At 57.9% G+C, this 42,753-nt stretch carries 56 protein-coding genes; 29 read left to right on the plus strand and 27 right to left on the minus strand.

Going from position 1 to position 42,753, the window contains the following annotated elements; translation table 11 throughout:
* The first annotated feature begins 790 nt into the window (after positions 1 to 790).
* The 4 genes from IPM06_17260 (at position 791) to IPM06_17275 (ending at position 3,238) form a co-directional block, all read left to right on the plus strand.
* On the plus strand, positions 791 to 1,483 hold the full coding sequence (locus IPM06_17260; protein MBK8772152.1) for a DNA adenine methylase: 693 nt from the start codon (positions 791 to 793) through the stop codon (positions 1,481 to 1,483).
* A gap of 393 nt (positions 1,484 to 1,876) precedes the next feature.
* Positions 1,877 to 2,041 carry a RusA family crossover junction endodeoxyribonuclease gene (locus IPM06_17265; GenBank protein ID MBK8772153.1) on the plus strand — a complete coding sequence of 55 codons (165 nt, stop codon included), beginning with the start codon at positions 1,877 to 1,879 and terminating at the stop codon, positions 2,039 to 2,041.
* Complete coding sequence (locus tag IPM06_17270; protein ID MBK8772154.1) at positions 2,038 to 2,781, plus strand: DNA cytosine methyltransferase; 744 nt, start codon at positions 2,038 to 2,040, stop codon at positions 2,779 to 2,781. The genes IPM06_17265 and IPM06_17270 overlap by 4 nt, the downstream gene beginning before the upstream one ends.
* A 37-nt stretch (positions 2,782 to 2,818) precedes the next feature.
* Positions 2,819 to 3,238, plus strand: a complete 420-nt coding sequence (locus IPM06_17275; protein ID MBK8772155.1) for a hypothetical protein — start codon at positions 2,819 to 2,821, stop codon at positions 3,236 to 3,238.
* Here IPM06_17275 and IPM06_17280 read toward each other — a convergent pair.
* Positions 3,235 to 3,504, minus strand: a complete 270-nt coding sequence (locus IPM06_17280) for a helix-turn-helix transcriptional regulator (GenBank protein MBK8772156.1) — start codon at positions 3,502 to 3,504, stop codon at positions 3,235 to 3,237. The two genes, IPM06_17275 and IPM06_17280, sit on opposite strands and share 4 nt — an antisense overlap.
* 85 nt (positions 3,505 to 3,589) lie before the next feature.
* On the opposite strand from IPM06_17280, the gene IPM06_17285 reads away from it, so the two are divergent.
* From IPM06_17285 to IPM06_17365, 17 genes are all read left to right on the plus strand, one after another.
* Complete coding sequence (locus IPM06_17285) at positions 3,590 to 3,835, plus strand: hypothetical protein (protein MBK8772157.1); 246 nt, start codon at positions 3,590 to 3,592, stop codon at positions 3,833 to 3,835.
* Complete coding sequence (locus IPM06_17290; GenBank protein ID MBK8772158.1) at positions 3,832 to 4,686, plus strand: MYG1 family protein; 855 nt, start codon at positions 3,832 to 3,834, stop codon at positions 4,684 to 4,686. Before IPM06_17285 ends, IPM06_17290 begins: the two co-directional genes overlap by 4 nt.
* A 132-nt stretch (positions 4,687 to 4,818) precedes the next feature.
* On the plus strand, positions 4,819 to 5,565 hold the full coding sequence (locus tag IPM06_17295; GenBank protein MBK8772159.1) for a ribonuclease H-like domain-containing protein: 747 nt from the start codon (positions 4,819 to 4,821) through the stop codon (positions 5,563 to 5,565).
* 130 nt (positions 5,566 to 5,695) lie between these two features.
* Entirely contained in the window at positions 5,696 to 6,493 is a 798-nt protein-coding gene (locus tag IPM06_17300) for a hypothetical protein (GenBank protein MBK8772160.1), read from the plus strand.
* On the plus strand, positions 6,490 to 7,194 hold the full coding sequence (locus IPM06_17305) for a hypothetical protein (GenBank protein ID MBK8772161.1): 705 nt from the start codon (positions 6,490 to 6,492) through the stop codon (positions 7,192 to 7,194). The genes IPM06_17300 and IPM06_17305 overlap by 4 nt, the downstream gene beginning before the upstream one ends.
* Positions 7,195 to 7,336: 142 nt before the next feature.
* On the plus strand, positions 7,337 to 7,807 hold the full coding sequence (locus IPM06_17310) for a hypothetical protein (protein ID MBK8772162.1): 471 nt from the start codon (positions 7,337 to 7,339) through the stop codon (positions 7,805 to 7,807).
* 11 nt (positions 7,808 to 7,818) lie between these two features.
* On the plus strand, positions 7,819 to 8,361 hold the full coding sequence (locus tag IPM06_17315; protein MBK8772163.1) for a hypothetical protein: 543 nt from the start codon (positions 7,819 to 7,821) through the stop codon (positions 8,359 to 8,361).
* A gap of 160 nt (positions 8,362 to 8,521) precedes the next feature.
* Positions 8,522 to 8,794 carry a hypothetical protein gene (locus tag IPM06_17320; GenBank protein MBK8772164.1) on the plus strand — a complete coding sequence of 91 codons (273 nt, stop codon included), beginning with the start codon at positions 8,522 to 8,524 and terminating at the stop codon, positions 8,792 to 8,794.
* A 19-nt stretch (positions 8,795 to 8,813) separates the two neighbouring features.
* Complete coding sequence (locus IPM06_17325) at positions 8,814 to 9,134, plus strand: hypothetical protein (GenBank protein ID MBK8772165.1); 321 nt, start codon at positions 8,814 to 8,816, stop codon at positions 9,132 to 9,134.
* A 2-nt stretch (positions 9,135 to 9,136) separates the two neighbouring features.
* Complete coding sequence (locus tag IPM06_17330) at positions 9,137 to 9,769, plus strand: hypothetical protein (GenBank protein MBK8772166.1); 633 nt, start codon at positions 9,137 to 9,139, stop codon at positions 9,767 to 9,769.
* A 114-nt stretch (positions 9,770 to 9,883) separates the two neighbouring features.
* On the plus strand, positions 9,884 to 10,099 hold the full coding sequence (locus IPM06_17335) for a hypothetical protein (GenBank protein ID MBK8772167.1): 216 nt from the start codon (positions 9,884 to 9,886) through the stop codon (positions 10,097 to 10,099).
* A 153-nt stretch (positions 10,100 to 10,252) separates the two neighbouring features.
* Positions 10,253 to 11,074 carry an AAA family ATPase gene (locus IPM06_17340; protein MBK8772168.1) on the plus strand — a complete coding sequence of 274 codons (822 nt, stop codon included), beginning with the start codon at positions 10,253 to 10,255 and terminating at the stop codon, positions 11,072 to 11,074.
* A gap of 338 nt (positions 11,075 to 11,412) precedes the next feature.
* A complete protein-coding gene (locus IPM06_17345; protein ID MBK8772169.1) occupies positions 11,413 to 12,603 on the plus strand; it encodes a hypothetical protein in 1,191 nt (396 codons plus the stop codon).
* A 9-nt stretch (positions 12,604 to 12,612) separates the two neighbouring features.
* The gene (locus tag IPM06_17350; GenBank protein ID MBK8772170.1) at positions 12,613 to 12,951 is read left to right on the plus strand and encodes a hypothetical protein; all 339 of its coding nucleotides are present in this window, start codon (positions 12,613 to 12,615) and stop codon (positions 12,949 to 12,951) included.
* Positions 12,941 to 13,330: a hypothetical protein gene (locus tag IPM06_17355; GenBank protein MBK8772171.1), complete on the plus strand. Its 390-nt coding sequence runs from the start codon at positions 12,941 to 12,943 to the stop codon at positions 13,328 to 13,330. The genes IPM06_17350 and IPM06_17355 overlap by 11 nt, the downstream gene beginning before the upstream one ends.
* 55 nt (positions 13,331 to 13,385) lie before the next feature.
* Positions 13,386 to 13,679, plus strand: a complete 294-nt coding sequence (locus IPM06_17360) for a hypothetical protein (protein MBK8772172.1) — start codon at positions 13,386 to 13,388, stop codon at positions 13,677 to 13,679.
* Positions 13,680 to 13,855: 176 nt separating this feature from the next.
* The gene (locus IPM06_17365; GenBank protein ID MBK8772173.1) at positions 13,856 to 14,074 is read left to right on the plus strand and encodes a hypothetical protein; all 219 of its coding nucleotides are present in this window, start codon (positions 13,856 to 13,858) and stop codon (positions 14,072 to 14,074) included.
* Positions 14,075 to 14,190: 116 nt separating this feature from the next.
* On the opposite strand, the gene IPM06_17370 is transcribed toward IPM06_17365, so the two are convergent.
* Complete coding sequence (locus tag IPM06_17370; GenBank protein ID MBK8772174.1) at positions 14,191 to 14,391, minus strand: hypothetical protein; 201 nt, start codon at positions 14,389 to 14,391, stop codon at positions 14,191 to 14,193.
* Here IPM06_17370 and IPM06_17375 point away from each other — a divergent pair.
* Positions 14,390 to 14,815: a hypothetical protein gene (locus tag IPM06_17375; GenBank protein MBK8772175.1), complete on the plus strand. Its 426-nt coding sequence runs from the start codon at positions 14,390 to 14,392 to the stop codon at positions 14,813 to 14,815. The two genes, IPM06_17370 and IPM06_17375, sit on opposite strands and share 2 nt — an antisense overlap.
* 265 nt (positions 14,816 to 15,080) lie before the next feature.
* On the opposite strand, the gene IPM06_17380 is transcribed toward IPM06_17375, so the two are convergent.
* The 17 genes from IPM06_17380 to IPM06_17460 all read right to left on the minus strand — a co-directional run bounded on the left by IPM06_17380 (position 15,081) and on the right by IPM06_17460 (position 30,591).
* Positions 15,081 to 15,434 carry a hypothetical protein gene (locus tag IPM06_17380; protein MBK8772176.1) on the minus strand — a complete coding sequence of 118 codons (354 nt, stop codon included), beginning with the start codon at positions 15,432 to 15,434 and terminating at the stop codon, positions 15,081 to 15,083.
* Positions 15,431 to 15,640, minus strand: a complete 210-nt coding sequence (locus tag IPM06_17385) for a hypothetical protein (GenBank protein MBK8772177.1) — start codon at positions 15,638 to 15,640, stop codon at positions 15,431 to 15,433. The genes IPM06_17380 and IPM06_17385 overlap by 4 nt, the downstream gene beginning before the upstream one ends.
* 24 nt (positions 15,641 to 15,664) lie before the next feature.
* A complete protein-coding gene (locus IPM06_17390) occupies positions 15,665 to 19,555 on the minus strand; it encodes a tail fiber domain-containing protein (GenBank protein MBK8772178.1) in 3,891 nt (1,296 codons plus the stop codon).
* Entirely contained in the window at positions 19,546 to 20,949 is a 1,404-nt protein-coding gene (locus IPM06_17395; protein MBK8772179.1) for a hypothetical protein, read from the minus strand. Before IPM06_17395 ends, IPM06_17390 begins: the two co-directional genes overlap by 10 nt.
* 11 nt (positions 20,950 to 20,960) lie before the next feature.
* Positions 20,961 to 22,460: a hypothetical protein gene (locus tag IPM06_17400; protein ID MBK8772180.1), complete on the minus strand. Its 1,500-nt coding sequence runs from the start codon at positions 22,458 to 22,460 to the stop codon at positions 20,961 to 20,963.
* Positions 22,457 to 22,810, minus strand: coding sequence for a hypothetical protein (locus tag IPM06_17405; protein ID MBK8772181.1), 354 nt, complete (start codon positions 22,808 to 22,810; stop codon positions 22,457 to 22,459). Before IPM06_17405 ends, IPM06_17400 begins: the two co-directional genes overlap by 4 nt.
* Positions 22,807 to 25,503: a hypothetical protein gene (locus tag IPM06_17410; protein MBK8772182.1), complete on the minus strand. Its 2,697-nt coding sequence runs from the start codon at positions 25,501 to 25,503 to the stop codon at positions 22,807 to 22,809. Before IPM06_17410 ends, IPM06_17405 begins: the two co-directional genes overlap by 4 nt.
* Before the next feature lie 324 nt (positions 25,504 to 25,827).
* Positions 25,828 to 26,292, minus strand: a complete 465-nt coding sequence (locus IPM06_17415) for a hypothetical protein (GenBank protein ID MBK8772183.1) — start codon at positions 26,290 to 26,292, stop codon at positions 25,828 to 25,830.
* A gap of 2 nt (positions 26,293 to 26,294) precedes the next feature.
* Entirely contained in the window at positions 26,295 to 26,744 is a 450-nt protein-coding gene (locus IPM06_17420; GenBank protein MBK8772184.1) for a hypothetical protein, read from the minus strand.
* A gap of 15 nt (positions 26,745 to 26,759) precedes the next feature.
* Positions 26,760 to 27,158 (minus strand): DUF3168 domain-containing protein, encoded by a 399-nt coding sequence (locus tag IPM06_17425; protein ID MBK8772185.1) that lies wholly within the window; start codon positions 27,156 to 27,158, stop codon positions 26,760 to 26,762.
* The gene (locus IPM06_17430; protein MBK8772186.1) at positions 27,155 to 27,490 is read right to left on the minus strand and encodes an HK97 gp10 family phage protein; all 336 of its coding nucleotides are present in this window, start codon (positions 27,488 to 27,490) and stop codon (positions 27,155 to 27,157) included. The genes IPM06_17425 and IPM06_17430 overlap by 4 nt, the downstream gene beginning before the upstream one ends.
* Positions 27,487 to 27,843 carry a hypothetical protein gene (locus IPM06_17435; protein MBK8772187.1) on the minus strand — a complete coding sequence of 119 codons (357 nt, stop codon included), beginning with the start codon at positions 27,841 to 27,843 and terminating at the stop codon, positions 27,487 to 27,489. The genes IPM06_17430 and IPM06_17435 overlap by 4 nt, the downstream gene beginning before the upstream one ends.
* On the minus strand, positions 27,840 to 28,052 hold the full coding sequence (locus IPM06_17440; GenBank protein MBK8772188.1) for a hypothetical protein: 213 nt from the start codon (positions 28,050 to 28,052) through the stop codon (positions 27,840 to 27,842). The genes IPM06_17435 and IPM06_17440 overlap by 4 nt, the downstream gene beginning before the upstream one ends.
* Positions 28,053 to 28,064: 12 nt before the next feature.
* Positions 28,065 to 28,406, minus strand: coding sequence for a hypothetical protein (locus tag IPM06_17445; protein ID MBK8772189.1), 342 nt, complete (start codon positions 28,404 to 28,406; stop codon positions 28,065 to 28,067).
* Between the two features lie 5 nt (positions 28,407 to 28,411).
* On the minus strand, positions 28,412 to 29,515 hold the full coding sequence (locus tag IPM06_17450) for a major capsid protein (GenBank protein ID MBK8772190.1): 1,104 nt from the start codon (positions 29,513 to 29,515) through the stop codon (positions 28,412 to 28,414).
* A complete protein-coding gene (locus IPM06_17455; protein MBK8772191.1) occupies positions 29,515 to 29,931 on the minus strand; it encodes a hypothetical protein in 417 nt (138 codons plus the stop codon). The genes IPM06_17450 and IPM06_17455 overlap by 1 nt, the downstream gene beginning before the upstream one ends.
* 12 nt (positions 29,932 to 29,943) lie before the next feature.
* The gene (locus IPM06_17460) at positions 29,944 to 30,591 is read right to left on the minus strand and encodes a hypothetical protein (GenBank protein ID MBK8772192.1); all 648 of its coding nucleotides are present in this window, start codon (positions 30,589 to 30,591) and stop codon (positions 29,944 to 29,946) included.
* A gap of 86 nt (positions 30,592 to 30,677) precedes the next feature.
* On the opposite strand from IPM06_17460, the gene IPM06_17465 reads away from it, so the two are divergent.
* Positions 30,678 to 30,878: a hypothetical protein gene (locus tag IPM06_17465; protein ID MBK8772193.1), complete on the plus strand. Its 201-nt coding sequence runs from the start codon at positions 30,678 to 30,680 to the stop codon at positions 30,876 to 30,878.
* Between the two features lie 19 nt (positions 30,879 to 30,897).
* On the opposite strand, the gene IPM06_17470 is transcribed toward IPM06_17465, so the two are convergent.
* The 8 genes from IPM06_17470 to IPM06_17505 all read right to left on the minus strand — a co-directional run bounded on the left by IPM06_17470 (position 30,898) and on the right by IPM06_17505 (position 37,599).
* Positions 30,898 to 31,215 (minus strand): hypothetical protein, encoded by a 318-nt coding sequence (locus IPM06_17470; protein MBK8772194.1) that lies wholly within the window; start codon positions 31,213 to 31,215, stop codon positions 30,898 to 30,900.
* Between the two features lie 56 nt (positions 31,216 to 31,271).
* Positions 31,272 to 32,696 carry a hypothetical protein gene (locus tag IPM06_17475; protein ID MBK8772195.1) on the minus strand — a complete coding sequence of 475 codons (1,425 nt, stop codon included), beginning with the start codon at positions 32,694 to 32,696 and terminating at the stop codon, positions 31,272 to 31,274.
* A gap of 16 nt (positions 32,697 to 32,712) precedes the next feature.
* Entirely contained in the window at positions 32,713 to 34,149 is a 1,437-nt protein-coding gene (locus tag IPM06_17480; GenBank protein ID MBK8772196.1) for a hypothetical protein, read from the minus strand.
* Positions 34,109 to 34,624, minus strand: coding sequence for a hypothetical protein (locus tag IPM06_17485; GenBank protein MBK8772197.1), 516 nt, complete (start codon positions 34,622 to 34,624; stop codon positions 34,109 to 34,111). The genes IPM06_17480 and IPM06_17485 overlap by 41 nt, the downstream gene beginning before the upstream one ends.
* A gap of 364 nt (positions 34,625 to 34,988) precedes the next feature.
* Positions 34,989 to 35,399 carry a hypothetical protein gene (locus IPM06_17490; GenBank protein ID MBK8772198.1) on the minus strand — a complete coding sequence of 137 codons (411 nt, stop codon included), beginning with the start codon at positions 35,397 to 35,399 and terminating at the stop codon, positions 34,989 to 34,991.
* A complete protein-coding gene (locus tag IPM06_17495) occupies positions 35,396 to 35,701 on the minus strand; it encodes a hypothetical protein (protein MBK8772199.1) in 306 nt (101 codons plus the stop codon). The genes IPM06_17490 and IPM06_17495 overlap by 4 nt, the downstream gene beginning before the upstream one ends.
* A 3-nt stretch (positions 35,702 to 35,704) precedes the next feature.
* On the minus strand, positions 35,705 to 36,157 hold the full coding sequence (locus tag IPM06_17500; GenBank protein ID MBK8772200.1) for a hypothetical protein: 453 nt from the start codon (positions 36,155 to 36,157) through the stop codon (positions 35,705 to 35,707).
* Positions 36,158 to 36,405: 248 nt separating this feature from the next.
* Complete coding sequence (locus tag IPM06_17505; protein ID MBK8772201.1) at positions 36,406 to 37,599, minus strand: N-acetylmuramoyl-L-alanine amidase; 1,194 nt, start codon at positions 37,597 to 37,599, stop codon at positions 36,406 to 36,408.
* Between the two features lie 692 nt (positions 37,600 to 38,291).
* Between IPM06_17505 and IPM06_17510 the strand changes: the two genes are divergently transcribed.
* The 6 genes from IPM06_17510 to IPM06_17535 all read left to right on the plus strand — a co-directional run.
* Positions 38,292 to 38,483 carry a hypothetical protein gene (locus tag IPM06_17510; protein ID MBK8772202.1) on the plus strand — a complete coding sequence of 64 codons (192 nt, stop codon included), beginning with the start codon at positions 38,292 to 38,294 and terminating at the stop codon, positions 38,481 to 38,483.
* Positions 38,484 to 38,744: 261 nt separating this feature from the next.
* The gene (locus IPM06_17515) at positions 38,745 to 39,386 is read left to right on the plus strand and encodes a hypothetical protein (protein ID MBK8772203.1); all 642 of its coding nucleotides are present in this window, start codon (positions 38,745 to 38,747) and stop codon (positions 39,384 to 39,386) included.
* Entirely contained in the window at positions 39,383 to 39,583 is a 201-nt protein-coding gene (locus tag IPM06_17520) for a hypothetical protein (protein MBK8772204.1), read from the plus strand. Before IPM06_17515 ends, IPM06_17520 begins: the two co-directional genes overlap by 4 nt.
* Complete coding sequence (locus tag IPM06_17525; protein MBK8772205.1) at positions 39,580 to 39,861, plus strand: hypothetical protein; 282 nt, start codon at positions 39,580 to 39,582, stop codon at positions 39,859 to 39,861. Before IPM06_17520 ends, IPM06_17525 begins: the two co-directional genes overlap by 4 nt.
* 186 nt (positions 39,862 to 40,047) lie before the next feature.
* Positions 40,048 to 40,869, plus strand: coding sequence for a hypothetical protein (locus tag IPM06_17530; protein ID MBK8772206.1), 822 nt, complete (start codon positions 40,048 to 40,050; stop codon positions 40,867 to 40,869).
* 72 nt (positions 40,870 to 40,941) lie between these two features.
* The coding region (locus tag IPM06_17535) for an AAA family ATPase (protein MBK8772207.1) at positions 40,942 to 42,753 on the plus strand (1,812 nt) is incomplete at its 3' end.

The following is a 42,753-nucleotide window of genomic DNA, read 5'->3' on the forward strand; positions in this document are numbered from 1 at the left end:
GGCGTATCTGTGCCATCGGTACAGAAGCAACTTACCAAACTATTGAACGAACGCCTGATCGACAAAGTCGGCTACGGAAAGTATGCCCGCATCGCACAAAGCCGGTAAGAGTGGTAAGAGTGGTAAGAGTGGTAAGAGTGGTAAGAGTGGTAAGACTTCCCCCAACTCTTACCACTTTTCCCCCAACTCTTACCACTTGAAGGGGGGGGGGTAAGAGTGCCAAAATAACACGAAGGCAGTAGAAAGCGATCCAGTGATCAACTCTTACCACTCTTACCACTCTTACCACCATACATAGGGAGCCAAGGAAAAATGGCAACATATGACTTTATGAGCGGGGCATACATCGCCCCACCAACAAACCTCCTGCCACCAAAGCGGCGCTACTGTCTCGTTTGTCAGCGGTATACGCTGCCGTCAGCTCATCCATTGCTGTGCCTTGAGTGCGACACCGATCACGCGGCTACTGTCGCCTTCATTGCCGACATTGCCCACGCGGTTGAGATCCGCGTGGAACGCACTATGGAGACGTATGACACAGCACAAAACAGTGCCGCCTCGCCACTTCAGGCGCGCTTAGCGGCATACCACGTAGCACGACAAGCGGGATCGCCCAAAGCGGCTCAGGCCGAGCAACAGGCCCGCACGGGACGGGACGAGCCACTCTTGCATCTCATTCGGCTTTGGCTCGACTATCAAGACGCGGGAGAATCGTATGCGATGACGATGACGTGGGTACGTCAGTGCGAGGAAACATTATGACTATGCTATTTGATGAGGAGACGACCCTATGACGACGATGCCCGCCCCCATCCTGCGCTATCCCGGTGCGAAGTGGCGCTTGACGCCGTGGCTGCACCAGTTCACGCCCCATGTGGATCAGGTCGTCGATGTCTATGGCGGTAGCGGCGCGTTTTGCCTAACACTGCCATATACGCCGCCGCATGTGGTCTATAACGACCTCAACGGTGATCTGCTCAACTTGTTTACGGTGCTGCGCAACCCGATCACACGAACCCAATTGTGTGAGGCAATATGCTTCACCCTTTGGAGCCGGGCGGAGTATTTGTCTTGTGTCGCTCCTGATGGCTCCGTTCTTCTGAGTGGTGAGGCGGTCGAGGATGCGCGGCGCTTTCTTGTTCGCTCATGGCAAGGACAAAAAGGTGTCCAGTCCAGCCGCGCGGGGTGGCGCAATAAGGGATCGCGGGGCGTACGGGCGGGGACGTATGAAGTATGGCAACAATTACCGGATCGGTTGGCGGCGATAGCGACACGACTACAGGCGGCTGAAATCGAATGTGTGCCTGCGCTCACCATCATTGGGCGCTATGCCACGCCGCAAACCCTCCTCTATTGCGACCCGCCCTATGTACGGGCGACGGCGCATGGTACACGACAACGGATCTACCGTTATGAAATGGACATCGACGATCATGACGCCTTGCTGACGGCGCTGGAGGCCCACCCCATCCAGTTATGCTGAGTGGATACGACAACGATCTCTATGCGGCACGCTTAGCACACTGGCGCTGCGAACGGACAGCAGCGCGCGGCGAATCAAACACACGCCGCACCGAATGCTTGTGGCTCAATGCAGCCTGCGTCGAGCGACTGCGTGCCACGCAACTAACGTTCAAGGAGGTCATGACATGATTGATTCTCCTCTTGTGATCTGGCTGCCGCTCCTGCCACCCAGCATCAATCATCTGTATCGACCTGGCCCGCGCCGGGGGCAGCGCGTCCTGAGCGACGAGGCCCGCGCCTTTCGAGCGTACGTCGTCAGTGAGGTGGCCCTGCAAGCTCGCCATGAGGGCTGGTCGGTACCGGACGGTGATCTGTGGATTACGATCCGCCTGACCTTTGGCAGCCGGCACGAATGGATATTGACAATCGCGTCAAAGCGGCCCTGGACGCGGTGGCGCTGGCGCTCGCGTTTGACGATTGCCGAGTGGCGCGGCTGGTCGTGGAGCGGGTCGGGATCGACCCAAAACGTCCCGCTTGTGAGATCACCATCCAGGCGCGACACCTGGAGGAATCATGACTCTGACGGTTGGAAGTCTGTTTAGCGGTATTGGCGGCCTGGAGCTTGGCCTGGAGCGGGCTGGGATGCAGACCGTTTGGCAGGTGGAGATTGATGCGTATGCCCAACAAATTTTGCACCGACATTGGCCCGACGTGCCAAAGTACCGGGATATCCGCGCATGCGGAGCCCACAACCTCGCCCCCGTCGATCTTATCTGCGGCGGCTTCCCTTGTCAGCCCCACAGTCTCGCCGGACGACGCGGCGGATCACACGATGAGCGCGATCTCTGGCCCGAATACCGTCGCATCCTTCGCGAGCTTCGGCCCCGATGGGTCGTGGCAGAAAACGTGCCAGGGCTACTCTCAACGGATGCTGGACAATTCTTCGGAGCCATACTCGCAGACCTGGCCACGCTCGGGTACGATGCGGAATGGTCAGTGCTATCGGCGTGTGTCCTGGGTGCCCCACACACACGCGAGCGCCTGTTCCTGGTGGCCCACGCCCGCCGCCTCGGATCATTCCGGTGGCGGATCGGCGAAGGTGGGGCGGGGCGAAACCAGGCATCAGATTGCTGTGACCGACACCTTCAAAGCGCGTTTTGGACATGCGATCCCGATCCGCTTTGTCGAGTGGCTGATGGGCTTTCCAGAGGGCTGGACAAAGGCAAGCGATTAAAGGTGCTGGGAAACGCCGTGGTGCCGCAGGTGGCAGAGGTGATTGGGCGGTGGATTATGGCATCTGAAGGGAAAGAACAATGAATCCATTTGGGCACATGCAAGCTCTAACGGTTCGTCTATGACAACAGCTGAAACACGCGGCGGCATCCTCATCGGACAGCGCAAACGCTGCCTGCGCTGTCACGAGCGCGGTGTTGCCAATGCCAACAAGCTGTGTGAGGACTGCAAAGCTGCCGGGTGGCGCTGGTGCAGTGTGGGGCATCATATCGTCGGCGTCGCTGCCATGCTGAGCGTCAAGCACGGCTGCCGTGCATGCGACAGCGCACGGCAGCGCACGCAGCGCTATGGTGCCGCGCTGACGCCGCCTGACGGCGCGCTGACCGTCGCCGCTGCTGCTCAGCGCCTGCACTATTCGGCGAATAGTATCCGCCGTCAGGCGCGCACGGGGCAGCTCCAGAGCTGGCGGCGCAGTCCGACGGGCCAGATCTGGATTGTGCTTGATAAAGGGGAGTTATGCGATGACCATTCGACGCTTTAGTTATGGCGGCGGTGGACTGCACACCCATGATCGTCGGCGAGTGCGAGCAAATCCCCAACATCACACTCGAAATAGCGACAGAGCTTGACGAGTGCATCAGCGGGGTACTCGCGCATGGCATTGTTTGCCATGCTGTAGGCCACCCGCTTTGATACGCCCGACTCGCGCCAGGCGAGGCGGACACTGATACGGCGGCTTTCCCTCAAGCTTTTTGCCGCGAGCAGTTCAAGAAAAAAACTCTTTACATACATGCGCTTATTATACACGAATATCCCCGTTTTCATTTTCGCCACTTCGTTGACAAAACGGGTAGATATGCTACAATGCCATAGACCCAGAAAGGAGATTCACATGTCCCAGGCATTACGTGCACTTATGAATCGGGCGACGACAGAGCGCGAGATCGTCACTGCTGTCAAGGCTTGGTACCGTGCAGGTGCGCCGACCAATCCGCGCGCGATGCGAGCAGCCGCGCTGGCGCTCAGCGCGCGCTATGTCCAGACAGCGTGGTTCAAAAAATTAGAACGAGGGTTCGCCTGCGGAGCGTTTGTGGGCGAGCCAACCTATGAGGAGGTTGCTCAATGGAAAGAAGAATGAAAGTCGCCGTCACTCACGACGGTATCTTTCATGCCGACGATGTTTTCGCCGCTGTTGTCGTGCGGCGAATGTTTCCCCGTGTGCGCATCATACGCACACGTCATCCCGATCACCTCGCCGCTGCCGACCTACGCCTTGACGTAGGTGGGAAGTCGGACGGTGCGACCGACTTCGATCACCACCAGCCAGGGGGCGCGGGCGTGCGCCCTAACGGCGTGCCCTATGCCGCCGCTGGTCTCGTTTGGCTCGCCTTTGGGGAGCGTCTCACGCACTCCGCGTCGGTTGCCTTGGAGGTGGATCGGACGTTGTTCCAATCCATCGACGCGCACGACAATGGGTACGCGCCGTGCGCAGATGGTATGACCGTGACCGTGAGTCACGTCATAAGCAGGATGAACCCGGATTGGCAAGAGGCGGCGAATTACGACGCATGCTTTGCCCAGGCGTCAGCCCTGGCGGCAACGATCCTTGATCGCACGATAGTGCGTGCGGTCGGGATCGTCCAGGCCGAGCGCGAGGTGATGGTGGCGATCCAAAACGCCGACGACCCACGCATTCTCGTCCTCGACCGTTTTATTCCCTGGCAAACGGCGGTTTGCACGCTAGCAGAAGAGGTGCAATTCGTCGTGTTTCCGTCAATGGGAACATGGCGGGTGCAGGTCGTTCCCCAGCAGCTCGGCGTGCCAGGGAATCGGCGCTCTCTTCCAGCGGCATGGGCGGGGCTGGAAGGGAGCGCTCTGCAGGCGATTACAGGCGTCAGTGAGGCCACGTTTGCTCATCGCGGCCTCTTTATCGCTGGCGCTGCAAGCAAAGCCGGGGCCTACGCTCTGGCACAAAAGGCGCTCCAATGAAAGGAAAAAGTACGAAGAAAAATGCTAAACGCTTGACAACTATCTCTGTGCATCTCAGCAGAGAGAAAGTTGTGGTTGGTGTCGTCGATGCTGCCGCGTCTGGGACAACATACTACGGACTTGTCTATTCGCATGAGCGCCGATCTTCTATGTATGCGGCGTACCAACCACGAGGATATCATGCTCTACCTCGATATTGAAACGTTGGATTTCTTTCAGGATCCGCCTATTGCGCGGCTGCCGCGCCCGGTGCAGCTGCGGGCCATGCGCTTCGGCCTGGCCACGCTCTACAATGATCAGGCTATCCCCAGCGCGGCCTGGTCGCAATGGTGGCCAGCGGATCGCCACTATCCCCTGGGGCGTGTGGTGTGGAGCGACGGCCCAGAAGAGCCCGGCGATCTTGCCGATCTCTGGCGGTTCTTGATGAATCAAACCATTGTAGGTTGGAATATCTTTGACTTCGATCTGCCGTTTCTCATGCTGCACGTCAATGCCGAAGCGGACTATCCTGGCGATCCCTGGCTTGACCCCATGCAGATCATTGACCTGATGGGCATCCTCAAGCATGCGTCCAAAGGGTTTGGACGGGAGCGCTGGTACAAGCTCCAGGACATCAGCACCGTCAATCTGGGTCGGGGTAAGGCTGGGAATGGACAGGAGGCAGCGGAATGGCTGCGCAGCGGCGATCCTGACCTGGTGCGACGTGCCGCCGCCTATTGCCGGGAGGATGTGCAGCTGGTGATCGAGCTCTTTCAGCATGCGCAGACCGCAGGTCTCCTGTGCCCGGCCCGGCCTGAGCGGAACGAAGTCGGCGATATCCGCGTGTGGCTGGAGGATCAAGGGACGATTACGAACGTGCAGCGCGAGGGGACGATGTAGCCAGGGTTTCAATCCGCCGGGTGCTGCGACGAGGTTCGTCGTCGCAGCACCGCGCAGCCCCTTCTAAATCATGGCTTTAGCGGGGCAGATGGCATTATCGCACATCTGCCCAAGAGAAAGGATGTGCGATATGGAATCGCCAATAGCCGTCACTGATCTCACCAATGAGGAATTAGCGGCCATTTATAGCCACCGCGCCGCGCTCGATCAGCGCGAGCAGGGGCGGCCCGCCGCTGATCCGCCACCGATCTATCGGCGTCGTGCGCCACCGCAGGAGCCAGGGACGAGCGTGGCCCAGCGTTTGTTCGCCATCGGCATGTGGGTGCTGCTCGTGGTGATGATCGCCACGTTCGCCGTCATGCTCCTCGCGGCGCTGGGCATCCCCCTGCCAAACCTGCCCAACCTGCCGCAGCGCAGCGCGGACACGCCAGCGCCAGACGGTGCCCAAGCGCCCATGCACGTCGCCCCGCCTGCCGCCCCTGCCGTGGTACCGGTCGGGGTGGTTGCGGTGCCGGAGGAGCCACGGCTTTATGACCTCGTGGTGCCGGAACACATGCGTGGCGCATGGACGCGCCACGGCGCTGCTGAGCTGGACGTCAGCGGACTGCGCTATGCGCTGCTTCTGACAGACGGCGACGCCCAGCTCGTCGAATTAGACAATCCCGACCACAATCAGGTCTGGCTGCTTGCTGCCCCAGCTGCTCCCGTGGCGGCGGAGATTGCGCCGGTCTCGCCGCTCGTGGACAAGCAGGACATGGGCGTGCCCTCTGCCCAGGGGAGCGGGGGCACACTATGGGGCACGCCGCTCCCCACCCCTCCCGACGCCACGCCCCTCCCGACGCCCCGCCCCACTGCGGCGCTGACTTTTGATCCAGCGCACGCTGGGCCTGGTGGGAGTAGCGGTGGCAGCACATGGGGGCAGCCATGATGCATGACCGCCTCTCTCGGCTTGAAAAAAGCACCCTGCTCGCCCTGGGTGCCGGAAATGCGTTCAACATCCTGCTCTTCGCCATGGGGCTCACGCTCAGTGACGCGACGGGCGGCCCCTGGCTTTGGGTGCGCGGCGCCTTTGCCGTCATCCAATTTGTCGCTTTTGACCTCACGGTTGTGGCGACCGTGCAGGCCATGCGCGACGGGCGGCGCAGTCGCTGGGCAGGTCTGACCGTCGCGGTCGCCGCCCTCGCGGCGATTCTGATTGCACTCGATGTGAGCACCTGGCGCATGCCGTTTGTGCATGCGGCCTACGCCGTCGTGCTCCCGCTTTTTATGCTCCATCTGGCGGCGGTGCGTCAAGGTGTGACGCACGAGCTTCAAGGCGTGGCGCGGCGAGCGTCAGCGGCGGAGCAGGAAGTGGCGGAGCTGCGTCAGGCGCTGACGCAGCGCCAGCAGGAAGTGGCGCAGGCGCGTCAGGCGCTGCTGCTGCTGCGTCAGGAGTATGATCAACAGATCATAACGTTGCGTCAGCAGCAGGCGCACGCGGCGCAGCAGGCGCTCACGGATGACGCAGCGACGATCACGGTTGCCGGGCGGCGCTATACGACGCGCCAGCTTGCCATTGTTTTTGATGTGAGTGAATCGAGTGTCCGGCGCAAGCTGGCGCAGATTGAGGAGGTACCCAATGATGCATAAACCCCGTCCCATGGAGGGCCCGCCCATGGATGCGCCCCATGGAGGGCCTGACGATCCCTTTCTTGCTGAGGCGCTGAGCAGTGCACCGCCCGCTCGACGTCCCATCCCCCGACGCGTGGTGCGCCTGGGGTTGGCGCGGCATATGAGCCTCATGGTCGGGGTGGTGCTGCTCGCCTTTGGTTTGCTCCAATGGCTCCCCGCCGCCAGTTTGACGGTGCTGGGCTGGACAGCCTGGCTGACCCAGTGGCGCGGCTGGTTCGGCCTGGAGCCGCTAGCGCTGACGCCCGGCACGCCGTTCGTGCTGGTATCCTGCACGGTCGGGTTGCTTTACTCATTGATTGAGATTGAGGCGATCCCCGTGCGCTGGGAAGCGCGGCGGCTCATGATTGTAAGCGGCGCAACCCTCCTTGCTTGGCTGTTCCTAGCAGGGACAGACATTGTCAGCACCTATGACGGCCTGCTGCGCCTACCCGCCACGATGCCGCCGTGGGCCAAAATGCTCGTTGCTGATCCGGTCATGCGCGGCCTTGCGGCGGTGTATTTGACCTTTGCTCCAGATCGTGCTATCGTTTTGGGGTACCGCCTTATACGGCGCAGCTTTATGGCACGCTAAGGAGATTTCTCATGCAGACCGAACTGACGCTCAACGACTTCCGCGCGATTGCACTGAGTATGCTCCTGCTGCTGGGAAGCATCGTGGTGTTCGGCGGCCTGTGGGAATTCCGAGCCGAGGTCGGGCTGCTGCTGCGGCAGCGCTGGCAACGCTATGTTGCGTTCAAATGGTATGGCGTCGCTCGTGATTATGTCACGTCAGAGGATGACGCTGAAGAGAGTTCCCAGAACCCGGTTCCGCCGCATGGGAACGCCATGGAACCCGATTGGGAACCACCGGCTGGGAACGGGTTCCCAACCGAGCAGGCGGTCATTGCTTTTTTGGGAACCTGCTCAGATGCAGCGCTACTTGACATATTAGCGCAGGTCAAGCAGGGCGAACAGTGGGCCTTTGCCGAATCGCGCATCGGCAAATTTATCCCAGGTCGTGTTGAGGATAACATCGCATCGGTGCGCCAGGCTCGCGGCGCAGCTGCGCCAGACGCGCCAGACGCGCCACCTGCACGGATCATCCGCGTCAATGGCGGCGAACATGAGCTTGTTGTTGATTGGTAGGGATTGGTCTTGTAGCCTGGACGAATACCCCTGGATCGAGCTCGATCCAGGGGTATTGTTTTGCACGCAAAACTCATGCCACATTGCCTCTTGACATCAGATAAATATCTGCTATACTCTATATATCAGATAGATATCTGATACAGAAAGGAAGAGCACCATGATTACACAAACCGGCACCAGCGCCAGCGGCACTAGAGAGACCATATCCCTATCCCTCTGGGAGGGATATGGCAAGACGCGCGTCTATATCCAGCGAGAGCTGCCCTTTAAGGGGCGCTCGGCGGAGCAGGTGGGATTTTTCGATGTCGATGCAGATTTCAGCATCGTTGCTGGCAAGCGCCAGCATGTCGGCAGCGTCGAAGCGCTGCTGTCCATTTCCTTTGGCAGCGTCGAGGCTGCCAAAGCGGCTGCTCGTTCATTGATGGCATAGGAAAAAGGAGACAATCCCGATGATCACTATTGAAGGTATCAAGCAGGAAATCGCCGAGCGCGTTGTCGAAGAGGCAACGCCGGGCTACAACCCTGCCCTGCATGGGCAGTGGTTCGTCGTGGACGGAGAAGCCGTCGTCCATCGGGCATCCGATGCCCGATGGAACCCCTGGCCTGATGGGAGTGAGGCCATCGGGGTCAGCGACCTCGTATGGTTCTTCGGGGGGGCGGAGCTGGAGGGGGCGGATTTCACCCCCTCCAATGACGACGAATGGGAGATAGCGGTGGAGTTTGCATTGGGCTATGTGCCCGATGCTTATGATCCAGATGAGGATGCGTAGCTATGATCATTGTCAAAAAAGGACGCTCCGAACAGCTCGATGCTAACAAGGGAGGGAAGCAGCGCCTAGATGTTTATCTGGGCGCTGCCATCCGCGCGCAGCTCGATGCTGACGCGGTAGCGGCAGGGAAGCTTCCCAGCGAGATACTCCGGGAGAGCTATGAACTCTGGCGCGTGGGGCAGGCGTTCCACGCAACCCAGGTGCAAACCGCCGTCATAGCGATGGCGGCGGTACTCGCAGAAGGAGAGGCGGATCAGATCGATCAGTCTCTCCACGACCTCGCCCGCGTGATCGGGAGCGCGTATGCAGCGCTCGGCATCGTGGATGCACTGCGGGTGCTCCGCAAAGGAGATGGCGATACATCAGCTGTCGATCATGCATACGATATTTTGCGCCGTGTGCATATTATGGAGGTGCGTCGCGCGGCGGCGCAGCGCGGCATTGTTGTCGATATCGGGTTCAGTGGCGAGCTCATCACGGAGACGCCACCCACAGCGACTGGGCGTTGCCCAGTGTGCGACGGAAGGTTACGCCCCGGGTCGTGGCTTGATAGCGGCGACGGAGGGATGGAGCATGGGCGCATGTGCCCATCCTGCTCCCTCATCTGGGTCGAGGGGTGGACAGCCCTCGATTAGGAGATATTATGGACGATTTGCGGAGAATGTTGGCTCCGCTCTAACAATTTTGTCAGAAAGGCATTTTTTTGCTTGACATCAGATATTTATCTGATATGAAACAAGGAGGACACCATGACTTTCGAGGAAGCAATTCGTTATTTGTCGTTGCACGGGTGCAACGACGAAGAGGCGACAGAGGCAGCAGACATTGTCATCTCGGCTGTCCTGAGTAAATTGTCTCAGGCGCCAAAATCCATGGAAGCCTTCTGCGACTGGATCGAAGAAGGCCAGTACCAAGGACATGAAACCGCCGCAAGCATTGCGGCGGAATGGGAAGAAGAGTATTAGATCAATAGGCAATCCTTTTGATCTAATACTCTTTCAAGACAAAGAGAACCCCTGATCTTGATCAGGGGTTCTCTTTGTCTTGAAATGAATAAATTGTCACTTGTATAGTACCATTTTTGTGCTATACTTAGTGATATAGAAAAGGAAAGAAAAATGCGAACAGATTTAGAAAAACACGGGTTTACAACGCGCCCCGCAGATATTCTGCTTGCGGCGCAGCTCTCCCAGGCAACGGGGGGAGTAAACGCCGCGATTGTACGCGGCGCTCCAGGCACGGGCAAGACTTTTTTCGCTGAGACACTTGCCAAGTGTCTCGGCGCCCAATATATGTACTTGCTGAGCCACAATTGGCTCAGTGAGGAGGAACTTTTCTTCGGCGTCAACATCGGCGCGGTCGCCGCCGGTGTGAAAGAGGCGTCCGAGGCGTATCAGCCCGGCTTTCTGGCGCTCGCCGCCGAAGCAAGCCAGGTGGGCCGAGTGGTACTGTGTCTGGACGAACTAGACAAGGCCCCGCAGAAAGTTGAGAATTTACTGCTCGACTTTCTGCAAACGGGCCGCGTCTACGGCCCGTTTGCAAAACGTTGGCAAGCAAGTCTTACTAACCTCGTGGTAATTATCACGAGCAACGAGGTTCGCCCATTAGGCGAGCCTCTCCAACGGCGATGTTATCGCCATGAGATGGCTTTTTTGCCAGCAGGCGTCGAGCGAGACCTGCTGCGCAAGTGGACAGGATCCCAACCGGGATTGATTCGCCTGGTGGTCGATATGGCGACCGCCATACGAACGAGGGGCGAATCAGCCCCCTCTCTCCAGGAAATGCGATCACTCTGTCAGGCGCTCCGCCTGGCAAACAGTGCGGACGATGCAGCCATCCTCGTTCGAGGGTGGCTGTGCAAAACCGAAGGGGACTGGGGCGTGCTGACCCAAACCTTGCGTCATGTCGGCGCAACGGTTTGGGGAGAAGTCAAGAGATAAGAGGTGAGGAAATGAAGAAGAGCAGGGCTCCCCCTCCTAGGGGAGCAAAAGCCTGCAGGAAGAGGGAAGGCTTCTACGAGACGCCTCGAGAGAGAACGTCGTAGCGTGTTAACCCTTGATGCAGGTCAGTGAGAGCTACGTCGGAGCACGGCAGACGGATGCTGTGGAACTCCCCACGCTAACGACGATCCTCCCACTGAAAGCGTGCCGCCGAACCATGCGGAGTGAGCATGGGGAACAGGTTCCCGAGTGTCCGTGTGAGATGCGCACTCATACACTCGGCGTCATCCGACGCGGTAGATCGGAATAATATCAAAGCAAAGGCAAAGGTAGAAACAATGTATGTGACTATGTACACGAACCCCGAAACTTTCTGGACATTACGGAATGTCCAGAAAAAATCCAACTCATTGTTTCTGTGGCGCTATCAAGATGCAGAGAGCGCCACTCTCCTGTTGGGACAGGAGACCGAAAAATGCATTGCATTGTGTGTTCCTGTCAGAAGTGGCGCCGCTTCGCCGCTTCTGACGCGGTTATGGAACACCGCATCAGAATCATATGAGCGGGTCGAGCCGTCCGAGGTGTCGTTCCTCGGACGAAGATACGGCTTTCGGACACCAATACAGGAGGTGTTCGATCTACTTGTCCATGATCTTCTGGCAGAAATGCCAGAGGCGGTGTCTCGTCCAAAACAGACGGACGAGGTTAACGGCTCAACGCAGACGGGCACGGAAACCCATGGAGGCGATTCCGCCTCAGGAGAGGTGCCTGACGGCGAGTCTGACGCCGGCGAGTCCGCTGACGCAAGAAAGATGAAAAACGCGCTGCGCCGCCGCCAGCGTTTGGGCGTTAGGGCAGGCACGACGGCGCACGCCACCCTGCTTCGGAACGTCGATCCGCTTGTGCGCCGCCGTATCGCACAAGCTTTTTCCCTCCTAGTCTCTGATGGCGATGAGGCCCCATCAGTGCGGTATGACTGGGGAAAAGTGCTGACGCGTATGTTCACGCATCAAGCTTTTTCCCGTGCCAGGGAGGAAGGTCTTGGGCGACCGATTATTCTCGTTTTGGCGGATGTGAGCGGTTCATGCTCATCATTCGCTCAACCGGCGGCAGCAGTCGCCATGGCTGCCGGTGCTGTTGGCGTCGGCGGAGCCGATATCCTTGTTGTCAGTTTTGACAACGCGGCAATAGACGGCAGCGGCATCCGGCCTCGTCAAACCTCCCTCAATGGAGGTGAGCCCGCCGCTGCCAAGGGGCGAACGTTAGCTGATGCGCTTGGCGCACGGCACAATGATGTTCGCGTCATTGTCGCGCTCGGCGACAATCAGGCACTTGATGGATATGTGGCATTGGGCAACCTGCCCCAGATCGAGCGCCTGATATGGCTCGATAATTATTTGTCTTCATGCGCGACGCCGGAGATACGGAGAAATCTGCACGTTCTCCCTCCGACGATTACCCACGTCGTAGGATGTGGGACAGCAGAAGATATGGTGGAGGGATTGTTTCGTGCGATGAGGGGAAGATGAGGAGATAAAATGGCAAAATTACAAGTAACGGCTGCTTCGTCGCGGATCGCGCTGCCGCGTGAGACGAAACAGCAGATCGCCGTGTTGATCAATCAACACGGCGGCACAATGCGGCAATGGGTGATTGAGTCCGTGGATTTAATGTCCACGGTCACCCTGCACGCCCATATGCAGGAACTTGCAGTGGCGCTCGATCTGAGCACGGCGCATATCGTGCGCCGTGCTGTTGCCGAGTTATGGCAACGGGAAGTTGGGCTTGCGAAGGAGGAGGATCACACGTGGTCGTCGCGGCTAGCCGCGATTGAATCGCGGCTAGCCGCGATGGAAAGGAAAGACCATGGAAAATGAGGCAATGCGGATATTAGAGATTGTGGAGCGTTGGCTTCACGATCCCCAAACTGCATTAACCATTGTGGCACGCGTGGAACGCATGCCATATACATGCGAGCACATCGTGCTCAAGGATGCATGTCGAGCCGCGTTACATGCGGCTCAGTCCGAATTAGGAATAGACATCGAGGTCAGGCCGTTCGCGCCTGACCTCTGGTACACCAATGCGACCCATGGGTGGCATCACCCATGGCCTGAATGGATGCGAGATTTCGCGTTTGCCCTTCGCGAGGAGGGCGATTCAGAAACACGGGCATCCAGCCCGTTATCACTGTCCGTATCCGAGGTACGGGCAGTGTGGAAGCGTCTGTATCCCTCGGGTGTCATTCAGAAATGACTTGACTTCTGGCTTGAATTGTGTTATAATTCAAGTATTGAATGAAGGAAAAAAGATGTTTCGACTACTAGAAGACACGATTACCGTTGCGATGCAGGAGTTACCATCGAGGTTTCCGATGGTAAACGTTAAAATGAGTTTCCCGGCGAGCGCCGGGAGTTTATTTGGTGATGATAGGAGTGTTTTTGTCGCCATCGAGGTGGCGGGGCCAAAAACACCAGAGAACATTGCCCGGGCTGCACACGCAGCCGTGGCAAAATGGAATGGCCTATTGGAAACCATTCCAAGCTCGAAAGAGCGGGAATGGTTTCTCTCCGACTTGCAGGAGAGTTACGGGGAGGTGTTTTAATGAGGGGGCACGGCGGTCGGCGAATAGGTGCTGGACGCCCTATTCGTCGAATTTTACTTAGCCCAGATACTGCAAGGAGAATCAAGTTTCTCCTTGAATCATCCGGGCAAGCCTATACGCAGGAGACAAGCGCTGCGTATGTAGCGTTGCTTGTATCGAAGATCGAAGGAGGAAACATGTTAAACGATGAGGCTTTCAAAATAGTCCGGAGAGCGGTGCTGGTCGAGCTGGCTCGCCAGCGAGAACAGATCGCTGGCTATGGCTACAGCGAGGCGATACTCGCTGAGGCGTGGTCATACGCCAGTAGCGACGCTCGTCTGAAGGAGTGGCCAAGCGCCGAGCGCTCCTTCAAGACCATGTTTGAGATTCAGGCGCGCGAATTGGCGAACGGCTAATGGAAGACCCAGAGCTGTTACGCCTGGAGCATCAGCTCATGCACGCCCGCGCCCGCGCCGAATCGTTGGCTCGGCGCGCAAATACAACTTTCACGCTGCCTGATATGCAGGCAGCGTTAGCTGCTGCGCAGGAGGTCGATCACCTCTGGCAGCAGTATGGTCGGCGCTGGCGAGCGCTCCAGGCGACCAATCGCCCCCCCAATGCATAAAATCTGCCCCGCGATCAGTTGACGCTGATCGCGGGGCACAGAAAGATCTGATACGAAACAAAAAGGACTGACTGAGGTCAGAGAAAGCAGAAACATGAACATGAACATGATCGAGAACATCCAGGCGGAAATTGGTATTCCGCCTGCGCCAAACGAGTGGTTTGACGCATGGCCCGATATGGATGATTTGGAGCGCCAAACCGGTATACCAGCCGCCGCGCTGAAATGGACGTATGCACTTTTTCAAAACTGCTACGAGGGGGCAGCAGAAAAAACCCTTTATGACTGGTTTCAGCAGCAGAAGCCAGAAACCGGAAAACCAGGGCGTGGGCATAAAGCCCATCGCCGCATCACAAGCCATTTGATGGACTGCGCCCCCACCTGGGACAGCGGTATCGACGAAGTACGTCGATACGCACATGACCACGGGAGGGAGGCCCTGGTAGAGGCCCAGGCCTATTGGTACAACAAATACGCGGCCCAGGCCGCGTTCGTCAAACACTACTACAGAAACTCCCCTGCTATGTTTTAGGACGCCTTATTGTGGCACGCCTGAAGTGGTCACATATCTTCGGTTCACACGAGAACACTGAAACGACTGCCAGGCACACCGGCACGCTGCCTGATATGCAGGCAGCGTTAGCTGCTGCGCAGGAGGTCGATCACCTCTGGCAGCAGTATGGTCGGCGCTGGCGAGCGCTCCAGACGACCAATCGCCCCCCCAATGCATAAAACCTGCCCCGCGAGAGGAATACCCAACATCTCCTGGTTCTGACACAAGAGCCAGGGGCTTTTTCTTATGCTGACCGACCAATCACGGGCAACCAGCGCTGAAACCGTGGCGGCGCACGCAGCGAAGTTAGCACGCGTGGCTGTCCATCGTTGGCGATGAGGTGCAGCGTTGTGTCCAGCCGGACAGCATAGGCCGCGTCCACGCCGCCTGCGGAGAGCGTCCAGGCAACGACGGCGGGGTCACACGTCTCTGGGAGAAGCGCCGGTTGTGCATTTTCAACTGCCAAGCACACTGGAATGGCGCTTGTCCACGCAACGTGGAGGCCGTCAGCGTGCCACACGGCGCTCAGCTGCGGCGGCGGCGCAGGCACCACGAGCAGCGCCAGGACGAGCGCACCGCACAGGCGCAGTCCGATCATGACGAAACAAGCTCCGCCCATACCGCATGCAGCTCGTCGAGCATCATCTCGTAGCGCTCCAGCGCAGTGGTGAGCACCTCCACTTGCTCAGTGCTGCCCACTTTCTTCTGCACCCGAAGACTAATTTCCGCCCGATACTGCTCCTCTTGTACTTGTTCCATAAGACCCCGAAGAACGTGTTGCCGAGCTGTTACAGACAATTCCATGATGGTTTCCTTTCTAAAAACTGTTTACGGTTTCGGCTCTTGCCGACAAAGCAATGCTAATGCTGCCACTTCCTGACGCAGCGCGTGGATCATTGCGAGGATCGCGCCATTATAGTCAACGGCGAGCGTCCCATCTGGCGCTGCTGAGACGACGGCGGGGAGAACAGCCTCGACTTCCTGGGCGATCAGGCCATACTCAAGGCGCTCGGAGCCGTGTCGCTTGTATTGGCGAATCGTGAGCGCGTGGCCTGTCTCAGCGCGGATTGGCTCGATTGCCGTCTTAAAGACGCGGTCTGATCCAATTGCCCAAGCACTGCTCACCCAGTTGTAGAGGTCATCGCGACAATACAAAAGTGGACTATTGGCATTGTTGACGAGCGATAGCGCATATGTCGCACTGGAATTCCCAACGCCTTTAATTGCAAGCGCGACGCCTGCATTGATCGGAAGGCGGATCGAACCATTACCAGAAGGAACAGAAAAATGTTTTCCGCCGTATATCTCTACTGTTGCACTGGACTGCATCCAGAGGCCACCGCCGTAATCCATGTTTAGCCAGCCCGTTGCTCCCTTGCTGCGAAACCATGCATCGCAAAGTACTGCGCCATTTGCAGCAATGCTTGCATTCGTTCGAATGGCAGCACCGCCGCCCCAGCTAAATGGGTTCGAATCGAAGGTTATGCCGTAGGCCGTTTGATTCCCTGGATGAACATAGCCTCCTGCGACGACCGTGCCTTGGACGCTCAAGTTGTTGGTATTGACCGGATCATAGGTTGGTGAACCAATGGAAAGCCCTGTTGAAATCCTCGTTACACTCGGATACAAAATAAGCGATTCTTGGACGGCTCCCACCGTCACATACAGCGACACACGTGCTGAACTAAAATATCCTCTTGCGCTAATAAGTCCCCAGTTTGCTCCGTTTTTGTTGGTACCAAGCAACAAAACCTCACCCTCGTTATCGTTGACACTCCCTGCTGCGGTCGCTCGTAGCTCAAGGCTTCGCGCATTGCCATTATCAAGCGCCGTGATGGTGCCATATGACACATTCGCCGCGTCTTTGAATTTGATCATTCCCTGATCAAGAGGAGACGCTCCGGTCGCTTTGATCGTAATGCCTTCTGTGTCCAGCACCACGTCACCGCCGCCTGCGGTGATCGCGCCCGTCGTGTTGATCCATGCCTGCGTGGTTGTCCCTCCGCGAAAACGTAGATAGCCATCGCTGGCTGTCCATTTCAGGTTGGCGCGATTGGCAGAATTATCGCCCAACAGCAGATCGCCTGCTGCCATGCTTTCGCCGTTGTAGGTTTGCGCCACGCTAAACATGCTCAAAAACGTGGTGGCGGGCGCGCTTGTATTCGTGCCGATCAGCAAATCGCCATCGGTCTGGGCATCCACCTTGACTACCGTATTTGTACGAAGGCGAAGGCCACCGCTATCAAGCAGGAGATTACCCATACCGGCAGCAACGGAGCCAACCGTGATCGTGCCGCTGGTGTCCCACTGTCCCAATTTGGTCGATCCCCGCATGATGCGGAGGCCGTGTGTTGCGTCAACGCTCAGCCATGGTGTCGTCCCTCCAGCGCCGGTGTACCGCCCAAGCGCTGCGCCATACGTTGTGGCGCTATAATCATACAGCCCATTCAGGTTGCCCAGTGCCCAGTGTTCGGCCCACGCGTTGTATGTCGTGCCGGTACGCACATTGCCAACAATAGTAGGGCCTGCTTGCGTTGCACTCTTGATCCCGCGCAGACTATAAAGATCAATAAAACCATTGCCGGTCTGTCCAGTATTAAACAGCGCAGCTCCAGCGTCCCATGCGTTGGCTCCCGTGCCATCAAGGTCACGCACGACAGTATACGTGTACGGGCCGCTCCCTGTTGCTGCTGAGGCGATCTGCATAAACTCAACACGACCCTCACCCTCAGCATACACAATATCGTTCTGCTGGAGCTGATTGTGCTTGACCGTGATGGTACTACTCCCGCCCCCTGTGACCGGCGCAGGCGCAAGGACGAGGCTTGCCGCCATCGTGCGTTTTGCTGAGCCATCAGTGACCGCGCCTGTGCGCGTGCCGGTTGCGCCGGTCGCGCTCAGCGCTTCCGTGGCACCAAACGCTAGCGCCACGGTGGTACCACCGCTCCCGTCCCAGGTTTCCGTCATACTCGCAGGTGGCGTAATGAGTTTCCCGGTTGATCCGGTTGCAAGCATGATCAGGGTGGTCGGTGTTATTGTTGGGCTTAGACTCGGCGCGGTAACGGTATTGGCGATTGCATTGACCTGGCTGGCAACAGCGTGAATCGGGGTCGTCGGATCAGCACCGCTCCAGGCACTCAGCGTGAGCAGCCATGTCCCAGACACGCTCCCGGTAAATGTGTAGCTTGTGCTCGGCTCGTTTGCGCCTGCGTTTTTCCAATAGACCGCGTGAAACGTATTGGGTGCTGCTGCCGTATCCTCAGTCACGGCAAGCGCCACGCTCCAGCCAGCAGGCGGCGTTATATTTTGACTATCAGCACGACCCGTTAGATAGGCAAGCAGCAGATGCCCGCTCAGCGTCCCCGCCGGTGGCGTTTGGCTAATTTGCGTCGCGCTCGATGCAATCGCAACACTGCTTGCGGCAACGAAAAGCGGCGCGGTTGGGGTTCCACCTCCACCGCCGCCCGTTGCAAGCAGATCAGTCGTCAGCACGGTTGTGGGGCCAACAAGGATTCGTCCACCGATGGTTGCAATCGTGTCTTGTGCAACGAGGGTTTCAACATGTAATTCTGCCGCGTGAATGCTGAGCCATTTTTTATTGATTAATCCCAGATTTTGATCGTATGTCGTCTGGGGCCGAACATCCTTGCCGCCAGCATCGACAATCACATCGCCGGTTGGCGCAATCGTCCAGCTGCCGCCATTATCGATCACGAAATCCATGTAATGGCTACTGTCATAGCTCAATCGAAGTTGTGGCCCACCAGCAGAAACGCTGGTGATCATTGCCGCGCCAGGAGTGAGTGACCCAGCTGTCATTTTTCGACTAACGCTCACGTCAACGGCTCCGCCCAGCGCATTATTGTCTATGATGAGATGTTGTGCGCCACCACGACGCATCATGACATCAGGAGTCGCACTCCCTGATCCCAGCAGCAGCCCGGTGGGGAGCAGCGTGAGGCGTGCGTGAGGATCGCCACTCGCGCCTGCCTGGATCACTGGACGATCAGCCGGGAGGGTTGCCGCGATCAGGCTCCCGCTTGTCAGGCTCGGCGCGCTCAGCACGATGGCATGCGCCGTGGTTGCCGAGGTCGTGACGCGCAGCGCGGCCTCCTGTGCTGATCCCGTAATATCAAGGCGGGCCGCGCTGGCTGTCATGCCGATCCCCACGCGCCCAGCTGCAGCGTCCACCACCAGGGTGCTACTCCCCAATGTCAGTCCGCCACTCGCGCTCGTCGTGAGCAAACTCATCGTGGCCCCCGGCGCGCTGCTCCCTTGTACCGCATGACTATGCCCTGCACCTGCCATGTTGAGGCTCGTTGCACTGATCGTGAGCGGCGTGTCAAGCTGAAGCGTGACGGCTGATCCGCTCGCGCTGCTGCTCAGTCCGTTCCCGCCGACAAGGGTGATCTGATCGTTTTCATCCGGTGTCGTCGTGCCGCTGTCTGCTGCCAGGCCGACGAGCGCGGCATGATGCGCGTCTGGCGACGCCGCGTGGGCACTGAGATCGACACCATCAATGGTCACGCCCGCGCTCACGGTCAGCGCACCCACCAGCGGCACACTTCCATCGGCACGGAGCACATCTGACGGTGTATTCGGCGGCGGCACGCCGACAACCGTTGCGCCGAGCGTCAACCCGCGAGTCGTGTGCGCCTGCGGTATGCGATCAATGATTTTGTCTCGTGCGTTTTTTCGAGGCATTTCCTTTATTCCCATCCTTCCTGAACAAGGCGTATATCGGCGCCGACAACCGCATACGGCATGCCAGGGAAAAGACCAGGGAACGCATCAAACGCCACACGTTTGGTCTCAATCGCATCTTGCGCCGTCAGGCGCTCTTCATAAGCCCAGGTCATCACGGGCGTGCGATCTGGCTGCGCAGTTGCTGGGCCATAACACAACAGCACATCGCGTCCAGCAACCCACAGGACGTCATGTGCACGACGCCCCATCGCATGACGGAGGCGGCTTTCTGCACCAAAATAGTGCCGCTGTCCAGCATCAATGCCGGGTGTCCAACGGCTGAGCCGCACACGATCAAATATATCATTCGCTGCCTGAATCGAACTGATGACTGCGGCAATGTGTGCTTGAATGGGATGCAGATGCGTTGTGCGGAGCGTACCGTAGCTGAGTGTCTCAAGCGGCGTGCGCAGTGCCGGGAGGGTACTTGCGGGATAACTGGCGCGCTGTGTATAGACATCAAGAAGGCTGTAACGGCTGCCAAGCACTGCGCCGCTCCCGGCGACCGTTACCACCTGGACAATGCGAAGATCGAGAATAGCATTTGCCGCATAGCCACTAATATCAATGTCAAAAAGATACCACCCGTAATCTCCAGCGTGCCAGGTCGGAGACGTGGCAACCGGAGAACCGCTTATGAATACTTGCAGCCATTCAGTATCATTTGTGCGAACATGATACTGAACACTGATCATCAGGCGATTGGCTCCATTGCTCTGACTGATCGATCCTGTCCAAATTGTCCATTGATCAACACGATCAAGGAAACTCATGTGCTGAACACCCATAAAGGCACTTTGCAATGTCGTCGCCATCACGCGCATGCACCAATCAGCAGCACTCCCCAGTTGCAGGAGCGCGGCGCTGTCAAGCGTACTCCCGAACAATGCCGGAAGACTGGGCGCGCTTCCCGTCACGCCACTGACCGGTGATACAAACGCATCGTAGCATTTATAGCCGCGTGCGCCGGTATGCACGACCTCAACAATCATATCCACCCGCTGATAGTCAGCATAGCCCCGCGCATGAATGGCAATGGTGATGGCATGCGCACCGGCAGCGTAACTTTGATTCACGACAAGCGTTTCGTTGAGCCACACACGGAGCGTACTGGTGACTGGTAATCCCACATGCACATGCAATGTTGTAAATCCAATGCGATGCAGCCAAGAGCCAAAGGCCAACGGCGTTGGATTCGCATCATAGTTTTCAAATGGCTGATCAATATATTCGGTTGTGGCGCGCCGTCCTCGATAGGCTAACGATTCAAGATATCCTGCCTTGATCCGGAGTCGATTGAGACATTGCCAAGCGCTGAGCGGTTGACCTGCGGTAAGCGCGAGTCCGTAGGGATACGTTATAAGCATACAGCCATTCCTCAGTAACTGAGCTGACGCGTGTCACTGTCAGCATAGACCGTGTCCAGGAGAAAAAACTGATCGTCTGTGGGGAGACCTGCCACGCTGACAACATCCAGTTCCATTCGCGCTCCCGTTTCCTGCACACGCACGGCAACAATACGCATAGGCACCATAGCAAAACCATCATCAGGAAGATTGAGCGTTACACGCTCGCCGAGTTTTCGATCAGGATCATACAACAATGACAGTGTGACAACGGGGCGTGTTTGTCCATAAAAACTCGTATAGAGCGAGCCGATCATCTGCGCGTGATCTGCCGTTTGGATCAGTACCGCCACATCATCGCTTATTTCCAATTGTGGTGTCCCGTTCCCAATCACCAGTTGCTCGTCGCCAACAACAGCAACAGGACGACCGCGCAGCATAATGCGCCGACAAACGACCGTTTGACCGCTACTGCTACTAATCTGAAGTGTCGCACGCGCAGCTCCGATTTGGGTCAGCGTGGCAGTAATGCCTGTGGCGGGTATACCTCCCAGTGTTGTCACGAGCACCGCATCTTCCGGCAATGTGGGAGCGCCAGAAGAGGCAAACACATAATCATACACGGGCACCGCCATATCGCAGACAATGGTGATCGGAGCGCCCGGCCCAATGAGGCGTGGTGTTGCATCTTCATACACTGCCTGCTCCAACTGGAGCAGGCGATTGGTGACACGACATCGGACACTGGCGACCATATCATGAGCATCGCCAGCAATCTGAAACGTGTCTATATGCGCGCTCGTGATCGTCATGGTGCTGGGGCCTGCGCCAAACGAGAGCGGATTACTATAGGCAAAAACGCCATCAGGGCGTTGCACCACTTGCCCACCACCGCCCGTACACAAACGTTGCAGCTCATCCCAGGCATTTTCTCCAGCAACCCACGACCAGGCGGGCGCAATCAAGGCCGCCTGGCAGGTGTAATAAAAAAGCGCCGCCGGAAAACTAGCCTGTTGTTCAAGCGGTCGTCCACCACACATCCAGAATATATAGTTGATGATCCCGCCACGCCATGTGCTTATCGCTGGGTCTTCCTGCGTACTCCCTGACGTCGCCGTTGCCATCAGGCGTTGTGCCAACAGCGGCGAATAGATGGGGATTGTGCTCAGCAAAACGTCAAGGCCTGCACATGACCACGTGATCGTGTCCCCATCTCGCGCGTAGCGCATCACGATGCCACGAAAGGCATCGACAAGATTGCTTGTTGCAAAACCGAAAGAGACACGCACTGGCAATTGCGCCCAGGGGAGTGCGCGCAAAGCAGGCGTATCCGCGAGCACAATAGTGCAGGATGCTCCAACACTCGCCCCGAAGGCGACGCCATGCAAATCAGCACTTGTGCTATGCTGCGGATCAGCATCCTGTACATCGTCAGGATCAATGCTGTTCCATATCCCGTTGAGCCAGTAGGCGATTTCGTAGATAGGCTGCGTCGTCGTGGCTTCAATTTGTTCACGGCTCGGTGGGGTCATAACACCTCCGTGAGGGTCAGCGTCACATCATACAAAATCGTCTGATTGTCAGCGCTGAGCACCGTGCTTTCGCTTTCGCAGAGATCATCAAGGAGCTGAACGGTCGCCGTTCCGCCATGCTCGTCGATAAGCGTGAGAGGACTTGTGCTCGTCGTTAAGGCGCGGAGATTTGACACCATGCTCCATGGGATGCCATGAAGCGCGAGCGTATATGTTGTTATGACCGCTCGTAGCGCTAATCGGCTCGCTCCGTTCCGCGCCTGAAAGCGCGTTCCAATGCGCGCATCGCTACGACGAATGCTTGATACATCATATGGAATTCCCTGGATTGTAATGCGTTGAACAGTCATGATGCAAAAGGCCTTGTTGTTTTTAATGACCGGATCGCGCTCTCGACGTGTTGCACGGCGGTTTGCACGGCGTCAACAGCCTCTCTGACGGCATGCAATCCATCGGTAATCGCCTCCTGGCTGCTTTTGACCGCCTGACTAGCGGCGGCATCCTGCACAGGTGCAGCGTTTGTTCTTGTCGCACCGTCCCCGGTTGCCGTGGCGGTCGTGCTGGGCAGTGGCGGCGATGGCGGCGGTGGCACGCGACTCGGTGGCGGAAGGGTGGCGGCGGTGGCTTTTCCCACTTTTTCATTATAGGTCGCCTGCATGCGATCCAGATGCTCTGCATAACGCCGTTCTTCATCAGCATAGCGACGTGCTGATTCCGCTGCGAGTGCACTTCCTTGGCTGCGGATACGGGCAAGTTCATCCGCATCTGCTGCTGCCTGGAGCGCGGCGACGCCTTCGAGATAGTGCGCCTTTCCTTCATCGCCATCTTTCCGCGCCTGGGCAATTTCTTGCTGGAGCGTGATTTGCGCTTCGGCGGCCTTGAGTGCCGCTTCACGATAAGCCGCCGCAACATCAGCGCCTTGTTCAGCGGCAATGGCGCTTGTCTCCTGCTCAATCTGCTCATACGCGGCGCTCATACGTTGCGCTTGCGCCTGATCCATGTCGGCAAGGCGACGGTAAAAGTCAGCGCGGCCTCGTAGTCGTGTACTATGAAGTTGCGCTTCCGCCGCCGCACGCTTTTGTGCGCCATCAGCCGCAATGTCTGCCATCGTTTCTTGGTGATCCTGCTCGATGTTTTGTCGTTGCGTCGCTGAGTCGCGCTCTATCTCCGCAAGCCGTTGTGCTGTCTGTTGCGCTTCTGTCACACGGGGAGCGCTGCTGCCACCGCCGCCGCCACCGCCGCGTGATACTGGACGAGCGCTCGTAGCGGCGCGCCGCGCCGCCGTCGCCGTGGCGGTCGTGCGCGCCACGGCTTGCTGCGCGCGTGCCTCTTGCTGGAGTGTCGCCACGCGCGCAATATCAGCATCCGTATTGCCCCGTCGCCCTGGCGCGTTATATCCTGCGCCACCCTGGGTAAGATCGCGTGTTTGTTTGGCTTGCGCAGCAAGCCGGGCTTGTCCAGCAGCAACAGCCGCTTGTGCTGCGACGAGGCGATACGCGGCATCCTCTGTGATTTGGTATTGTGCGGCAAGCGTGGCGGCGGCTTGCGCGCTTGTCATCAGTCCAGCGGCGACCGATCCACCGAGACCAGCCAGCGTCGCTTGAACGGCGGCGAGGGCATCACCTTGAGCGGCACTTGCCGCTTTTTGTTCTGCCTCAGCTGCAAGATGGTGCGCCGCATCAATCATGGCTTGGCTCGTTGTCTGTGTGGTTGCCGTGAGTTGATTTTGTGCAGCGTCCAGCGTTTGTGTCGCATCCGTGACGCGGGCTTGTTCTGTCACGAGCGCGGCACTCTGTGCATTATACTCAGCAGCGGTTATCGCGCCTGTGGCAAATTGCTGTGCAAGCGCATTGAGTTGCGCGTCTAGTTCAGCGGTCGCTTGTTGTGCAGGCGTTAAGACGCCGATTGCGCTGAGCAAGCTACTGACAAACGTAATGTTTTCGGCGCTACTACTCGATGTCGCGCCGCTCAATTCCTGGAGCGTCACCACGAGCGCGGTAAGCGTTGCGTTCGCCTGTTCGCCAGTTGCGAGACTTTGCATCAGCGCTGTTGCGCCCTCAGCAGCAGGGGTCAAAGCTTGGCTAAGCATCGCGCCAACCTTTAATTGCACCGCTTCCGCACTGGCGGCAAGCGCGTTCATGGCTTGCGTTTCACGGCTGATGGAACCAGCAACACTCTCGCTCGTGATGCCGATCTGGTTCAGATATTGATCAAGAATGGCGAGTTTTTGCTGCGTGGAGATACTCTCATCACGCAATGCGGCTAAGGCCGCTTTGGGGATTTCGTAGCGTCGTGCGAGCGACGATGGATCGCCTTCGAGCGCTTCATTGAGTGCTGTACGAGCGCCAGCAATACCCTGTGTGGGGTCTTTAATACTTAAACGCTGAGAGAGATCAATGAGTTGTGTCAGTTCTGCTCCGCTGGAGCGCGCAACCGTAATAAGGCCCTGAATGCCTTGAATATTGTCTGCGAGCGATCCACCAAAAAGGCGTTGTTGCGTTGTTGCCGCTTGTAAAGCCTCGGCGTACAGGCGAGGCGATCCAGCAAGCGTTTCCAGCGCACTTTTGGCATCCTTGGTACGATTTGCGAGAAGGATCGCTTCTTGCCCATACTGGCGTAATGTGTCAACGGCAAAAGCCGCTGCGAGCGGCCCTGCGGCCCCGGCAAGTTGATGGAGGGCACTTGTCGTTTTCGGGATCGTGCTTGCCGCTTTTGCCGCTTGTTCCTCAAGCCGCGCAAGCTGTCCGTGCATCGCAATTGTTTGCGGTGTCGATTGCCCAATCACGCTTAAGGATGTTTTCAAGCGCCGGATGGCGGCGTCTGTTTGTCCAGTCTGCGCCTCAAACCGAGCCATAGCACTCTGCAAACGAAGAACGCCCGCTTGACCCTGCGCCGTTCCTTGCGCGAGTCCATCACCGACGCCTCGCCCTGTTCGTGTTCCGGCCTGATCGGTTGCAACCAAATCGCGGCGGAGTTCTGTCAGTAGGCGTTTAAGATTGACATCACGACCACTGATTGTGACCGAGAGAGAATCGTCACTCATGCCATTGACTCCTGAAGGGCCAGCAAGCGATCAGAAAGGGTAGGGTCAGCCTGACGGCGCTGTCGCTCCGCTGTCAGTAAGCGGGCGACTGCCTGATCGAGAAGACTAGAGGTTGGCGTTACCTGGGGTACCGATGGAAGACGGCTTCCGGCTGCCGCAATGCAATGCGCGGCCTGGTGCTGCGCCATAGCCGCAAGGTCTTCCGCGATCATACGCAGAAGGGCGGCCCGATCATGAAGGACGGCAGCCGTATGTAGGCCGCGCTGCTGAGCAATACGCGACGCCCAGGCAGGCAGGATACCCGCAAGCGCACAGACGCTTGCATCATGCGTGCGCTGCTGCCGACTCATGATCGGGTGGCGCGGTGGTGAGTGTAACAAGGAGAACCTCGATTTCTGCCATTGTTTTATCTGACAAGCCCCAGACCAGATCGACGAGCTGGCGCATAATGGCAGGATTACTTTGCATTATCAGCGTCTTTGCGCTAATGTCGTCAAGGGAAGGCACCACCATGCAGCGGCGTATTGTCTCAGCTGCAAAAACCGGGTAATCCGTGTCATCAGGCAGGACGGTACTCCGCCGATGAATCGCGAGCCGCTCCGCCCGATGAATTGCATCCTGATCTACCAACGAGAGGCTACGAATGCGCCACTTGAGCGGAGTGCCATCAGCGCGCTGCCAATCAGGAATGAGCACATCAACCTCGGCACGATCCGCCTGTCCAAGGGCATCGTGGATCGTACCGTAGGTCGTGACAGTTGGTGGCGCAAAGGAAATAAGCTGTGCCATGGCTAGCTAGCCGATCCGGCAGCTACCGTGGGAATCCCTGATCCCTCCGCCTCGAACGTCACACCGCCCTTCGCCTCTTGTTTGTACGTGTACTTACTATAGGTTGTGGTTGCTTTCGCAAAGGTAAACTTCGATCCTTTAATGGTGTCAAACACGAGCGTATCAGGCTCAGTTCCCACAAAGTATGCCTGTTGCAGACCCGCAACAAAAGCGTCGCTGTCAGCGTCTTCCCCTGTCGGCGACACATGCCCGCTAAGCTTAAAAGTGATCTTTCGCCCGGCGGGAATATCAACCGTGTTGGGATTGCCAATCCACGGCCCAGTCTCCTCTGTTTTTACTTCAACAGCAACTTCCCAGTCACCGACAAAAAAACCTTGACTGGTTGCAGCACCAAGTGTTAAGGTAATTTTTCCGTTCGTTCCAACAATAGGTGTGCTTGCACCGGCTGCCATAGGAAAACCTCCTGTTTATGTGATGGTGATGGTATAAACAAAGCCAGCCGCCCAAATCGGGCTGTCACTGGCAGGTATTGGTGGAAGTGGACGGGTAACAAGAACACGAAGTGTTCGATCCGCATGCGTGTAGCGTCCAGGAAGGGAGGTGGCAATGGCTATCGCCACATCGGACGCGCCTGCTTCGCTTGCCGCAAAAACGCGGATTGCAATCTCGCCTGTCCAGATGGTCTGCCCAATGAACGATTCAGCACGCCCACCCCGATCATGACTATGCCACACGATACAGGGAAGCGGCACGCCGACCGGCGCTTGCGATGCATAGACGTTGCCTGCGACAAACGGGCCAAGCTGACCCACAAAAAAGGTCGTCAGATGGCTGATAGCGGTCGGAATGGCGTTTGGGGCACTCATACAAGGAACGGCTTTAATGCATCGCGGATAGCCCGCTTGATGTCAATTGCACGGACAGCAGGGCCAAGAAAAGGTTGTGCGGGATACGACGGATCGGTCGTGCCATACTCAACGAACCGCGCATGGTCAGCGGTGAATCGCACATCATACGTGGATGTGCCGTTTGGCGCAGACGGATGCACAGACCCAGAATCGCGTAGCTCCCCTGTATCGACGGGGGCCAATTGTGCCGCGAGATCAGCCACCATGGTGGCAGCCTGAAACACGCCACGATCACAGGCGGCATCCACATTCGTCTGTAGGCGATCCCAACGGGAGAGTTTGAGTGTCATGACAGTTTTACCTCCGTCAACGGAAATGTTGCCGCTGTCTGAATGGTTTGTGTTCGTGCGGCTCCAACCGCAAACCAGCAATCGCGCACATGAAGCATATCTCCCGCACGCGTTGCACTCTCGATACGTGTGATCCACTGCGGCTGATCACGTTCGGTCAAAAGGCCATCGCGAGCCTGGCTTAGTCGTCGTGAGGTCGTCAGCAGCCCGAGTTCAACATGCACGATTGGCCAATCACGCACATCGCCAGACTGAGGGCCTGGCGGTTTGCGATGCACCGTTCCAGTCTCGGTCATCTGTGTTGCGCGGGCTTGACACAATGCGTTATATTCCTGAGCCGTGAGAAGGGTCATGGGTCAATACCCGGCAACGGCTGTGGCGTGGCATCGCGCTGGGTTGCATCAACAAAAACTGCCTTTCCTGCAAGCACGAGCGCATCGGCCTCGGTTGTTGATACCGTACCGACCGCGCCAGCTGGAAAAATAGTGACGCCATCTGCGAGCACAAACGGCACGAGGGCACGAATTGATCGCAGATCCAATGCTTTGCGCTTTGTTGTCATGGGAAAACCTCTCTAAAAAACCTGTTCAACACGTCCAGTGGTGCTCCCGCGTGGTGCACCAGAAAACGGATACCGTTGTGCTGCGCGCTGAGCAGCAGCATGCCCAGCGCGCAGCGTTGCAAGCCGATCAGCATATTCCAAGGTCACGGCATCAGCACTCATTTTTGAGGCCAACATACCGACGTGTGCAAGAACAGCCGTGAAAACCGCAGGCAGAGCGGCGGTATAATCGCCGCCCGCCTGCGTCAAGAGTGCCTGATACGTTACGTCATCCAGCCATGATGGGTCGGCAGTGTCGCCAACCGCGAGTCGTAGATGATCGATATCTGTTACGAGCGCAGGATTAAACGGCATAGCGCCTACTCCGTTCCAGCGATCACAATCCGTTTCGGGTCGAACACGACCGGCAATTCATTGCAGGCCGTCTCGCCGCGTAACGCCCAAGGCCGATGCTCAGGGGTGTAGACACGCGCCCAGCGCCCAGCAAGGCCGCCGCCTTCAACGGTGGGGGCCAAATGCATATAGCCAAGGAGACCCGGCGTGTCCAGCGGCACACTGCCGCTTGCCACTGTCCAGGTATTCAGCTGCGGTACGCCAACGCTGGTCATGACATTGTCTGGAAAAAAGGGAACTTGGACAAGTTCTGGTGCTTGACCAGCAATCGTTGCTTGTCGGATGACATCACCGCTCTGATCGATAATCATGAACGAGACAATGTCGCGCACGTCAGAGGTAAACTGCTGCTGCGCATTTATTCGTCGAACGGTGGCAGTAAAGGCATCCTGATTCGTAACGATCAACTGATTGACCGGATTACTGATAATTTTCAAATAGGTTGCGCGACTAACAAAACGATAGTCAACGCGACCTCCGAGTGCAAGATCACTTGCCTGAATGTCAGCCCAGAATTTTGATGCACTTCCGCCATAGGCATCATTGCCGGTACGAACGGCGAATTTATGCGCGGCGGGTAACCCGTAATCGACCTGAAGGCGAATGCCATTAAATGTCCAATCAATGGCACCCCTTCCAAAAACTTGTCCACGCATCCATTCAGCAGTATCAAGCTGTGCTTGGGCTAGAAGACGAGCAAAATTGAGCACCTGCTGCGTAATTGCCTCGGTGCTACTGCCACCGCGAAGTTGTGATTGCATCACGAGTTGTTGTAGATGACGCAACGAAGCCTCTGGAAGATCAAGCGCGAGCGCGACCTTCGCGGATTGCTCCATAAACGTGCTAACGCTCATGACACCGCTTTCGGGATACGGAGAGTCCATGCCGACGAGACCTGCCATCACCGCCCGTACCGTGATCGTGCTATCCTTGACGGTGTAATCCGGAATAGGTGTGTCTGGCAATAAGCGGCTAAACACATACTGTTGAGTTGGGCGTAATTCATTAATAATGCGCTGAGCCGCATTGGGGCCGAGACGAGCAAGCGCATCGGTGAAGGTAATGTCCATTAGCTTGCCCTCCCGTCGTTGTATGTGCGCCATGCAAAGCCCGTTCCAGCGGCGTTCAATTCTGTTTTGATGGGGGCTGCCAGCGTGCGCGGGGTGCCAGTCGCGTCAGGGAGCAGATTTTCATGAATGACGCCCCCAACGATCAGGCCGTAGCCGGTCAGGGCAGCGGTAGGATCGCCCTCGACGGCGGTTGTCTCAAGCAGGCCGACCGCCGGATTGGTGGTTACGACGCGTGGGCTGATTTTGCCGTTCCCAAGCAGTATTCCAACGGTTGCTCCTGCGGGGATGGTTTTCTTTCCGTCGGCGTTGGTGGCGCTGACCTGCGCCCAATCGATTTGGTGTCCACCATCACGATCAGCGCTGTGGGGATCGACGAGCCACCCAGGGGTGGCGACGGTTGTGGTTGTGGTTGCCATAAATGAAAACTCCTATGGCACGACGGCGTGCCGTGCCGTATTGATGGATGCTAAGTAGGCGGCGACTGGATCAGACGGCGACGCAGCGGCGAGCGGCTGTCGGACAGGGCTAGACCGTGCGGGACTCTGATCAAGGGCCGATAAAAAAGGCGCAATCGCTCCATCCTCCCGGATCGGGATAGCGGTGCCGTCGCGCACAATACAGGCCTGAGCGGGAGCATCTCCCATTGCAGGCGTGATCGTTACCTCCATATCGGGTGTGATCAGGCGGGCAAGCTTTGCCGCGTCCAGGTGGGCCGCATCGGCAGCCTGGCGAATAAGCAAATCTCGCGCTGTTTGGGCCGTCGCCGTGATCTGCTGCTGTAGCACATCAGGGGTCCCGAGCTGCTGATAGGCCGCCCACTGCGTGGCCTGCTCCGCCGTCAGCACAAGGTGTCCTGCGGGAAGTGCAGGGGTCGCAGACACCTGCTGGCGCAGCGTGCGGTTTTTCCCGCGCAGCGCATGATTGTCCTGCAAGACGACGGCGAGCCGCTCGGCTAATCGCACCGCATCGGTGCCATACCGCTCAAGCAGATCACTCCCCCGTGGGGCGAGATCGTCAACGGCGGAATCGTCAGGAGCAGCCGTATCAACGGCGGAATCGTCAGGGACAGTAGGCATACAAACTCCTTGAGGTATGCGAGGGGCAGCACGCATACAAAAACGCCCTGATAGGACGGCATTTTTGCTCGTTCCTATCAGGGCGCATGATGCGTGCTGATACCCGCTCTTTTGTTCTACTCAGTGTACGACGTTTTACGGGCGTTGTCAACCTTGGAGGGCGCTATCCCAAGAAGCCGCCCGACAAGCGCCCGTTGCTGCCCGATGCCGCGCTCCTGTTGACAGAGCGCGGCATAGAGCTGCTCCAGCTGCGCCCGCACGACGGGATGCTGCGGATCACGCAGTAGCAGATCAAGCACACTCAGATCATGACTTGACGGCATGCGGGGGACTTTCTGTCAGTAAAAAAGCAACCAGGGCGGGGTTGCGGCGTAATGTATCAAGCAGTGACCCGGTTAATGTCCGAATGGCCTGCTCTTCGGTGATCGTCTCACTCAAAGGCTCATGCAGATGCCAACAGCCGTGAAGCACCTCGTGCAGCAGCGCCAGACGCACATGATCAGGGTGGGTCGGTTGCAACACAATGAGCGCCTCTCCATAATCGATCAGCCCCCAAAACGGCTCGTTCGCCACAACCATCCGTGCGGCATACGCCGCAGCTGTGACGACGACGGCATACTGCACAGGGCCAATCTGGATCGTTGCTGGACACGTCGGTGCTGGCGGACGCCGGCGTGCGGTCATACGGGGCCCCCGTGCGCTGGCGCGGCCTGTAGGCGCAAACGCTCAGCGTCAGGATCGTCAATGCCAAACATGGTCAGCGCTGTCTCAAGGCTCAGATGCCCGGCATTGACAAGCTGGCTGATTGCCAACATATCAGTCGGAGCAAGCGGCCCCGCGCTCAGGCGGCACGCGGCCTCAGCGCGGACGACTGGGATTGGCATGCCCGCCAGGTCATGGCTCCACACAAAGACGGTCTCTAAAAGCCAGCGGATCGCCGCCTCAAGTGGGGTCGCCGTTGCGCGGAGACTGGTGATAAACTCGGCCCGCGCTTCCAGTCGTGACCGCCCACTGGCAGTAGCATCATCGCCCATAAGCACATGCAACTGATTCGTCTCCTCATGCAAGGCACGCTTCAGGGTCGCAATCGTGGCCTCAAACGTGGTCGTGGCAATCGGCTCCACAAAATTAATCGACGGGTTGGCATACCCCGTCAGGCGGTCGTCGGTATCGCGAACCTCCGCGCCTTGAAGATAGGTAACACCGCCGGGGCCAAGCGCGGCAGGCGTCACAACATAGCGTTGCCAGATGCCGGGGGACACCTGAATTGCGCCGCGCTCGTCTGGTTGCGCGGCCTGCCAGTAGCCGGGCGGCTGGGCATTGAGCGCCCAGCGCTCGCGGCTTCCCGCGAGATTGACATTGCGCACCATCTGCGTATACGCGAGGTTCAGCGCCTGCTGGAGCTGAAGGCAAGCGGGCGAGAAGAACGCCTCGCGGCGCAACTCATAGTGCAGTAGGCGGCCCCCAAGTTGGTAGCTCGCTTCGTCCACGACGGTGTCGCCGCGCAGCAGCCGCAGCACGGTCATCGTATCGCGCTGGGCCGTCAGCTCCAGCAGCGCATCGGTGCCATCATGAACGTGGGCAATGCCCACAGCGGGCTGTGACCAGGCGTCATCGATCACCGTTGCCTGACTCGCGGGCAACACCTGGATGGCGATAGCATGACACAGCGCATCCTGGGACGTGCCAGTGGGGAGATCGGGCAGCATCAGACGCCACACACAGCGCGTATCACGCAGCAAGAGGTCGACCGTTGTCTGGAGGAGCAGCCCCATACGGCGCGCATCCCACCAGCTCGTTAGGGCCGCCCCGACCGGCGTGGTCGCCTGGAACAAATCCCAGCGCGGCTCACGCCCCACGACACCATCCCGATGGCGATCACGCGCACGCCCCAGCACATCTTGCCAGATAAACGCCGCCGCAATGTCGCGGAGGGCCAGCGCTCGTGCAGCAGGATCATGGGGCAACGCGCCGATCCAGCCGCCGCCGCTATGCCAATGATCGCCTGCCAGGAACGGCGCAAGCCGCAGGGCAGTCTCAGACAGGGGCGGCAGACGATCCGCCAGCTGCGCGGCAGAGGCCGTGAATACCGTGTCAGTCACCATGGAAAACCCTCCTTGATTATCCGCCATAATAGCTATAGCTTGACGGCGCACGACGGACAGTGATTGGTCTCACCATCAGTCCATAGCGGGCCGCGTCATATGCATCATCGCCACCCTCGCCATCGGCATCGGTATCGATTTTCAACACATCTTCTGGGCGCTTGGGATCAGACAGTAGAAGCGGCATGGTCGCAAGCAAGCGCGGACAGCGGGTTGTGATAGCAACGGTTGGTGTCTGATGGCGGTGTGGGTCGCCTAAGCGCCGAAGCCATTCAGCGGCACCCGCAATCCGATCATTCGTCGCCGCTGTCCACTGGTAGCCCGCATCGCGCCATGTGGTTGCAGGACTGTGCCCACTGCTCTCGGTACCAAACAGATCGCCACCAGCAACACATGCGCTCAGGCGCGATGGCGTGAGGCCGTAGTGGGCAAGCATCGCCGTGACCGCCTCGGCATGACGCGGTATCAGCCAACGACGGGCTGCATGCTCGTCAACAAAAATGATCCGCCCATCACTTTCTTGTGCCACAAGATAGATCACCGTGTAATGTTGGAAGCCATAGTCCATGGCAAGCCACACACGCCAATGATCGGGGATCGTCGTAAGTGGTGGACACGCGATCCGATCATACTGCCAGTTTGTAAAAAACTGACCACCGGCGGCATCCCAATCCCCATCGCGCCACATTTTGCCAAGCACGCCATCCAGCCCAGCAAGCCACGCCCGATAGCCCGTGTCCAGATAGCGATTTTGATCAGCGTGCGCCGGAAGAAAACGGGTTACCGTTTCCGTACCAAACCGCCAAGGCAGCACAAACGTCTCACGGAAATACGCATGACCAATGCCGCCCGGATTGGTCGTCAGGTAAAGGCGCGGTCGCCAATCAGGCATGGTGGAACGAATCGATCCCCGTAACATCGTTAGCTTGGTTTTGCTGAGCTGTGTCACTTCTTCAATGGCGACGCCATCATACTCAATGCCTAAATATTGATCGATGTCGTCCTCATGGGCAAAGTGTCCTAGCACAATCCGGCTGCCGTTCGGAAAAACGACCACCCCGGCCTGAGCGCGATACTGATGTGGCGTCGCATACAGGATTTTGCGGCGAACATCCTCAAAGCTCTCCCGTGCAGCTTTCAGCACTTTCCGTAGAAACAACATTTTGAGACCCGGCATGCGCTGACAATCATCGAGTGCGATTTGCGCAAACACCGCATGCGTTTTCCCTGGCCCGCGTCGTCCACCGACAGCAATCTGCTCTGGGCCATCAGCCGCATCAGCGGCACGAAACGCCGCATGCCACGCAAGCTGATGCGGCTGGGCAACGTACCCGCCGCGCACAAACAGCGCGAGCTGATCGGGCGCGACCCCAGCGCGGCGGGCAGCACGCGCATAGCGGTCTATCGGACTGTCAGGATGCGGGTGTGGCATCATTGGTGTCAGGGTCGTCATACGCACGTAGCAGGGCCTGCTGAAACAGATCAATCGGAATACGCCCCGCATCAGGGCCGCTCAGCTCTTGTTTGGCTGGGGCATCTAAACCAAGAAGTTTTGATCGGCGCTCACTAGCGCGGATGAGATTGCCTAAATGCGTGGCTTCGCCGCTCGTTGTTTCTTTCCGAACACTCGCTTTAAGTGAGGCCCCGCCCTCTCCACTATCACGGCGCTCTGTAATGGTGGTTTCCTGCACACGTTTACTCGACTCCCAGGCATCCATCGCTTCACTGATAGCCCAAGTGAGCAATCGTTCTTCATGTGCGATCTTGTCCTCTCGTGCCTGATGCGTAGCAGCGTTCATTTTACGAATACGACTCCGTACTGCTTGGGGACTCATCGTAATACCATGGGTCTGCAATAATTGAGCGGCGATCTCTGTGCCGCTCAAGCCGCGCAAATCCATGGCATTAATCAGGCGGTCAAAGGCCATGCTTTGACGGGGGGTTGTGGCACGAGGGGCAGCCATAGACGAAAACTCCATAGACGAAAACAACGGGACTTTTCACTTTTTCATTAGTGTCATTATGACACAAGGCTCTAGTGTGCTATAATTATACTGTCAAACAAGAAAGGAAGGAAGAACGATGGCTATCGAATCGAACGGATGGAGCGTCAAAGGATGTTCCATCATTTATGCCCCACGAGGACAGGCCTTTGTCGTAAAGGGTTAACTGGGGCCTATCCCCCTCCACAGCTCTGACTCGTGATGAGCCAGAGCCACGCGCAAAGTGCACTCACGAGCGCCCCGCTCAGTGCACTGAGGAGGAGCACCACCACCATGGCGCTCCGATCACTCACCACAGCCACCCAAATCGCGCTGTCCACTGCACGATCCAGATCACCATGATCGTGACGAGAAGACTGACCACGACCGTCAGGCCGATCAGCCAGCGCGTCACACAGCGCTGGTAGCGCCGCAGCGTCTGCTCGCGCCGCCGCTCATCGGCCTCGCGCTGCTGGCGATACACATACTGATCGCGCTGATACGTGAGTTGGTTTTTCCACAAACTCTTCAAGTACTCGCGCATGGTGTCCGGCGGATTATCAAGCTGCTGGGCGATATTGACCACCACATGATGTTCGCCGCCGTGCCCGCCCTGAATAGTTCCAACCGTCGCGCCGACCACAGAGCCTGCATTGCGATCAACGTCCACCTCAACACCGAGGGGCGTTGTCGAAAAGTGCCAGGGCCATGTGCTTTTCATTCTCGACCTCCCATAGGACGCTGGCGATCCGGCGCACGGCGCTCCAAGGCATTGACACGCTGCTCCAGGTCATTGACGCGTGCCGCCAGTGTCTCGATCCGCTGATGCGCCAGCACACTCATACGGCTACTCGTGGCCGCCACTTGCTCAAAGACTCGCACGAGCAGCTCATTGAGCGCATGCCGGAGCATGTCCGCCTGGCGACTATGCAGCACATGCTCAACTCCAGTGATGACCGCGTCTACGGCGCGGGTCAGCGGGTGCTGAAGCGGGTGATCAGGATGATGAGGATCATGCGCCATTGCTTACCACTCCAATGCCTGAACCGTATTGGCTAAGATGGTCGCGAGTTGATCGTCAATGCCAAACCGCTGCTGATTATGCGTCAGGCTTTTGGCGATACTGTCCTGCTGCGTACGCTCGCTCGCGGCTTTCCAATCGCAGAGCATTTCGATGAGGTCGATCAGGGTCATATTAGTAATACCATCGGGAAAATGCTCAGGATGATGGCGATTGACCTGATAGTGATGCGCAATGGCCGACTGCGCCTCGGCAAGCGCCGCACGGTACGCCTCGGTGTCATAGGCCACATCCGTGAGCGCCAGCGTCAGCCGATCATAGCCGCTTTTTTCTGGTTCCCACAGTTTGCTTTCATCGTGATGCGCCGCCCGGATGTTCAGCTCGTGAATGATGGTCTGAAGCCGAGCCTGCACCGTGGCAATATGGGCCTGTGTATCGGCAGTTGAGTCATCGGTCATAATAATCCTATCCTGCTCAATCCAGTAATGGGTTCCACAGGGATTTCGAATTGATGGGCTTAGGCTCACCGAGCCGTCTGTGTGGGTGCCGAGTGTCCAGCCATCCCCACTCAGCGGCGTCACCGTGTGCATGCCACAGCCACAAACGCAGAGGTGGATCGCAGTATCGAAAAAGCGCGAGATATAAAGCTTTCCCGCTTCAAACGTTGTTGGCATGGTCTCGACCCAGATTGGCTCAAGCTCCGTAATCATGAGGCTCCTCGTAGCTGATTTGCAATGACTGCCAAACGTGCCCCGTAGTCCGCGCCGGGATCGGCCCAGCCCTGCCCGGTCGGGTTGTGGGCTGCACCGAGTTGTTTCAATGTCGGCGCGGAACCGCGCACATGATCGGGGAGTGGACGATATTGAAGCGCTGTGGCAATGGCCCGTCGCTGGTCGTGATAAAGGGTGGGCTCATGTCCATGCGGAAATGGCGCGATGGCCCGATCATCCAACGCATAGGCCAGCAGCCGTCCGATATGCGCGGGGATGCTGTGCGTGACCCAGGCGGAAAAGCTGAGGCCGTGCCGCCAGAGCCGCTCGGCCTCATCGTAGGCCCAGGTGGGCGGCATAGAATCGCGGGCGGTACCAATCCGCGTCTGCCCCGTTACGCCGATCCCGGCCGGGTTGCGACGCGGCCGGGCACACCACCAGCTTGTGAGATTCGCCGTCTCGTGCAGGCACTGTGCCGCCGCCAGCCAGGGATCGAGGCCCAGCGCCGTGCTCTGAAACCAGTACTGACTAGCAATGAGATGCACGTCCGTCAGCGCATACTGGCGCGTGCCCGCGCAACGGCGCTGCCAGGCCGCGACAAACGCATCATGCGCGTCGGGAACGACAGCACACAACGGGCTCGCCGCTGTGTAGGGGGGCGCAGCAAGCGCTGCTGTGAGCAGCGCGATCAGCGTGTCCTTGAGCGCATAGCCGTAGCGCCCAGGGCAGGTACGCCCTGGCATGCAATCGCGATGCGCCACCACATCAGGCCCAAGACCGGCCCAGCGATGCAGCACTGTGAGGGTGTCCACCAGGAGCGTGATCTGCGCCGGAGTGGGGAGCGTTGCGTCCCAATCGGCGACGACTTCGACGCCGAAGCGCCGGGCATTACATGGTCCAGCGTGGATGCCCGGCACGTGCAGCGGTGTCATAAGGAAGATGCCGTCGTGCGCGGTGCCTGCGGCAAGAAACAGATGGGGGCCGCGATCCCACGGCGGCTGATAGGTCATATAGTGCGCCTGCATGCTGCGAAGGCTTGCCGCGCCGCGCCAGAGGGGTTCATGGGGACGATAGGTGTTGTGATAAGTGGAACCAATGGGGGCAAACGAAGGGCGTGGCGCAGTTTGCAGCCACGCAGCAAACGCGGCGGGTGTCGCGAAGGAACGATTGAGATTGAGAAAGGATGCCATGACAGAAACCTCCAACCCAGCGCCTCAGCGCACACGGTCGAAGGTTTTTTGTATGTAGGCTAGTGTACCCGATCTTCCAGGCGATTGCAAGGGGTTATACGAGCAACCCAAAAAGACCCGCTATTTCGTGGTATCTCGCAGCGTGGTATACTAAATAGCGGATCGCCGCCGAACTCCAACACGGTCGAAGGTTGCGGAGAGCAGCGGCGATCTACCAAGGCAACCCCATACCGCGCTCCCAATCTTTTCGCTTGACGTGTACGGTTTTTCATACTATTATATGGGGGAAAATCCGTTTAACACTGCGAGACGAAATGAATGTGTTTCCCCTGTTTCCCCTGTTCGCCCAGGCGATCAAGCGCTACCCCGTGAGCGTGGCGCATCAGATGTTAGGGATTAAGAGCCGATCGCAGGTTTGTGCTTATCGCGCTGGGCGTAAGCTCCCGAAAGCAGAGCGCCTGCTGCTCTATCCCGATCTGACGGAGGCAGCGCGGCAAGACGTACAAGCGCTCCTCCAGACAAACGAAGAAGGCGTTTTCGCATAAGTGTTTGCATAAGTGTTTGCACGAGCGAAGGCGCTTTTTTGGTCTGCAAAAAGAACGAAAAACCGCCATTTTCCACTTGACATGTACGGTTTTTCGTACTATACTGACGATAGGTACGAAAAATCATACATGAAGGAATGCAAAAAGATGGAAATCGTTTATGATCGAGAAACCCACGACTATGCCATGTATCTCGATGGCGAACTGGTCGGCTTCGCTCGCACCTATCACGATGCTGAGGTCACGCTTGACCAGCTGCGCCTCGAACAGGCGCAGCACGCCGCGCCCCTGTCCGACCCCGCACTAGAGCCTCTCCCCGCCTCGGAAGCCGAGCTATGAATCCCACCCGTACCTGTCGGCGCTGCCTGAATGCGCAGGCCCTGGAAGCCTTTCCGGTGCTGCCCTCTGGCCATTTCAGTACGGTCTGTACTGGATGTCAGGGCACGCCACGGCAGTCACACGTCCTCTGCCCGATCTGCGGTATCCCCGCGCCGCAGCACTGGACGTGTGCCAAATGCGGCTGTCGGGGGCATCTCATCCCGCATACACAGGCAACCGAGCTGTGCGATTGGTGCCTGAAAGAAGAGAGGAACCACCCTCATGATTAACGTCGTTTATGATCAAGAAACCCACGACTATGCCATGTATCTCGATGGCGAACTGGTCGGCTTCGCTCGCACCTATCACGATGCTGAGGTCACGCTTGACCAGCTGCGCCTCGAACAGGCGCAGCACGCCGCGCCCCTGCTCGACCCCGCACTAGAGCCCATCCCCGCGCCCGGTAAACAGCTCGCGTTCTACAGCGAGCGCTATAAGACGGCGAAGCAGGCTGGCGACAACCAGACTGCTATCTATAGTCCCGTGCTACCAGACCTGTCTGATGCGCGACGGTGGCAGCGTTTCGCCGAGAGCACAGCCTATCGGCGCATCCTGCGCGAGGGCGACGCGCTTGATCAGGCGACAAGCAAAGAGCCGCCACCTATCGGGACAATTCCCGATGCCGTCTTGCAGGCTATCCAGCTCGCCCTTGATGGCGTTGTCGTGCCGGGCTGGATGGGCCCTCACGACGATATTGGGCGCGCCCGGCACGCCCTGAACACCGTGTATGCTGGGCGCGCTTGTCAGCTCGCTCGGCAGGGCATTGCGATTGAGCGTGCCTGTCAGCTCGCATGGAACGAGCTGTGGCACGCCCCGAACATGCCGGAGATTATCCGGCACACCCTCCAAGGAGGAACATCATGATAACACCAGCCTACTACGACAGCCGCCTGGTGACGCTGCCGCCGAAGCAGCACCCAACGTGCTGTCTCTGCGGCGAACCAGTCGCAGCCTATGCCAACGGCAACGCCTACTGCGAGCGGCATGCGCTCGCGCTGGTGCAGTGCATGCCGGATCAATCGCCCCCGCGCTACGGGGTACGAAAGGACGAAACATCATGAGAGACGACGGCGCGCTCCTGCTCACCCTGCTGCTGGTGGCGATCTGGTATCGCTATCAGGTCATGCAGTGGGAATCGGAGCGCGCCGCGCTCCGCGCAAAGCTTCGGCATGTGCGCGGCATACGGCAAGGACGGGCACGATCCATGCGACTCCTGGGCGGTCGCCGTGCCAATGGTCGAGCCATCCCCGCAGCTGCGGGGACGCCCTGCTATCACGAGCAAACCCAGCAAAACCAGCAATGTCGCCTGCCCGACGAAATCGGGCCCACGGAGCCGTGATCAAAGAAAACGAAGGGGGGTGATGCCAGGGAAAACCCTGATGAGGAAAAGGACAACGCTATCCCGGCCTGACGGGTGGCAGGGTGCCACGTTCGCCCCTGCACCACCCGTCAGTATATCGCCTCGTGGCACGTTACGCCACCCCATGCTCGCCATTGAGCAGAAGAAGAAAAAAAAGGAAACAGTATGACAATCGAATTTTTACCAACCGATTCCGTCTATCAAGAGCCATCCAATGGCTCGAATGACGGTTATGCTCGCCTCTACTGGATGAATGGCGAGCCACGGCTGCAAACACCAGGGCGCTTTTGGACATTTCCAGAACGGATGGACGAGGCGTCCATCCAATTGGAGTCGCCATGGAAGTCCATTGAGCACACTTTCAGCGATGGAGCGCAGAAGACATTATTGGCTAGTCCAGCGCTTCATCTTGCACCCATCTGCTGGCGTCAGCAGAATTTCTTGAAGGATGCCAGCGGCAATGTGGATTCCTGGCTTCCTGCTGGTAAGCGCGGGAAGTTTGCCCCCGGCGAGGGGGTTTACTTCGAGATGCTGACGTTCGTCGAAGGGAGCACGGAGGCTATGGTGTTTAGTGCAAAAGGCACAAAAACAGCTATGGCATGGCTTGCTAGCATTTTGCCGGACTATCGCAAAATGCGCGATGGTGTCCGGCAAATCCGAGGTGGGAAGCCGGTACCACCTTGGTGGTTCTGGCTCGCCATTCGCGGCGCGCTAGACGCGCAAAAGAAACCCGTGTACGAAAAAACGCTTGGAAACAACTATGTCACGCCACCCACCTGGGTGCATGACGATCTCTCCTCTCGCGACACATGGAAAGCCATGTACGTTGGGAATGAGCTTGCTGCACGCGGCGAGCTGCTCTACCAAGAAGCTGCCCTTTGGGCAAGCTCGCCCATTAGTGACAGTCATCAGGTCGTGCAGCAGGAGACCCCGTCTGGACGAAATACGCCGCGCCCACTAGAGGATGACAGCGAGATTCCTTTCTAGTCCCTCTATGATGGCTGAGCGTCCATCAAAAAACCGCTCACCAATTCTTTTTCTTTTACCATAGGATACACCATGAACTTGCTTACCACTGCGCTGCGCTACCATCAGGCGGGATTGACCGTTCTGCCAAATGATCCGGTCAAGAAATATCCCGTTGGTGTGCGTGGATGGGAAACGATAACCCCGACCGAAGCGCATATCCGTCAATGGTTTAGCACGGAACGACATGCTATTGGCATTCGTGATAGGGAAGGCCTTGATTTCGATAATAAAGGCCACCCAAGCGCAGAGGAACTGTATCATGCATGGTCGGCACTTGTAGATAAGATACGCCCTGGTTTGGTGCCTCGTCTCCTTTGTGAGCGAACACCGTCAGGTGGGTTTCATGTTGTCTGGCGCTGCGAGACGATCCAGGGCAATCAAAAGGTGGCTACCAGGCCACCAACGCCAGAGGAGCGTCAAGAGCACCCAAAAATGACGTTTGTCACGCTCATTGAGACACGAGGACAGGGGGGGCAGTTTCAGGTCGCACCCTCACCAGGATACACGCTCCTTCGCGGTGATTGGGCCGCACTCCCGTTGATTACCACGGAAGAACGGCAAGATGTCCTCGATTGCGCACGTGCACTTAGCCTGGCTGATACGCCGACGCTCCAACGAACAGAGCGCGAGAATAGCGCACCGTATGCGGCTGACGCTTCAGAGCGCCCAGGGGATATTTATAATCAGTATGCGCGATCCGATGTTCTCCCCATGTTGGAGCAAGAAGGGTGGCACGTTGTTGCATCGCGTGGCGATGCGGTTTACCTCTGTCGTCCTGGGAAACGCCATGGCGTTTCCGCCACCCTTGGCTACGTTGCCCCTGGCGTGCTCTATGTTTTTAGCAGCAATGCCAGCCCATTTGAGGCAGGGCGGGCGTATACACCGTTTGCGATCTACACCCACCTCAAGTATGCAGGCGATTTTCGTGCTGCTGCAAGCAGCCTTGCACAGCGCTACCGCATGCCAACGCGCACCATCGACGCGCAGACCGGTGAAATTCGTGATACGCCCCCCCTCATTCGTGATACTCGACGCGACTGGCGCGCAACGGGGATCACGCTTTCTGAACTACAACACAAACAATTTGAACCAGAGCGATGGGTTGTTGAGAGTTTGCTTCCCGAAGGTGCTTGTATTTTCGCGGCGAAATATAAGAGTCGTAAATCCTGGCTCGCGCTTGCGGTGGCGCTTGCCGTTGCCATGAATGGACGGGCGCTTGGACAATTGGCTGTTTCGAGTGGGCGCGTTTTATATCTTGATCTTGAGGGGAAGCAAGCGCGTATTCAGAAGCGGACAGGGGCCATTCTTGGCGTACAACAAGTGGAGTGGCCCAGTAATTTCCACATTTACACGAAATGGCCCCAGGGCGATGAGGGCATGCTTGAGCTCGAACATTGGTTTGCGAGCTATCCCGACACCGCTCTTGTCGTGATCGATGTTCTCGCGAGTTTTCGCCGCCCGATGCAAAAAAACGAGGATTTTTACCGCTATGATCGGGATACAGTCGATCCCATCAATGAACTTTTTGAGCGGCATAAAGCGGCTGGTCTCCTGGTGCATCACTTCAATAAGGGAAAACACGACGACATTATGGATAGCATTACGGGATCGACCGGACTGCCGAGCGCCGTCAATAGTATGTGGGGCATCACGCGTGATCCCAATAATAGCGAGCTTCAAATTCTGCACATAAAAGGTCGGGATTATACCAACGAAGATCCATTGTCCTTGCGGTGGGATCACTATCTCAATATGCATATCATCGAGGGATCGGCGCTCGAAATCTCGATGAGCGATGAGCGCCGAGCGATTCTCTCCTGCTTCGCTGATGAAAGTGCCCTC

The sequence above is a fragment of the Hyphomicrobiales bacterium genome (assembly GCA_016710435.1).
Lineage (GTDB): Bacteria > Pseudomonadota > Alphaproteobacteria > Rhizobiales > Aestuariivirgaceae > Aestuariivirga.

Bases quoted from the DNA above. Each gene is read 5' to 3' on its own strand.
- IPM06_17525 (MBK8772205.1), top strand. From the start codon at position 39,580: ATGAGAGACGACGGCGCGCTCCTGCTCACCCTGCTGCTGGTGGCGATC.
- IPM06_17460 (MBK8772192.1), bottom strand. From the start codon at position 30,591: ATGCCTACTGTCCCTGACGATTCCGCCGTTGATACGGCTGCTCCTGAC.
- IPM06_17275 (MBK8772155.1), top strand. From the start codon at position 2,819: ATGACAACAGCTGAAACACGCGGCGGCATCCTCATCGGACAGCGCAAA.
- IPM06_17450 (MBK8772190.1), bottom strand. From the start codon at position 29,515: ATGGACATTACCTTCACCGATGCGCTTGCTCGTCTCGGCCCCAATGCG.
- IPM06_17425 (MBK8772185.1), bottom strand. From the start codon at position 27,158: ATGAGTGCCCCAAACGCCATTCCGACCGCTATCAGCCATCTGACGACC.
- IPM06_17355 (MBK8772171.1), top strand. From the start codon at position 12,941: ATGGAAAATGAGGCAATGCGGATATTAGAGATTGTGGAGCGTTGGCTT.
- IPM06_17300 (MBK8772160.1), top strand. From the start codon at position 5,696: ATGGAATCGCCAATAGCCGTCACTGATCTCACCAATGAGGAATTAGCG.
- IPM06_17305 (MBK8772161.1), top strand. From the start codon at position 6,490: ATGATGCATGACCGCCTCTCTCGGCTTGAAAAAAGCACCCTGCTCGCC.
- IPM06_17485 (MBK8772197.1), bottom strand. From the start codon at position 34,624: ATGGCCTTTGACCGCCTGATTAATGCCATGGATTTGCGCGGCTTGAGC.
- IPM06_17495 (MBK8772199.1), bottom strand. From the start codon at position 35,701: ATGGCGCATGATCCTCATCATCCTGATCACCCGCTTCAGCACCCGCTG.
- IPM06_17260 (MBK8772152.1), top strand. From the start codon at position 791: ATGACGACGATGCCCGCCCCCATCCTGCGCTATCCCGGTGCGAAGTGG.
- IPM06_17410 (MBK8772182.1), bottom strand. From the start codon at position 25,503: ATGAGTGACGATTCTCTCTCGGTCACAATCAGTGGTCGTGATGTCAAT.
- IPM06_17435 (MBK8772187.1), bottom strand. From the start codon at position 27,843: ATGACCCTTCTCACGGCTCAGGAATATAACGCATTGTGTCAAGCCCGC.
- IPM06_17320 (MBK8772164.1), top strand. From the start codon at position 8,522: ATGATTACACAAACCGGCACCAGCGCCAGCGGCACTAGAGAGACCATA.
- IPM06_17520 (MBK8772204.1), top strand. From the start codon at position 39,383: ATGATAACACCAGCCTACTACGACAGCCGCCTGGTGACGCTGCCGCCG.
- IPM06_17295 (MBK8772159.1), top strand. From the start codon at position 4,819: ATGAGCGCCGATCTTCTATGTATGCGGCGTACCAACCACGAGGATATC.
- IPM06_17405 (MBK8772181.1), bottom strand. From the start codon at position 22,810: ATGACTGTTCAACGCATTACAATCCAGGGAATTCCATATGATGTATCA.
- IPM06_17290 (MBK8772158.1), top strand. From the start codon at position 3,832: ATGAAAGTCGCCGTCACTCACGACGGTATCTTTCATGCCGACGATGTT.
- IPM06_17310 (MBK8772162.1), top strand. From the start codon at position 7,337: ATGAGCCTCATGGTCGGGGTGGTGCTGCTCGCCTTTGGTTTGCTCCAA.
- IPM06_17375 (MBK8772175.1), top strand. From the start codon at position 14,390: ATGATCGAGAACATCCAGGCGGAAATTGGTATTCCGCCTGCGCCAAAC.
- IPM06_17285 (MBK8772157.1), top strand. From the start codon at position 3,590: ATGTCCCAGGCATTACGTGCACTTATGAATCGGGCGACGACAGAGCGC.
- IPM06_17510 (MBK8772202.1), top strand. From the start codon at position 38,292: ATGGAAATCGTTTATGATCGAGAAACCCACGACTATGCCATGTATCTC.
- IPM06_17330 (MBK8772166.1), top strand. From the start codon at position 9,137: ATGATCATTGTCAAAAAAGGACGCTCCGAACAGCTCGATGCTAACAAG.
- IPM06_17315 (MBK8772163.1), top strand. From the start codon at position 7,819: ATGCAGACCGAACTGACGCTCAACGACTTCCGCGCGATTGCACTGAGT.
- IPM06_17505 (MBK8772201.1), bottom strand. From the start codon at position 37,599: ATGGCATCCTTTCTCAATCTCAATCGTTCCTTCGCGACACCCGCCGCG.
- IPM06_17370 (MBK8772174.1), bottom strand. From the start codon at position 14,391: ATGTTCATGTTCATGTTTCTGCTTTCTCTGACCTCAGTCAGTCCTTTT.
- IPM06_17365 (MBK8772173.1), top strand. From the start codon at position 13,856: ATGTTAAACGATGAGGCTTTCAAAATAGTCCGGAGAGCGGTGCTGGTC.
- IPM06_17385 (MBK8772177.1), bottom strand. From the start codon at position 15,640: ATGGAATTGTCTGTAACAGCTCGGCAACACGTTCTTCGGGGTCTTATG.
- IPM06_17340 (MBK8772168.1), top strand. From the start codon at position 10,253: ATGCGAACAGATTTAGAAAAACACGGGTTTACAACGCGCCCCGCAGAT.
- IPM06_17415 (MBK8772183.1), bottom strand. From the start codon at position 26,292: ATGGCACAGCTTATTTCCTTTGCGCCACCAACTGTCACGACCTACGGT.
- IPM06_17270 (MBK8772154.1), top strand. From the start codon at position 2,038: ATGACTCTGACGGTTGGAAGTCTGTTTAGCGGTATTGGCGGCCTGGAG.
- IPM06_17515 (MBK8772203.1), top strand. From the start codon at position 38,745: ATGATTAACGTCGTTTATGATCAAGAAACCCACGACTATGCCATGTAT.
- IPM06_17380 (MBK8772176.1), bottom strand. From the start codon at position 15,434: ATGATCGGACTGCGCCTGTGCGGTGCGCTCGTCCTGGCGCTGCTCGTG.
- IPM06_17445 (MBK8772189.1), bottom strand. From the start codon at position 28,406: ATGCCGTTTAATCCTGCGCTCGTAACAGATATCGATCATCTACGACTC.
- IPM06_17490 (MBK8772198.1), bottom strand. From the start codon at position 35,399: ATGAAAAGCACATGGCCCTGGCACTTTTCGACAACGCCCCTCGGTGTT.
- IPM06_17465 (MBK8772193.1), top strand. From the start codon at position 30,678: ATGATGCGTGCTGATACCCGCTCTTTTGTTCTACTCAGTGTACGACGT.
- IPM06_17360 (MBK8772172.1), top strand. From the start codon at position 13,386: ATGTTTCGACTACTAGAAGACACGATTACCGTTGCGATGCAGGAGTTA.
- IPM06_17400 (MBK8772180.1), bottom strand. From the start codon at position 22,460: ATGACCCCACCGAGCCGTGAACAAATTGAAGCCACGACGACGCAGCCT.
- IPM06_17500 (MBK8772200.1), bottom strand. From the start codon at position 36,157: ATGACCGATGACTCAACTGCCGATACACAGGCCCATATTGCCACGGTG.
- IPM06_17430 (MBK8772186.1), bottom strand. From the start codon at position 27,490: ATGACACTCAAACTCTCCCGTTGGGATCGCCTACAGACGAATGTGGAT.
- IPM06_17455 (MBK8772191.1), bottom strand. From the start codon at position 29,931: ATGGCAACCACAACCACAACCGTCGCCACCCCTGGGTGGCTCGTCGAT.
- IPM06_17480 (MBK8772196.1), bottom strand. From the start codon at position 34,149: ATGACGACCCTGACACCAATGATGCCACACCCGCATCCTGACAGTCCG.
- IPM06_17265 (MBK8772153.1), top strand. From the start codon at position 1,877: ATGGATATTGACAATCGCGTCAAAGCGGCCCTGGACGCGGTGGCGCTG.
- IPM06_17440 (MBK8772188.1), bottom strand. From the start codon at position 28,052: ATGACAACAAAGCGCAAAGCATTGGATCTGCGATCAATTCGTGCCCTC.
- IPM06_17345 (MBK8772169.1), top strand. From the start codon at position 11,413: ATGTATGTGACTATGTACACGAACCCCGAAACTTTCTGGACATTACGG.
- IPM06_17335 (MBK8772167.1), top strand. From the start codon at position 9,884: ATGACTTTCGAGGAAGCAATTCGTTATTTGTCGTTGCACGGGTGCAAC.
- IPM06_17390 (MBK8772178.1), bottom strand. From the start codon at position 19,555: ATGGGAATAAAGGAAATGCCTCGAAAAAACGCACGAGACAAAATCATT.
- IPM06_17350 (MBK8772170.1), top strand. From the start codon at position 12,613: ATGGCAAAATTACAAGTAACGGCTGCTTCGTCGCGGATCGCGCTGCCG.
- IPM06_17420 (MBK8772184.1), bottom strand. From the start codon at position 26,744: ATGGCAGCCGGTGCAAGCACACCTATTGTTGGAACGAACGGAAAAATT.
- IPM06_17325 (MBK8772165.1), top strand. From the start codon at position 8,814: ATGATCACTATTGAAGGTATCAAGCAGGAAATCGCCGAGCGCGTTGTC.
- IPM06_17530 (MBK8772206.1), top strand. From the start codon at position 40,048: ATGACAATCGAATTTTTACCAACCGATTCCGTCTATCAAGAGCCATCC.
- IPM06_17475 (MBK8772195.1), bottom strand. From the start codon at position 32,696: ATGGTGACTGACACGGTATTCACGGCCTCTGCCGCGCAGCTGGCGGAT.
- IPM06_17395 (MBK8772179.1), bottom strand. From the start codon at position 20,949: ATGCTTATAACGTATCCCTACGGACTCGCGCTTACCGCAGGTCAACCG.